The organism is Micromonospora sp. NPDC002575 (assembly GCF_042889525.1).
Classification (GTDB): domain Bacteria; phylum Actinomycetota; class Actinomycetes; order Mycobacteriales; family Micromonosporaceae; genus Micromonospora; species Micromonospora carbonacea.
Genome location: NZ_JBIARA010000001.1, coordinates 210,993 through 267,306, shown reverse-complemented (window position 1 = coordinate 267,306; position 56,314 = coordinate 210,993). Strand labels below are relative to the sequence as shown.

Sequence of the window (56,314 nt, the reverse complement as noted above, 5' to 3'; positions counted from 1 at the left end):
TAACGGGAGACAGGTAGAAATGTCGCGTATTGGACGTAAGTCGATCCCGGTGCCTGCCGGCGTCGACATCACGATCGACGGCCAGGCCGTCAAGGTCAAGGGCCCGAAGGGCGAGCTCACGCACGTGCTCGCCGAGCCGATCACCGCCGAGCGGGCCGAGGACGGTCAGCTTCAGGTCAACCGGCCGAACGACGAGCGCAAGGCCAAGGAACTGCACGGCCTGAGCCGCACCCTGATCGCCAACATGATCGTCGGCGTGACCGAGGGCCACCGCAAGAGCCTGGAGATCGCCGGCACCGGTTACCGGGTCACGGCCAAGGGCAAGGACCTGGAGTTCGCGCTCGGGTTCTCGCACCCGGTGCTGGTCCCCGCGCCGGACGGCATCACCTTCACGGTGGAGAAGCCGACCGTGTTCCACGTGGCCGGCATCGACAAGCAGCTCGTCGGCGAGGTCGCCGCCAACATCCGGAAGATCCGCCCGCCGGAGCCCTACAAGGGCAAGGGCGTGAAGTACCAGGGCGAGGTCATTCGTCGTAAGGCCGGAAAGGCAGGTAAGAAGTGAGCGCCACGCTGCTCAAGCGTCGCCGCGGCGTCGCCGCCAAGCGCGCCGTCGGCCGTGCGCGTCGACACTTCCGGGTCCGCAAGAACGTCAGCGGCACCGCCGAGCGTCCCCGGCTGGTCGTCACCCGGTCGCTGCGTCACATCGTCGCGCAGGTCGTCGACGACACCAAGGGTCACACCCTGGCGTCGGCCTCGACCCTCGACGCGTCGCTGCGCGGCACCGAGGGCGACAAGAGCGCCCTGGCCGGCAAGGTCGGTGCTCTGCTCGCCGAGCGGGCCAAGGCCGCCGGCGTCTCGAAGGTCGTCTTCGACCGCGGTGGCAACCGGTACGCGGGGCGGGTCGCCGCGCTTGCCGACGCCGCCCGCGAAGCCGGGCTCGAGTTCTAGAAACCCCGTCACGAGAGATAAGGAAGGCTGCTGATGCCAGGTCAACAGCGCCGTGGCGGCGGGTCCGGTGGCAACGAGGGTGGTCGCCGCGACAACCGCCGTGAGGGCGGCCGCGGAAACGCGCCCGTCGAGAAGACCCCGCACCTCGAGCGGGTCGTCGCGATCAACCGCGTCGCCAAGGTCGTGAAGGGTGGTCGTCGCTTCAGCTTCACCGCCCTGGTGATCGTGGGCGACGGCGACGGCACCGTCGGCGTGGGCTACGGAAAGGCCAAGGAGGTGCCCGCGGCGATCGCCAAGGGCGTCGAGGAGGCCAAGAAGCACTTCTTCAAGGTGCCGCGGATCGCTTCCTCGATCCCGCACCCGGTGACGGGTGAGGCCGCCGCCGGCGTGGTGCTGCTCAAGCCGGCCTCCGCCGGTACGGGTGTCATCGCCGGTGGCCCGGTGCGTGCCGTGCTGGAGTGCGCGGGCATCCACGACGTGCTCTCCAAGAGCCTCGGCTCGTCCAACCCGATCAACATCGTCCACGCCACGGTGGCGGCGCTGAAGGGGCTGGAGTCCCCGGAGGCCGTCGCTGCCCGTCGTGGCCTGCCGGTCGAGGACGTCGCGCCGGCCGCGATGCTCGCGTCGCGGGCGGGGGTGGCGTCCTGATGGCTCGCCTGAAGGTCACCCAGCTCCGGTCCGAGATCGGTGCCAAGCGCAACCAGCGTGAGTCGCTGCGTTCGCTCGGCCTGAAGCGGATCAACGACGTGGTGGTCAAGGAGGACCGTCCCGAGATCCGGGGCATGATCTTCGCGGTCAACCACCTCGTGAAGGTCGAGGAGGTCGAGTAATGACGATCAAGGTCCACCACCTGCGCCCGGCGCCCGGTGCCAAGACCGCGAAGACCCGCGTGGGTCGCGGTGAGGGCTCCAAGGGCAAGACCGCCGGTCGCGGCACCAAGGGCTCCAAGGCCCGCAAGAACATCTCGGCGGCGTTCGAGGGTGGGCAGATGCCCATCCACATGCGCCTGCCGAAGATGAAGGGCTTCAAGAACAAGTTCAAGGTGGTCTTCCAGGTGGTCAACCTGGACAGGCTCGCCGAGCTGTTCCCGAACGGCGGCCAGGTCGGCCCGCAGGAGCTGGTCGAGGCCGGCGCGGTCCGCAAGGGCCACCCGGTCAAGGTGCTCGGCACCGGCGACCTGAACGGCGTGTCCCTCCAGGTGTCGGCGCAGGCGTTCAGCGCGTCGGCCAAGGAGAAGATCACCGCCGCCGGTGGCTCGGTCACCGAGCTGTAAGGCTGTGTTCGTGGCGCCCGCTCAGTTCTTCGTGACTGGGCGGGCGCCTCGGTCTACCCCGGGCGTCACCACCGGGTAATATCGGATTCGATTTATGTAGCCGGGCACACCTGCCCGGACCGGGACGGGGCTGTTAGGCTCCCATCCCAGCCATGGATATCGGGCGCTCGCCCGGCACCCACCCCGATCCGCCAGGGACCACCACCGGCGGCCCGCCTCGCGCAGGAGGAAGAAGTTGCTGTCCGCCTTTCTCAGTGCGTTCCGTACGCCTGACCTGCGCAAGAAGCTGCTGTTCACGGTAGGCATCATCGCGGTCTACCGGCTCGGCGCCACCCTGCCCAGCCCCGGTGTCTCGTACGGCAACGTCCAGAAGTGCCTCGACACCATCGGCAGCGCGAACACCGGGGTGCTGAACCTGCTGGACCTCTTCTCCGGCGGGGCGCTGCTGCAGCTCTCGGTCTTCGCGCTGGGCATCATGCCCTACATCACAGCGTCGATCATCCTGCAGCTGCTCACCGTGGTCATCCCGCGGCTCGAGCAGCTCCGCAAGGAGGGCCAGGCCGGCCAGGCGAAGATCACCCAGTACACCCGCTACCTCACGCTCGGCCTGGGCATCCTCCAGTCGTCGACGTTCGTGGCGCTGGCCCGCTCGGGGCAGCTCTTCAACAACCAGTGCGACCAGTTCCCGATCGTGCCCAGGGACACCGGCATCCCCGACTGGCTGACGCTCACGATCCTGGTCATGACGATGACCGCCGGCACCGGCGTGGTGATGTGGCTCGGCGAGCTGATCACCGACCGGGGCGTCGGCAACGGCATGTCGGTGCTGATCTTCACCTCGATCGCGGCCCGCCTCCCCAGCGAGGGCTGGCGGATCAAGACCCAGCAGGGCTGGTGGAAGTTCTTCCTGGTGCTCGCGCTGGTCCTGGTGGTCATCACCGCGGTCACGTTCATCGAGCAGGCGCAGCGCCGGATCCCGGTGCAGTACGCCAAGCGGATGATCGGCCGGCGGATGTACGGCGGCACCTCGACCTACATCCCGCTGAAGGTCAACCAGGCGGGTGTCATCCCGGTCATCTTCGGCTCGTCGCTGCTCTACCTGCCGCAGCTGGCGCTCCAGTTCTTCGACCAGACGAACCCGGGCAAGACCCAGGCCTGGATCCAGAACAACGTGGTCGACCCGTCGAGCCCGCTGCACATCGCGATCTACTTCCTGCTGATCATCTTCTTCACGTACTTCTACGTGTCGATCACGTTCAACCCGACCGAGGTCGCGGACAACATGAAGAAGTACGGCGGCTTCGTGCCGGGCATCCGCCCCGGCAAGCCGACCGCCGACTACCTCGACTTCATCCTCAGCCGGATCACCCTGCCGGGCGCGCTCTACCTGGGCATCGTCTCGATCCTGCCGAACTTCTTCTTCATCTGGCTGAACAGCGAGCAGTTCCAGAACTTCCCGTTCGGCGGCACCGCTGTGCTCATCATGGTCGGCGTCGGTCTGGAGACCGTGAAGCAGATCGAGAGCCAACTCATGCAGCGGAACTACGAAGGGTTCCTGCGGTAGATGCGACTCGTTCTGGTTGGCCCGCCGGGGGCGGGCAAGGGCACACAGGCGGAGTTCATCGCCGCTCACCTCTCGGTGCCGAAGATCTCGACCGGTGACATCTTCCGGGCGAACGTCTCGCAGGGCACGCCGTTGGGTGTCGAGGCGAAGCGCTACATGGACGCGGGCAAGCTGGTCCCGGACGAGGTGACCATCAACATGGTCCGGGACCGGCTCGCCGAGCCGGACGCCTCGGAGGGCTTCCTGCTCGACGGCTTCCCGCGCACCACGCCGCAGGCCGCCGCGCTGGACAAGCTCCTCGCCGACCTGGGCACCGCGCTGGACCTGGTGCTGGAGCTGGTCGTCGACGACGACGAGGTGATCCGGCGGCTGTCGGGCCGGCGCACCTGCCGGGGCTGCGGCAAGATCTGGCACGTCGAGTTCGACGCGACGACCCGGGACGGCATCTGCGACCGCTGCGGCGCCGAGCTGTTCCAGCGCGACGACGACAAGCCCGAGACGATCGCGGCCCGGCTGCGCGAGTACGCCGACAAGACCGCGCCGCTGGTCGACTACTACGGCGCCCAGGGCAAGCTGGTGGGCATCGACGCCACCGGCCCGGTGGAGGACGTCACCGTCCGCGCCATCGACGCCCTGCGCTCGTACGGCGGCTGACGAACAGTCGTACCGCGGCTGACGAACGGTCGTTCGGCGACTGGCGTATGCCGGGGTCCCGGCGGATAGAGTGCGAACAGCGGGGTACGTGCGACGTGCCCCGCTGCTCCGCGCGACGAAAGGTAACGGCCCCATGCGTCGTCCCCAGCTGGACATCCAGCTGAAGACCCCCGACCAGATCGAGAAGATGCGCGCCGCCGGCCTCGTGGTGGCCGAGGCGCTGCGTCGGATGCGGGAGGCGGTGGCCCCCGGGGTCAGCACCGCCGACCTGGACGCGATCGCCGAGTCGACCATCCGGGAGGCGGGGGCCGTCCCGTCGTTCAAGGGCTACCACGGCTTCCCGGCCTCGATCTGCTCGTCGGTCAACGAGCAGGTGGTGCACGCGATCCCGTCGCCCGCCCAGGTGCTCCGGGAGGGCGACCTGATCTCGATCGACTGCGGCGCGGTGCTCGACGGCTGGCATGGCGACGCGGCGGTCACGGTGGGCGTGGGGGAGGTCGACCCGGCGCTGCTGAAGATGGCCGCGGTCGCCGAGGACGCGATGTGGGCCGGGATCGCCGCGGCGGCGCGCGGGGCGGCCAACGGCCGGGGCCGGCTCACCGACATCTCGCACGCGGTGGAGAACGCGGTCCGCCGGGGCGGCCGGTACGGCATCGTCGACGGGTACGGCGGGCACGGCATCGGCACCGAGATGCACCAGGACCCGCACGTGCTCAACCACGGCCGGCCCGGCAAGGGCCCCCGGCTGGTGCCGGGCATGGCGCTGGCCATCGAGCCCATGATCACGATGGGCTCGCCCCGCACGGTCGAGCTGGCCGACGGCTGGACCGTCGTCACCCGGGACGGGTCGATGGCGGTGCACGTCGAGCACTCGATGGCGCTGCTCCCGGACGGGGTCTGGGTGCTGACCGCGTTCGACGGCGGCCGGGCGCGCCTGGGCGACCTCGTGACCGCCCGCCAGCCTGCCGACTCGCCGGCGATCTGACCGTCGGGTAGGCCCGGCGGTCAGCCAGCGGAGGTGACCCCGGTCACTCCGGGCCCCGGCGGGGCGGGAAATACTCCGGCCGGGTGACCTGGTGGGTGGCCGGTTTGGCGGCGGCGTGCAGGCGGGCGTACACTTTCTGATCGGCGCACAGCGTCCACTCCGGCATGCCCACCCTGCGCTTCGGTGGGGCCGGAGCCGCGGCTGGCGCGGGCACCCGATCACCGTCGGGGGCCCGTGTAAGACGTTGTGGGCCGTCCGGAGCAACCGACGTCAGGACAGCGGAGGACATGCCGAAAAAAGACGGAGCCATCGAGATCGAGGGTCGGGTCATCGAGCCCCTGCCGAACGCCATGTTCCGGGTGGAGCTCGCGAACGGTCACAAGGTGCTGGCTCACATCAGTGGCAAGATGCGGCAGCACTACATCCGCATCCTGCCGGAGGACCGCGTCGTCGTCGAACTCTCGCCGTACGACCTGACCCGCGGGCGCATCGTCTACCGCTACAAGTAAGCGACCTGACGACGGCCGGGTAGTCCCCGTGTCCGTCCTCGACGTCCGGCGTCGCGCGTCGTCGCGCCTCCGGGCCAGATGGGAAGTAAGGCAACCGTGAAGGTCAAGCCGAGCGTCAAGAGGATCTGCAACAAGTGCCGGGTTATCCGCCGGCACGGCCGGGTCATGGTCATCTGCAGCGACCCGCGCCACAAGCAGCGCCAGGGCTGATCCAGCCCGACCGACCGTGATCCACGGCCGGTCGGCCCGGTCCCGGCGTCGCAGATCCAGCCAACACATCATCAGCTCGTCCCAGCCGCGAGCGGTGCGCATCGCGTACCCCTGCGTGGTTGACCCCCGGTCGGAGGCCGGGGCCCGCTCGGGCAGCGGTCGTTCCTCCCGGCGCCACGGCGTCGGTCGGGCGACCGGAGCGGGGTGGGGCGGGTGCAGACCTCCGCCAGGAAACCACAAGGAGTACGCCCGCACATGGCTCGTCTAGTCGGCGTGGACCTCCCCCGCGAGAAGCGGATGGAGATCGCGCTCACCTACATCTTCGGGGTCGGCCGCACCCGTGCCCTGGAGACGCTCGCCGCGACCGGTATCTCTCCGGACAAGCGCGCTCGGGACCTCACGGACGAGGAGCTGGTCCAGCTCCGCGACCACATCGAGGCCAACTACAAGGTTGAAGGCGACCTGCGCCGCGAGGTCGCCGCTGACATCCGCCGCAAGGTCGAGATCGGCTGCTACGCCGGTATCCGCCACCGCCGTGGTCTCCCGGTGCGTGGCCAGCGGACGCGGACCAACGCCCGCACCCGCAAGGGCCCGAAGCGGACCGTCGCCGGCAAGAAGAAGCCCGGCAAGAAGTAATTAGGAGCGCACAGACTTATGCCACCGAAGGCTCGTGCCGGAGCCGCCGTCAAGAAGGTCCGGCGCAAGGAACGCAAGAACGTCGCCCACGGGCAGGCGCACATCAAGAGCACCTTCAACAACACCATCGTGTCCATCACGGACCCGACCGGTGCGGTCATCTCCTGGGCCTCCGCCGGCCAGGTGGGCTTCAAGGGCTCCCGCAAGTCGACCCCGTTCGCCGCGCAGCTGGCCGCCGAGGCCGCCGCGCGCCGGGCGATGGAGCACGGCATGCGCAAGGTCGACGTGTTCGTCAAGGGCCCCGGCTCCGGCCGGGAGACCGCCATCCGTTCGCTGCAGGCCGTCGGGCTGGAGGTCGGTCAGATCTCCGACGTGACCCCGCAGCCGCACAACGGGTGCCGTCCGCCGAAGCGTCGCCGGGTCTGAGAGGTTAGAGAGAGATGGCTCGTTACACCGGTGCTGACTGCCGCCGTTGCCGGCGGGAGAAGATGAAGCTGTTCCTCAAGGGCAGCAAGTGCGATGGCCCGAAGTGCCCGTTCGAGTCCCGGCCGTTCCCGCCCGGGCAGCACGGCCGCGGCCGCACGAAGGAGACGGAGTACCTGCTCCAGCTCCGTGAGAAGCAGAAGGCCCGCCGCGTGTACGGCGTGCTGGAGAAGCAGTTCCGCGGTTACTACGAGGAGGCCGTGGCCAAGCAGGCCAAGACCGGTGAGGTCCTCCTGCAGATCCTCGAGTCGCGGCTGGACAACGTGGTCTACCGGGCCGGCTACGCCAAGTCCCGGGACATGGCCCGCCAGCTGGTCAAGCACGGTCACTTCACGGTGAACGGCAAGAAGGTCGACATCCCGTCGTACCGCGTCAAGGAGCACGACATCATCGAGGTCCGGGGCAAGAGCAAGGAGCTCACCCCGTTCATCGTGGCGCAGGCCGAGGCCGGCTCCAAGACGGTTCCGGCGTGGCTGGAGGCCATTCCGAGCCAGATGAAGGTGCTCGTGCACTCGCTCCCGGCCCGCCAGGTGATCGACACCCAGGTCCAGGAGCAGCTGATCGTCGAGCTCTACTCCAAGTAGTCGGGCTCGTTGCGGTGGTCCGCCCTGCGGGGCGGGCCACCGGAACGGTTTGTGTCGCGGACGTCAAATAGCGGGCGTCCCGGAAGAGAAGAGAAGACATGCTCATCAGCCAGCGACCGTCTCTGTCCGAAGAGTCGATCAACGAGACCCGCTCCCGGTTCACCATCGAGCCGCTGGAGCCGGGCTTCGGCTACACCCTGGGCAACTCGCTGCGGCGCACGCTGCTGTCGTCGATCCCGGGTGCGGCGGTCACCTCCATCAAGATCGACGGCGTGCTGCACGAGTTCACCACGATCCCCGGCGTCAAGGAGGACGTGGTCGAGCTCGTCATGAACATCAAGGAGCTGTGCGTCAGCTCCGAGCACGACGAGCCGGTCAGCATGTACCTGCGCAAGCAGGGCCCGGGCGACGTGACGGCGGGCGACATCCAGCCCCCGGCCGGCGTCTCGGTGCACAACCCGGACCTGAAGCTCGCCACCCTCAACGGCAAGGGCCGGCTCGACATGGAGCTGACCGTCGAGCGGGGTCGCGGCTACGTGACGGCGGCGCAGAACAAGCAGGCCGGCGCCGAGATCGGCCGGATCCCGGTCGACTCGATCTACTCGCCGGTGCTGAAGGTGACGTACCGCGTCGAGGCGACCCGGGTCGAGCAGCGGACCGACTTCGACCGGCTGATCATCGACGTCGAGACCAAGCCGTCGATGGGCCCGCGCACCGCGCTGGCCTCCGCCGGTTCGACGCTGGTGGAGCTCTTCGGGCTGGCCCGGGAGCTGGACGAGACCGCCGAGGGCATCGACATCGGGCCGTCCCCGCAGGACGCCCAGCTGGCGGCGGACCTGGCCCTGCCGATCGAGGAGCTGGACCTGACCGTCCGCTCCTACAACTGCCTCAAGCGCGAGGGCATCAACTCCGTCGGTGAGCTGATCGGGCGCACCGAGGCCGACCTCCTCGACATCCGCAACTTCGGCCAGAAGTCGATCGACGAGGTCAAGATGAAGCTGGCCGGGATGGGTCTGGGGCTGAAGGACTCGGCCCCGAACTTCGACCCGGCGCACGTCGTGGACGCCTTCGGTGAGGCCGACTACGACACCGACGACTACCGCGAGACCGAGCAGCTCTAGTCCCCGCTGCCGCCACACCTGAGGAGCACCAAGCATGCCCACGCCCACCAAGGGCCCCCGCCTCGGCGGCAGCCCCGCGCACGAGCGGCTGATGCTGGCCAACCTGGCCACCGCGCTGTTCCAGCACGGCAAGATCCAGACCACCGAGACGAAGGCCCGGCGGCTGCGTCCGCTGGCCGAGCAGCTCATCACCAAGGCCAAGCGGGGCGACCTCGCCTCGCGGCGGCGGGTGCTGGGCGTCGTCAAGGACAAGGACGTGGTCTACACCCTGTTCGACCAGATCGCGCCCCGCTACGCGAACCGTCCGGGCGGCTACACCCGGATCGTGAAGACCGGCCCGCGCAAGGGTGACGCCGCGCCGATGGCGATCATCGAGCTGGTCGAGGAGCTTCAGGTCGCCGAGCCGAAGGCGAACAAGAAGACCGCGACCCGCAAGGCCGCGCAGCAGGACAAGGTCGAGGCGCTCGCCCCGGCCGAGGAGACCCCGGCGTCGGCCCAGGCCGACCAGGACTCCGAGGCACCGGTGTCGGCGTCCGGTGACACCGCCGCCGCCCGCGAGGACAGCGACGAGGCCGCCGAGGGCACCGAGAACAAGGCCTGAGCAACGGCAGCACCGTCGGGCCCGGCATCCCTCCTGGGGTGCCGGGCCCGACCCGTGAGGGAGGTACGAGGTGGACGAGCGGGTCCGGCTGCGGCTGGCGGTCTCGTACGACGGGACCGGTTTCTCCGGTTGGGCGGCCCAGCCGACCCGGCGGACGGTGGCCGGCGTGCTCGCCGAGACCCTGGACCTCGTCCTCGGCTCAGGCGTGGCGACGGGGCTGACCGTGGCCGGGCGGACCGACGCCGGGGTGCACGCCACCGGGCAGGTCTGCCACCTCGACCTGCCGGCCGCCGTGTGGCGCGAGCACGAGGGGCGGCTGCTGCGCCGGCTGGCCCGGCTGCTCCCCACCGACGTGCGGGTGCGGGCGATGACGCCGGTGCCGGCGGACTTCGACGCCCGGTTCTCGGCGACCTTCCGCCGCTACGAGTACCGGGTGACCGACGCGCCGTTCGGCGCCGAGCCGCTGCGCCGGCACGAGGTGCTGGCCTGGCCGAGGCCGCTCGACCTCGACCTGCTCAACGCCGCCGCGGCGGGGCTGGTGGGGGAGCACGACTTCGCCGCGTACTGCCGGCGCAAGGAGCACGCCACCACGCTGCGCGAGGTGACCCGGCTGGACTGGCGGCGTGACCCCGACGGCCTGCTGGTCGCCACCGTCCAGGCCGACGCGTTCTGCCAGGCGATGGTGCGCAGCCTGGTCGGGGCGATGCTGGTGGCGGGGGACGGGCGGCGTCCGGTGCAGTGGCCGGGCAGCCTGTTGACCCGGCGGGAGCGGTCCAGCGAGGTGACGGTGGCCCCGGCGCACGGGCTCACGCTGGTCGCCGTCGGCTATCCCGACGACCCCGCCGAGTACGCCCGCCGCGCCGAGGCGACCCGCCGGCTCCGCGTCCCCGTCGAGGGCTGACCGCCAAGGGTCAGTCGTTCTCGCTGTCGGCCTCGTCGCTGGCGCTGGGGGTGGCCGTCGGCTGGCCGGCGCTGCCGCCGGTGGCCCGGCGCTCCAGCACCCCCTTGGTGAGGTGCGTCTCGACCAGGTCGAAGAGGATCTCGCGGATCTTCGGGTCGGCGGCCTTCACGGGCTCGCCGTCGGCCCGGACCACCATGCAGTACGCGAGGTAGTGGCCGCGTACCTGCCAGCCGACCCGGGCCGGGGCCTCGGTCAGCGCCTCGGTGTCGTCCCCGGCCGGCAGGCCGCGGAATCGGCCCTCCCGATCGTCGAGCAGTTGCCGCAGCCGGTCCCGGACGCGCTGGGCGGTGGCCTTGTCGGTCAGGTTGAACAGCCCGGCGGTGAGCAGGTGGTCCCCGTCGGGGGAGCGCAGGCTCGCCCGGACCACCTGGTTGCAGCCGAGCGTGGCGAGCAGGTCCGCCACCTCGCCGCTGGCGGCGACCGCGCAGCTTCCGCTGGACTGGGTCTTGAGCACCGCGTACGGCTCCGCGCCGTCGTCGACGGTGACCTCCCGGCCGGGGAAGACCTCCTTGACCGTCAGGGGAGCCGGGTCGGTGTCCCGGGAGTCGATGTCCTGCCGCTCGGTCGGGGACGGCGACGGGGCGGCGGCCGGCGGGTTCGGCGCGGCCTCAGGGTCGGTGGCCCGGTCGGCCAGCAGCGCGGCGCCGCCGAGCCCGCAGAGGGCGAACAGCGCCAGGACCGCCGCGCCGCCGAACACCACCTGCCAGAGCCGGGCGCCGCGGCGGCCGGTGTCCCGGGCGCGGCGGGACCGGGGCAGGTGCAGCGGTTGCGTGGTGGCGTACCCGTCGGCCGGCGGGGCGGGGCGCGGCGCGGCCGGTGGCGGCGGCGCGTAGGCCGGCGGCGGGGGCGGTGTGGCCGCGGGCAGCGCGATCCGGCTGGTCCGGGGCAGCGACGGCGTCGGGAAGCGGGACGGCGCGGGCCCGGTACGGGCGGGCGGGCGGTTCCAGGCCACCGACAGGTCGGACCCCGACCGGGGGCGCCCCTCGAAAGCGTCCTCATCGGACTCGTACCGATACACCATGTGGCCCAGAGTAGGGGTTATTGTCCCTTTAGGGGGTAATACCCGGAAACTGTGGCGGGTCCGCCGGTACGCCTCCGCTGCGTCCGCCGGCCGCCTCGGCGGGTACGCCGACCGGCCACCGGAGCGCCGCCCGAGACCCCGCCCGGCGGACGGCGACGTCAGTGCGAGAATGCCGGGCGTGACCGGCGACCACTACTTCTCCGCTGAACCCGGAACCGCCGCCCGCCCCCGGGAGGTCGAGTTCACCGTCGCCGGGCGCGACTACGCGCTGACCTCGGCCGGCGGGGTCTTCTCCGCCGACCGCCTCGACCCCGGCACCGCCGTGCTGCTGCGCAAGGCCGACCTGCCGGCCCCCGACGCCGCCGGCAACCTGCTGGACCTGGGCTGCGGCTTCGGCCCGATCGCCTGCGTGCTGGCCGGCAGCGCCCCGGCGGCCACCGTCTGGGCCGTCGACGTCAACGAGCGGGCCCGGGCGCTCACCGCCGCCAACGCCGCGCGGGTCGGCGCGGCCGACCGGGTCCGGGTCGCCGCCCCGGACGACGTGCCGGACGACGTGACGTTCGACCAGCTCTGGTCCAACCCGCCGATCCGGATCGGCAAGGACGGCCTGCACGAGCTGCTGCTGCGCTGGCTGCCCCGGCTCGCCCCCGACGGCGTGGCCTGGCTGGTGGTCGCCCGCCACCTCGGCGGCGACTCGCTGCACCGCTGGCTGGCCGAGCGGGGCTGGCAGGTGCGGCGGCACGCCAGCCAGAAGGGCTACCGGGTGCTGCGGGTCACCCGCTGACCGGGTGCGGCCCGGCCACCGAGCGGTCACCCGGGTAATCGGCTGTCGCCCGGCCGGCCCGCTCGGGCAGGATGCGGGCGTGGGATACGTGGACGTGGCAGCCGTCGGGCACATCCTCCCCGACGGCCGGGAGCTCTTCACCGACGTGTCGTTCCGGGTCGGCGAAGGCGCCAAGGTCGCCCTGGTCGGTCCGAACGGCGCGGGCAAGACGACGCTGTTGCGGATGGTGGCCGGCGACCTGCCCGTGCGCTCCGGCGGCATCGCCCGCTCCGGCGGGCTGGGCGTGATGCGCCAGTTCATCGGCATGATCGGCGACGATTCCACCCTCGCCGACCTGGCCCTGTCGCTCGCCCCGCCGGCGCTGCGCGACGCCGGCCGCCGGCTCGTCGAGACCGAGGCGGCCATGCGGGCGGCCGAGCTGCGCGGCAAGTTCGGCAACGCCGCCGCCAAGGCCCAGCTCGCGTACGCCGATGCGCTCGCCGCCTGGGGCGAGGCCGGCGGGTACGACGGCGAGGTCGTCTTCGACACCGTCGCCACGATCGTCCTCGACGTGCCGTGGGACGTCGCCCGGGACCGCCCGGTGCGTACCCTCTCCGGGGGCCAGCAGAAGCGCTTCGCGCTCGAACTGCTGCTGCGCGGGCCCGACGAGGTGCTGCTGCTCGACGAGCCGGACAACTTCCTCGACGTGCCCGGCAAGCGGTGGCTGGAGGACCGGCTGCGCGAGTCGGCCAAGTCGGTGCTCTACGTCTCGCACGACCGGGAACTGCTGGCCCGCACCGCCGACCGGGTGGTCGCCGTGGAGGGCGGCAGCGCCTGGGTCCACCCGGGCGGCTTCGCGAGCTGGCACGAGGCGCGCACGGCCCGGCACGCCCGCCTCGACGAGCTGCGCCGCCGCTGGGACGAGGAGCACCAGAAGCTGCGCGAGCTGATGCTGATGTACAAGCAGAAGGCCGCGTACAACGACGGGCTGGCGTCGCGGTACCAGGCCGCGCAGACCCGGCTGCGCAAGTTCGAGGAGGCCGGGCCGCCGCCCGTACCGCCGAAGGACCAGGACATCCGGATGCGCCTGACCGGCGGTCGGACCGGCAAGCGCGCGGTGATCGCCGAGCAGCTCGAGCTGGACGGCCTGACCTACCCGTTCGACCTGGAGATCTGGTATGGCGACCGGGTCGCGGTGCTCGGGGCCAACGGCACCGGCAAGTCGCACTTCCTGCGGCTGCTGGCCCGGGGCGGCACCGACCCGGACCCGGCCAACGGCCCGGTCGACGGTGCCGGCGCGCTGGCCCCGGTGGCGCACGACGGGGTGGTCCGGCTCGGCGCGCGGGTCCGGCCCGGCCACTTCTCGCAGACCCACGACCGGCCCGAGCTGATGCAGAAGACCCTGGTCGAGGTGCTGTGGCGCGGCGACGACCACCGGGCCGGGATGGACCGGCACGCGGCGATGGCCGCGCTGAGCCGGTACGAGCTGGCCGGGCAGGGCGACCAGCGGTTCGGCACCCTCTCCGGCGGCCAGCAGGCCCGCTTCCTGGTGCTGCTGCTGGAGCTGTCCGGGGCGACGCTGCTGCTGCTCGACGAGCCGACCGACAACCTGGACCTGGCCAGCGCGGAGGCGCTGGAGGCCGGCCTCGCGGCGTTCGCGGGCACGGTGATCGCGGTGACCCACGACCGCTGGTTCACCCGCTCCTTCGACCGCTTCGTGCTGTTCGGCAAGGACGGCGAGGTGACCGAGACCCCGGAGCCGGTCTGGGACGTGTGAGGCGCAAGGAAGGGCCCCTTGTTAACGCATAACGGTGTAGAAGGGGCCCTTCCTTGCACCTGGCATAGGGTTGGGTGCGTGACTGAGATGACGTACCGCCGGCTGGGCGACTCCGGGCTCGTGGTGTCCGTGGTCGGCGTCGGATGCAACAACTTCGGCCGTAAGCTCGACCTCGACGGCACCCGGGCGGTGGTCGACGCGGCGCTCGACGCCGGCATCACCCTGTTCGACACCGCCGACATCTACGGCGAGCCGCAGGGCGCCTCCGAGGAGCTGCTCGGCCAGGCGCTCAGGGGCCGCCGCGACGAGGTGGTGCTGGCCACCAAGTTCGGCATGGACATGCAGGGGGCCAACGGGGCTGACTTCGGCGCCCGGGGCGCGCGGCGCTACATCGTCCGCGCGGTCGAGGCGTCGCTGCGGCGGCTCGGCACCGATCACATCGACCTGTACCAGATGCACGAGCCCGACCCGGGCACCCCGATCGACGAGACCCTCGCCGCCCTCGACGACCTGGTGCGCGCGGGCAAGGTGCGCTACCTGGGCAACTCCAACTTCGCCGGCTGGCAGATCGCCGACGCCGACTGGGTCGCCTCGTCCAACGGGCACACCCGGTTCGTCAGCGCGCAGAACCACTACTCGCTGTTGGAGCGGGGCGTCGAGGCCGAGGTCGTCCCCGCCTGCGAGCGCTTCGGCCTGGGCCTGCTGCCGTTCTTCCCGCTGGCGAACGGCCTGCTCACCGGCAAGTACCAGCGCGGGAAGGCCGCCCCGGCCGGCAGCCGGCTCTCCGGCGGCGGCCGGTACGCCGAGCGCCTCGCCGCGGCCCGCTGGGACACCATCGAGGCGATCGGGGCGTACGCCGCAGAGCGGGGGCTCACCATGCTCCAGGTGGCCATCGGCGGGCTGGCCGCCCGGCCCGCGGTGACCTCGGTCATCGCCGGGGCCACCACGCCGGAGCAGGTGCGCGCCAACGCCGAGGCCGGCGCGTGGCAGCCCGGCGACGACGACCTGGCCGCGCTCGACGCCATCCTCTGAACCGGTTGAGGGGACGGGGGCCGGCCGACGAGGGACAGGGCCGACCGGCAGGGCCCAAACGACGAGGGACGCCGGGGCGACTCGCCCCCGGCGTCCCTCGCTCGGCTTGCGGCCCGGTCAGGCCGCCGGCCCCCCGGGCCCGGCCGGCCGACGCCGCCGCACGAGCAGCAGCGGCACCGCCGCCAGCAGCGCGACGGCGACGAGCCCGCCGGCCGCGTACGTCCACCAGCCGCCCGCCGACCGGTCCCGCTCGTCGGGCCCGGCCTGCACGGCGACGGGCCGGGGCGCGGGTGGCGTCTGGGCGGGGCGGGCCTGCACCGTGGCGGTCGCCGACGTCTTGTACGGGGCCGGCGCGGTGACCGTCACCCGCCAGCGGCCGGGGGAGAGCAGCGGGCCGCTGGAGTAGAAGCCCTGCCCCTCGCCGGCCATTTCGAGCTGCACCGGCCCGGCCGTCCGGTCGCCCTCACCCTTGGCGGTGAGGGTCAGCCGCACCGGCTGGTCCAGTGGGTGGCCGTCGGAGTAGACGGCCAGCACGGTGACCCCGCCGGCCCCGTCGCCGCCCACTGACAGCTTGAGCTTCCCGCCGTGCGCCGCCGCCGGGCCCGCCGGCAGCGCCACCAGGCACGCCGCGACGAGCGCGGCGGCGAGGATCCTGAGGGTACGCATCACACGTGCTCCACTCGTTCGGTTCGGGTGGGGCCGCCCCCGCCGTCGTGGTGCACGGCGGGAGCGGCCCCGTCTTCCGTTACAGCGAACCGCCCTCGGCGATCCGGGTGGGGTCGGCGCCGAGCCGGCCCGCCCCGTCGACCGACTTGTTGTTGTTCGCCTTGACGCCGGCCTTGGTGGCCGCGCCGCCGAGCCGGACGATCATGGCGTCGGCGTCGCGGACCAGCACGTCCCGGACGTCCGTGTCGGTCACCACCGCGGTATCGGTGGCCAACGCCTTGAAGGCGGTCAACTGCTGCACCGCCCGCTTGTCGTTGCCCTCGGCCTCGGAGGCCCGCACCGCGTCCAGCTTGTTGGACAGCTGACGGTGCGCCTTGGTGGTGAGTCGCCCGGTCGCCTTGAACCGGTCCAGCAGGTTCTGCATGTCCCGGAACGAGGTGGTGACGTAGAACCGGACCGTCGAGGAGGTGGAGTTGCCCGCCTTGTCGGTCGCGGTCACCGTCAGCTCGTGCAGGCCGAGCGGCAGCTCGTACAGCGCCTGGAGGGTGCCGCTGGCGTACGCCCGACCGTCCAGCACGCCGGAGGTCGTCTTGATGCCGGAGGTCGGGTCGACCGCCTGCCACGAGATCCGGACGTCCTGGCTGTCACCGTAGAGCTGGCCGTCGGCGATGCCGGAGACCAGCAGCGTCGGCTTGGTGCCGTCGATCTTGACGACCGCCGACTTCAGCGCCTCGACGTTGCCGGCGGCGTCGGTGGCCCGGTACAGCAGCTCGTGCGTGCCGTCCCCGGTCACCTCGACCGGCGTGGTGTACGCCGTCCAGGCGCCACCGTCGAGCGACCACTCCAGCTTCTTGACCCCGGAACCGGCGTCGGTGGAGGTGATCACCACCGGGACCGTGCCGGCGTGCCAGCCGTCGTCGTTCGCCGGGGCGAACGCCGCGGAGCTGACCGGCGCGGTTGCGTCGATCTTGACGTTGACCTTCTTGGCCTCCTCCACGTTGCCGGCCTTGTCGGTCGACCGGAACCGCACCTCGTGCGCGCCGTCACCGGAGACCTGCACCGGCTCGGTGTACGCGGTCCACGTGGTGGCCCCGTCGAGCTGGTACTCGGTGGAGGCCACCCCGCTGCCGCCGGCCTCGTCGGCCGCCGCGAGCGTGACCGTGGCCGGCGCGTTGTGCCAGCCCTCGGTCGGGGTGCCGGAGACCGTGGCGGTGGTCACCGGCGCGGCCGTGTCGGCGGCCTTGGTGGAGAGCCGGAAGTAGTCGAACGACGCGGTCTTCGACGTGGCCGCGTTCGCCCCGAGGGTGAACAGACCGACCTTCGGGGTGGCCCCGACGGCGGTGTTCGTCAACGTCTCGAAGGTCGTCCACTGCTGCCCGTCGGGCGAGTACGACGCGGTGAAGGTGTTACCGGCCCGGGCGAGCCGCAGGTGCCACACCGCCGAGGTCAGGTTGGAGACCTGCGGCTGCGGGTTCTGCGTCACCCCGGCGACCTCGCCGCGGAACTCGATCCGCCGGGAGACGGCCTGACCGGCCTGGTTGTCCACGATGAAGTCGAACTTGACGTAGTTGTCGTCGTCGGCGTGGACGATCAGACCCGCCTGCTGGTACTGCTCGGCCAGCAGGCTGCCGTCGACCTTCGTCTCCAGGGTCCAGTCGCCGGCCGGCGCGGTCTGGAGGATGAAGTTCGTCGGCCCGGTGTTGCTGGTGCCGTAGATGTCACCCTTCGGCACGTCGATCTGCAGCGCGCCACCGGTCACCCGGTAGGTGGCCGCGTCCTCCCGCAGGATCGCGTTCCAGCGGCACTTGTCGAGCGCGGTGCCGCCGAACTCGTCCGACGGGTCGACCGGGCCGGCCGGGGCGTCCGGCGTGACCTGGAAGAAGTCGAACGCCGCGTCCACCACCGGCGCGGTGGTGGCGCCGTTGAGGGCGAACAGGCCGATCCGGGGGTTGCTGATCCCGGCGAGCGCGGCGGACCGGCCGACCGGGGTGAACGTCGTCCCGTCACCGGAGAACGCCGCGGTCAGGTTGGTGCCGTCGCTGATCAGCCGCAGCCAGACGGTGTCACCGGCCGGCGCGGCGGTGGCGTCCGCCCCCTCGTTGCGGGGCGAACCGGCGGTCTCCCGGATGAACTCCACCCGGCGGGAACCGCTGTAGAGCAGGTCCACCTTGGCGTAGTTGTCGTCGTCGCCGTAGATCAGCAGGCCGGCCTGCTGGTAGTTGGCGGTGACGGGCAGGGTGACCTTCGTGGTGGCCTGCCAGGCCCCGCTGGGCGCGGGCTGGAGGACCAGGTTGGTGGCGCCGTTGGTCGTGCCGTACAGGTCACCGGAGGCGGTGGGCAGCCGCAGCGACCCGCCCGAGACCGAGTAGAGCTGGTTCTCCCGGACCACGGTCCAGCGGTTCTTGTCCAGGCTGGTGCCGACGAAGTCGTCCGAGCGCGCCCCGAAGCAGGACGTGTTCGCCGCCTCCACCTTCACCGGGACGGTCACGTACGCCTTCGCGCCCCGGGCGTCGGTCACCGTCAGGGTGGCGGTGAAGGTGCCCGGCACGGTGTACGTGTGGGTGGCGTCGAGGGTCGACGCCGTCTTGCCGTCGCCGAAGTCCCAGGCGTACGTCAGCGGGGTGTCGCCCTCGGCGTCGGTGGCCGTGCCGTCGAAGGTGACGGTGACCGGCGCGGTGCCGGTGGTCGGCGTCGCCGTGGCGCTGACCTGCGGCGGCGCGTTCTCGGTGACGCCGCGGCCGATGAAGTCCATCCAGTTGACGTTGAACAGCGAACCGGTGCCGCCGGCCGGGTCCTTGGCGAGGAAGTACAGCGTGCCCTCAGCCGGGCCGGTGACCGGGGCGGTCACGTCGACGAACTGCTGCCAGCCGCCGGTGTTCGGCACGTTGGCGGTCGCGACCAGCGGGCCGTCGACGGTGCCCGAGCGGACCTCGATCCGCCCGCCCTGGACGTCCGAGGCCGCCCGGAAGCGGATCGAGTCGATCCCGGTCAGGCTGGCCGGGGCGAGCGACCACCAGTCACCGTCCTCGATGAAGCCGATGTTCTGGTTGCCGCCGGCGGTGTCGGTGGTGGTCTCCTTCTGCACGCCCGGGTCGCCGCCGCCGGTGCTGCCGGGGGCCCGGCCGGTGGCGGTGAAGTACTCGGCCTGCTTGCGCTTGGGCTGGAGCTGCTCGATCGCCCGGCCGGTCAGCTCGCCGGCCCCGCCGGCGCCGCCCTTGTCGGTGTAGGTCGCCTCGAAGACGCCGAAGACGTTCGCCTCCGCGCCGTGGCCGGAGGCCAGCGAGGTCTGCACGGTGCCGGTGCAGCCGGTGTGCTGCTCCAGCGGGTGGGCGTGCTCGTCGTGGCCGAGCAGCACCTGGAGCTGGACCCGGTCACAGTCGATGGCGCCGTCCTCCGGGTCGGTCACCTTGATCGTGTACTTGACCTGGTCGCCCCACTCGAAGAAGCCGCCGTTCGGCGGGAACTCGATGGTCACCGTCGGTGCGGTGTTGCCGACCGTCACCGGCACGTTCGCCACGGCGGTACGACCCGCCGGGTTGGTGACGGTGAGCTGGGCGGTGTAGTCGCCGGCGGTGGCGTAGGTGTGCGTCGGGTTCGCCTCGGTGGAGGTCTGCCCGTCGCCGAACGTCCAGGAGTAGGTCAGCGTGCCGCCGTCGGGGTCGCGGGAACCGGCGCTGGAGAAGTTCACGGTCAGCGGCGCGGGCCCGGAGGTGGGGTCGGCGGTGGCCTGGGCGATCGGGGCCCGGGAACCGGCGGTGTAGTCGATCCGGTAGACCCCGGAGTTGTCGTTGTTGCCGCCGAAGCCGCTGCCCCACTCGATCAGGTAGAGCGCGCCGTCCGGCCCGAACTCGAAGTCCATCGGGCGGACCATGGTCATGCCGGTGAGCAGCTGGTTGATGTCGATCAGCGACTTGCCGTCCTGGCTGACCTGCATCGTGTACATCTTCGACTGGTTCCACTCACCGAGGAGCGCCTTGCCGTCGTAGTACGCCGGCCACTTGCGGTCCGAGGTGTTGTTGGGGTCGAACCGGTAGACCGGGCCGCCCATCGGGGCGCCGCCGCCGCCGATCTCGGGGAAGCGCGGGTCACCCGCGTAGCCGTAGTCCACGGTCGCCGGGATGGCCGGCGGCAGGTTGGTCAGGCCGGTGTTGTTCGGCGAGTCGTTCACCGGCGCGGCGCAGTCGAACTTCGCCCCGCTCGGCCCGTTCGGGAAGGTGTAGTCGTTGTACGCCTTGTTGTTGCCGGTGCAGTACGGCCAGCCGTAGTTGCCGGCGGTGGCGACGATGTTCCACTCCACCAGGCCCTCGGGGCCGCGGTTCGGGTTGGCCGCGTTGGCGTCCGGCCCGTAGTCGGCGACGTAGAGGGTGTCGGTCTTCAGGTCGACGCCGATCCGGAACGGGTTACGGAAGCCCATGCCGAAGATCTCGGGACGGGTCTTCGCGGTGCCCGGCGCGAACAGGTTCCCCGCGGGGATCGTGTAGGTGCCGTCGTCCTCGGGGTGGATCCGGATCACCTTGCCGCGCAGGTCGTTGGTGTTGCCGGCGCTGCGCTGCGCGTCGTAGTCCTGCCGGCCGGCCCGCTCGTCGATCGGCGTGAAGGCGCTCGACTCGAACGGGTTGGTGTTGTCACCGGTGGCCAGGTACAGGTTGCCCTTCGAGTCGAAGGTCATGCTGCCGCCCGCGTGGCAGCAGGTGTTGCGCTGCGTGTCGACCTGAAGGACGACCTTCTCGGTGGCCTTGTCGATGGCGTCACCGTTGACGGTGAACCGGGACAGGTAGTTGCGGGGGCCGCCACCGGCCGGCGCGTAGTACAGGTAGATCCACTTGTTGGTGGCGAACTTCGGGTCGAGGCGGAGGCCGAGCAGGCCGTCCTCGTTGCCGGTGAAGACGTCCAGCTTGGTCGCGGTGACCGTGTTGCCGGTGTCCGGCTTGATGATCTGCACCCGGCCGTCACGCTCGGCGTAGAACACCCGACCGTCCGGAGCGATGTCCAGCTCCATCGGGTTGTTGGTGTTGCTGTCCAGCGTCACCTTGTCGAAGTTCGAGGTCTTCGAGGCGCCGCAGTCGGCCTTCTCCACGCCCGCGGCGGTGCGGATGCCGCCGAGCAGGTGGGCGAGGAACTCGGGCTCCTGGTACGACTGCTGGGTGTGGCCGCCACCGGTGTACCAGGCCCGGCCGCCGTCGTAGTCCTGGCACCAGGCGGTGGGGTGGTCGGCGCCCATCGCGCCGCTGCCCGGGGTGTAGGACTTCTCGTCCAGGCTCGCCAGGACGTGCACGTTGGAGCGCGGGTTGGTCCGGAAGTTGTACCACTCGTCGAACCGGGACCACTTGTCCGGCAGCGTGGCCGTGGACGGGTGGGCGTGGTCCTCGACCTTGACGGTGGCCTGCTGGTTGGCCGGGTGGTTGTTGAAGTACGCGCCGACCAGCTTGCCGTACCAGGGCCAGTCGTACTCGGTGTCCGAGGCGGCGTGGACGCCGGCGTAGCCGCCGCCGGCCTTGATGTAGCGCTCGAACGCGGCCTGCTGGTCGGCGTTGAGGACGTCACCGGTGGTCGACAGCCAGATCACGGCCTGGTACTTCGCGAGGTTGGCGTCGTTGAACGCGGCGCCGTCCTCGGTCGTGTCGACGGTGAAGCCGTTGTCGACGCCGAGCTTCTTGATCGCGGCGATGCCGGCCGGGATCGCGTCGTGCCGGAAGGCGGCGGTCTTGGAGAAGACGAGCACCGAGAACGGGTCGGTGGCGGCGGCCGCCACGGGGGCCGCCGCCAGGGGCGCCGCCTGCGCGGCGGCCGGTGCGGCCTGGGCGGGGGTGCCGGCGACCAGGCCGGTGGCGACGAGGGACAGGCTGAGAAGTGAGGAACTGAGGATGCCGCGAGGTATGCGGCGGCGGCGGGATGGAGACACTCCATGCTCCTTTTGTCCGAGCTGGACAGTGGTGGGCTCGGGGACGACTTCGCCGCAGACCGTCCCCGGTCGGTGCGGTGCCGGGCCAGACCAGGGCCCAGGCACCTGTAACGTCGGTGCGGGCCCAGGCCCGCACCTGTCGGACCGGCACGCGAGGGGGTCGCGTGCCGCTGGTCGGTGCGCGGCCACGCCAGGGCCGTTCACCGGTCGGATCGGGGTGCGCGACCACGCCAGGGCCGCGTACCGGTAGGTCGGTGCGGGCCACGCCGAGGCCGCGCGCCGAAATATGTCGATCGGTTGAACAAATTAGCGCCGCTGGAATCGTTTCCGGCAAGGCGTCGGCGTGTAACGATTCGGTATCGGCGCTCGGCCTATCCGGCGCATGCGGAGAAATGGGGAGAAGCGGATCGCTGGCCGGTGGATCGTGGTCTGGACCACCGGTCGGATCCCTTGGCGGATCGACCGATCCGTCGTACGGTGACACGGAAGTAACCCACGGGAGCCCGGTGGACCGGGCTGAGAGGGGGGCTGGAGCCCCCGACCGTCGAACCTGATCCGGGTAATGCCGGCGCAGGGAGGAGAGTTGCCGTGCCGTCCCTTGGGCGACTGCATCTGATCACCGACACCCGGCCGGGGCGGGACCCGCTCGCCGTAATGCGCGCCGCCCTGCCGGTGGCCCGCGCCGAGCTGGTCGTCCAGGTGCGCGTCACCGACGACGCCACCGACCGCGAGGCGTACGACCTGGCCCGGCGGGCGGTCGCCCTGTGCGCCCCGTACGGGGCGATGTGCCTGGTCAACGACCGGCTGCACGTGGCGCTCGCGGTCGGCGCCGCCGGCGGCCACGTCGGCGCGGACGACCTGCCGGTCGCGGCGGCCCGCCGGGTCCTCGGCCCCACCGCCGTGCTCGGCGCGACCGCCCGGGCACCGGGGCCGGCCGCCGAGGCGGTGGCCGGCGGGGCCAGCTACCTCGGCGTCGGCCCCTGCCACGCCACCGACACCAAGGCGGGCCTGCCCGACCCGATCGGCCCCGCCGGGGTACGCGCCGTGGCCGCGGCCGTGGCCGTGCCGGTGATCGCCATCGGCGGGGTGACCGCCGCGGCGGTCCCGGCGCTGCGCGCCGCCGGGGCGTACGGGGTGGCGGTGGTCGGGGCGCTCTCCACCGCCGCCGATCCGGCGCGGGCCACCGCCGACCTGCTCGGGGCGCTGACATGCTGACCGGGGGCGGCGCGCTGGGCGGGGGCGGCGCGCTGGGCGGGGGCGGCGTGTTAGGAGGGGGCCCTTCCTATGCAGAAAGCGTTAACAGGGGGCCCTTCCTTACCGACGTGGCGGTAGTGGGGGGTGGGGCCGTCGGGCTGGCGGTGGCGTGGCGGTGCGCGGCGCGCGGGCTGCGCGTCGCCGTGCACGACCCGGCCCCCGGCTCGGGCGCGTCCCACGCCGCCGCCGGGATGCTGTCGCCGGTCGCCGAGTCCTACTTCGGCGAGCGGGAGCTGACCGCCCTGCTGGTCGCCTCGGCCGCCCGCTGGCCCGCGTTCGCCGCCGAGCTGACCGCCGCCAGCGGCGTCGACCTCGGGTACCGCACCGAGGGCACCCTCGTCGTCGGGCTCACCGGCGACGACCTGGCGCAGGCGCAGCGGCTGTGGTCGTACCAGCGGGAGCTCGGGCTGCCCATCAGCCCGTTGCGCCCGTCGGAACTGCGCGACCGCGAACCGGCGCTCGCCACCCGGGTACGCGGCGGCGCGATCGCCCCCGGCGACCACCAGGTCGACCCGCGACGGCTGGTCACGGCGCTGCGCACCGCCGCCGAGCGGGCCGGCGTGACCCTCGTCGCCGGCGGGGTGCGGGCGCTGTCCGACCTGGACGCCCGGGTCACCGTCGTCGCCGCCGGCTGCGGGGCCGCCGCCCTCACCGGGCTGCCGGTCCGGCCGGTCAAGGGCCAGATCCTGCGGCTGCGCGCGCCCGACGGCGGCCCGCCGGGCTTCCGGCACGTCATCCGGGGGTACGCCGACGGCGAACCCGTCTACCTGGTGCCCCGCTCCAGCGGGGAGGTGGTGGTCGGCGCGACCGTCGAGGAACGCGCCGACACCGACGTGACCGCCGGGGCGGTGCTGCGGCTGCTCCGCGCCGCCGTGGACCTCGTCCCCGAGCTGGCCGAGTACGACCTGGTCGAGGCGACCGCCGGGCTGCGCCCCGGCACCCCCGACAATCGGCCGATCATCGGGCCGCTGCCCGGCCGGCCCGGCGTGCTCGCCGCCACCGGCCACCACCGGCACGGCATCGTGCTCACCCCGGTCACCGCCGACCTCGTCACCGAGCTGATCGTCACCGAGCCGACGGGCCCAGCGGCGGCGGACCCGCTGCTCGCCCCCTTCACCGCCGAGCGGTTCGCCGGCCAGCGCCGGCCCGGCTGACCGCCGCCGACCCGACCGACCCGCGCCACCGACCCGCGCCACCGACCCGCGCCACCGGTCCGACCGATCGCGTCCGGCCCGGCCCGGCGCGTCCGGCCCGGCGCCCCGTCCCCGGTGGCGGGCGCAGGGCGCATCCGAGGAGGAACACGCACATGGAACTGACGGTGAACGGCGTCGGGCGTACGCTGCCCGCCGGCGCGACCGTGGCCGACCTGGTCGGCCTGGTCACGGATCAGCGGCGCGGCCTCGCCGTCGCGGTCAACGGCGAGGTGGTGCCGCGCGGCGGCTGGCCGGCGACGGTGCTGCGCGACGGCGACCGCGTCGAGGTGCTCAGCGCCGCCCAGGGCGGGTGACGGCATGTCCCACGAGAACACCCCGTTCGAGCTGGGCGGCGTGACGTTCCGGTCCCGGCTGATCCTCGGCACCGGCGGCGCGGCCAGCCTGCACGCGCTGGAGCAGGCGATCCGGGCGTCCGGCACCGAGCTGGTGACGCTCGCGCTGCGCCGCGTCGACACCGCCCCCGCCATGGGCGGCGGGCTGCTGGACCTGCTGGAGCGGTGCGGGGTGCGGCTGCTGCCGAACACGGCCGGCTGCTACACGGCCGGCGAGGCAGTGAAGGTGGCCCACCTGGCCCGCGAGGCGTTCGCCACCCACTGGGTGAAGCTGGAGGTGATCGGCGACGAGCGCACGCTGCTGCCCGACGGGGTGGAGCTGCTGCGCGCCGCCGAGACCCTGGTCGCGGACGGCTTCACCGTGCTGCCGTACACCTCGGACGACCCGATCCTGGCCCGGCGGCTCGCCGACGTCGGCTGCGCGGCGGTGATGCCGGCGGGCGCGCCGATCGGCTCCGGCCTGGGCGTGAACAACCCGCACCACATCCGCCTGATCCGGCAGAGCGTCGACGTGCCGGTGATCCTCGACGCGGGGATCGGCACCGCGTCCGACGCGGCGCTCGCCATGGAGCTGGGCTGCGACGCCGTGCTGCTGGCCAGCGCCGTCACCCGGGCCGCCGACCCGGTCGCGATGGCCACCGCGATGAGGTACGCGGTCGAGGCGGGCCGCCTCGCGGCCGGGGCGGGCCGCATCCCGCGCCGCTTCCACGCCCTGCCCTCCACCCCCGACGAGGGAAGGCCGGCCCTGTGACCCCGCCCCCCGCCCCGCCTTCTGCGGATCTTGGAAAACTCCTGCCCCTGGAGGGGCCGGAATCTTCCAAGATCTCGGCAACCGCTCCCGGCGGCGTCGTGATGCTCACCGATCGGCGGGTGCTCCCGCCCGGGGCGCTCGCGCGGGTGGTGGCGGGCGCCGTCGCCGGGGGAGTGCGCTGGGTGGTGCTGCGGGAGAAGGACCTGCCCCGCGCCGAGCGGGCCGCGCTCGCCGCCGAGCTGCGCCCGATCCTCGCCGAGGCCGGCGGCACCCTGGTCGTGGCGGGCCCCGACCCGCTCGGCGGCGACGCCGTGCACCTCCCGGCCGCCGGCCCGTACCCGCCACCGCGCCCCACCCCGGCCGACCACGCCCCCGCCGACTCGGTCGACCGCCCCGGCCCCGCCGATCGCCCTGGCCTCGCCGGCCGCCCCGACCCCGCCGGTCAGCTCCGCCCGTGGCTCGTCGGCCGGTCCTGCCACGACGCGGCCGAGCTGGCGGGGCTGACCACCGAGGACTACGCGACCCTCTCGCCGGTGTACCCGAGCAGGTCGAAGCCCGGCTACGGCCCGCCCCTGGGGCCGCGGCGGCTCGGCGAGCTGATCCGGTTCAGCCCCGTGCCGGTCCTCGCCCTCGGCGGCATCGAGACCCCGGACCAGGTGCGCGCCTGCGTCGAGGCGGGGGCGGCGGGCGTGGCGGTGCAGGGCGCGATCATGCGCGCCAAGGACCCGGCCGAGGCAGCCGCCGAGCTGACGGCCGCCTGGGCTGAGGCCCGCAGCCGCCACCCTCGGGCGGAGGCCGAGCGCACGGGGCTGCGGCCGACCGTGCCCACGCAGGGATCAAGCCTGACCGCCCGGAGTGGGCACGGTCGGCCGCAGCCCCCCACCGCAACCACCGCCGCAGTCCCGGCCGCACCCACCGCCGCACCCGCCGACCGTCGAGCGAACGGGGCGACCAGGTGACCCCGACGACCGTGCTCACCATCGCCGGCTCCGACTCCGGCGGCGGCGCCGGCATCCAGGCCGACCTCAAGGTCTTCGCGGCGCTCGGCGCGTACGGCACCAGCGTCCTCACCGCCGTCACCGCCCAGAACACCCGGGGCGTGGACGCCGTCCTGCCGCTGCCGCCGCGCACCGTCACCGAGCAGCTCGACAGCGTGCTCGGTGACTTCCGGGTGCGGGCGGTGAAGACCGGCATGCTCGGCGTCCCGGCCGTCGCCGACGCGGTCGCCGACGCCGCGCGGGCGGGACGCCTGCCGCACCTCGTCGTCGACCCGGTGCTCGTCGCCACCAGCGGGCACCGGCTCGGCGTGGTCGAGGCGGTCGAGCGGCTGCTGCCGTACGCCGAGGTGGCGACGCCGAACTGCGCGGAGGCCGCCGCCCTCACCGGACGCCCGGTGACCACGGTCGAGGAGATGGTGGCCGCCGCCGAGGCCCTCGCCGCCGGCGGCCCGGCGCACGTGGTGGTGACCGGCGGCGACATGGACGCGGCGGGCGAGTCGGTGGACGTGCTGGTCGGCGGCGGGTCGACCACGCTGCTGCGCGCGCCCCGGGTGCGCACCCGGCACAGCCACGGCACCGGCTGCTCGTTCTCGGCGGCGATCGCCGTGCGGCTGGCGGCCGGGGACCCGGTGCCGGCGGCGGTCGCCACCGCCAAGGAGTACGTCACCCGCGCGCTGACCGGCGCGCGGGACTGGGAACTGGGCGCGGGACGCGGCCCGCTGGACCACTTCGGCTGGTCCTGACCACCACCTGGGAGGCAGTCATGCAGGCACGACGCAAGGTCTACGTCGAGGGGGCCCGGCCGGACGTCCGGGTGCCGTTCGCCGAGGTCGATCTGACCGGCGACAATCCGCCGGTCCGGCTCTACGACACCTCCGGCCCCGGCTCCGACCCGCAGGTGGGGCTGCCGCCGCTGCGCGGGCCGTGGATCGCCGAGCGCGGCGACGTCGCGCCCGTGCGGGGGGCGGGCACCCCGCTCGCGGGCGCGGACGGGAAGCGGCCGACGCAGCTCGCGTACGCGCGGGCCGGGGTCGTCACCCCGGAGATGGAGTTCGTGGCGATCCGGGAGGGGATGGCCCCGGAGTTCGTCCGCGACGAGATCGCGGCCGGCCGGGCGGTGCTGCCGCTGAACGTCAACCACCCGGAGTGCGAGCCGGCGATCATCGGCAGGGCGTTCCTGGTGAAGGTCAACGCCAACATCGGCACCTCGGCGGTCACCTCGTCGGTCGCCGAGGAGGTGGAGAAGCTGACCTGGGCCACCCGGTGGGGCGCGGACACCGTGATGGACCTGTCCACGGGCAAGCGGATCCACGAGACCCGCGAGGCGATCGTGCGCAACTCGCCGGTGCCGATCGGGACGGTGCCGATCTACCAGGCCCTGGAGAAGGTCGGCGGCGACCCGGTGAAGCTGAGCTGGGAGGTGTTCCGCGAGACGGTGATCGAGCAGGCCGAGCAGGGCGTCGACTACATGACGGTGCACGCCGGGGTGCTGCTGCCGTACGTGCCGCTGGCCGTGGACCGGGTGACCGGGATCGTCTCCCGGGGCGGGTCGATCATGGCGGCCTGGTGCCTGGCGCACCACGAGGAGAACTTCCTCTACACCAACTTCCGCGAGCTGTGTGCGCTGCTCGCGCGGTACGACGTGACGTTCTCCCTCGGCGACGGGCTGCGCCCCGGCTCCATCGCCGACGCCAACGACGAGGCGCAGTTCGCCGAGCTGCGCACCCTCGGCGAGCTGACGAGGATCGCCTGGGAGCACGACGTGCAGGTGATGATCGAGGGCCCCGGGCACGTGCCGATGCACAAGATCAAGGAGAACGTGGACCTCCAGCAGGAGTGGTGCCACGAGGCACCGTTCTACACCCTCGGCCCGCTGACCACGGACATCGCCCCCGCGTACGACCACATCACGTCGGCGATCGGCGCGGCGATGATCGGCATGTTCGGCACCGCGATGCTCTGCTACGTCACGCCGAAGGAGCACCTGGGCCTGCCCGACCGGGACGACGTGAAGGCCGGCGTGATCGCGTACAAGATCGCGGCGCACGCGGCGGACCTGGCCAAGGGCCACCCCGGCGCGCAGGCGTGGGACGACGCGCTGTCGAAGGCGCGGTTCGAGTTCCGCTGGGAAGACCAGTTCAACCTCTCGCTGGACCCGGAGACGGCGCGGTCGTACCACGACGCGACCCTGCCGGCCGAGCCGGCGAAGACGGCCCACTTCTGCTCGATGTGTGGCCCGAAGTTCTGCTCCATGAAGATCACCCAGGAGCTGAAGGAGTACGCGGCGCGCGGCATGAAGGACAAGTCGGAGGAGTTCGTCTCCTCGGGCGGCCGGGTGTACCTGCCGCTGGCCTGACCTTGGCCCGCCCGCCCGGCCGGGCTGGCCTTGCCTGCGCCCGGAGCCATGTCGGCGACGTGCGGGTGTCCCGCCGGGGCTGACCCCGCCACGGCGCCGACATGGCGGTGGGGTCAGTCCCGGTGGTGCCGGCCGGAGGGGCGCAGCGAGCGCCGGCCGGCGTCCTCCGACCCGCCGTCCTCGCCCGACACGGGGCGGGCGAGGCCGGTGACCCAGTCGACGTACTCCTCGTCCTGCGCCGGCAGCTGTTCCGGGTCGCGGCGGTCGTCCCGCTCGGCCGCCGCGTCCACGTCGTCGGCCGCGCGCGTCCGGCCGCGGCGGAACAGGGGCCGCAGGAGGCGGGACCGACGGGCGACCGCGTCCTCCGGGGGCGTACCGGGCGTCGCCGGGTCCCCGGGCTCGCCGCCGGGGGCGGCACCGGGCTCGCCGGCCGGGGCCGGGCCTGTCCCGGCGGCGGGGGCCGGCCCGGTCGTCACGCCTGCGGTCGGCCGCGGCTCGCCCGGCCCGCGGTGCGGGGGCTGTGTACCGCCCGCAACGGCGTGGCCCTCGGCTGCGGGTGGAACGGCCCGCCGGGTGGCGTTGCCGAAGGCGTCCCAGCTTCCCGCCCGGTCGAGGTCGGGCAGGGGCAGCCGAGGGCGGGGTCGCGGGGCCGGCTCGGTCGCCTGGCCGGTCCCGGCCGCGTCGGCGGTGGTCCCGGGGGTGTCGGCGGTGGATCCGGCCGCGTCGGCGGTGGTCCCGGCGGTGTCGGCGGTGGTCCCCGCCGCCGTGTCGGTGGTCCCGGCCGCGGGCGTTCCGGAGGCCATCGGCCACTCCCAGTGCGCGGGGGGCGCGCCGGCCGGACCGTCGGCCCCGGCCCGGTCCCGGGCGCCGTCGCCGCCGCTGCGGGGGGCGTCGCCGCGGGTGGGTGCGTCGTCGGTGCGGTCGTCCGGCAGCGGGTCGCCGACGGTCGCCGGGACCCGGCGGGCCGTGGCCGCGTCCGGGTGGTCGGCCGGGTCGTCGGCGTCGCCGGTCACCGGTGGGGTGGGCCCGGTCGGCAGCGGCCGGAGGATGTCCGTCGGCTCGATCGCGGACTGGCTGCCGCCCACAGGGGGCGTGCCGGGCAGGCCGGTGCCGCGCCCCCTGGTCAGGCCGGCGGCGCGCAGCCCGGACAGGGCCGCGCGGAGCGTGCCGGACGGGCCGGCGCTGAACGCCTCCGGCGGGGCCGCGCCCCGCGCCCCCGGCCCGTCGGCCGGGAGGTCGACCACGCCGGCCGGCCCGTCGGCCAGCGGGCCGGTGCCGGCGGAGCGGGAGAAGAGGGGCCAGCGGGCCAGGGCGGCGGCCGTGGCGCCGAGCAGGCCGGTGGCGACCGCGAGCAGGGCGCCGTAGTAGGGCGCGAGCTGATACCGGTCGGCCGAGTCGCCCGGGCCGGCGGTCAGGTAGGCGAAGGCGACCAGCACGGGGCCCGCCGCCCCGGTCGCGCCGGCGATCAGCGGCGGGTGCCCGCGCCGGCGGGCCAGCGCGCCGGTGGCCGCGCCCGCGAGCAGGGCCACCAACGGCAGGACGATCGTGGCCAGGCTCTGCGCCGCGTCGGCGGCGAGCCAGCCCGGCTCGAACACCCCCAAACGTACGGTCGGCAGCGGGCCGGTGCCGACGAGGGCCGGCAGGGCCGAGACCAGGGCGAGGAACCAGACCGTGCCGGCGACCGCCGCGACGTTCCAGCCCAGCGGCGGTCGCAGCAGCACGGCGAGCGCCGCGCCGGCACCGACCACCGCCCCGAGGGCCGCGCAGATGCCCATCGCCCAGACCGGGTCCACGCTGTTGAGCTGGGTGGCCCGGGCCGGCTGCATGCACAGCGGCGCGACGACGGTCGCGCCCAGGGCCGCCGCGCCGGCCAGAGCGAGCTGCCCGGTCGTGGTGCCGGTGACCGGGTCGGCGCTGGCGACCCGTTCGGTGACCACCGCGCCGACCACGGCGGCGAGCGCCGCGCACCAGCCCACCCAGACGAGCTGGGCGGGCCACCGGTTGACGGTGGCGTCGGTGAAGTCGCCGGCGATCCGCACGATGCCGAAGCCGTACGCGATGCCGAGCTGGCCGGCCCCGGCCAGCATGCTCACCCCGAGCGCGGCGAGCAGCGGCTTGCCCCACGTCCGAAAGGCCATGTCGGGCACGTTACGGCCCGGTGCGCCCGATCGCCACCTTGGCGCCGCGCGGCGCGGCGACGCGCCCGGCCTGGGACTACTTGAGCTCGACCAGCCGCGCCAGGTACGTCGTATCCCCGACATTGGTGAGCATGTGGACGGCGCCCGGGTCGCGGTAGACGACCCCGCCGGTCGGCTCGTCCGCATCGATGGTGGCGCCGTCGATCGTCTGCACCACGTTCTTCGCGCCCTGGACGGCGATCACCAGGTACGGGTGGTCGTGCCGGTGCAGCGGCTGCCGCTCGCCCGGCTCCAGCCGGATGTGCCACACCCGCACCCGGTCGTTCTCGTAGACGATCTCCTGGCCCACCGGGCCCAGCTCGGTCCCGTCGATCACGTCGGTCATGCGGTCAGCCTCCAGTGGCGGGAGCGTCGGCGTGCCGCAGGTGCGGGAGCACCTCGGCGGCGATGAGCTCCAGGTGGTCGAGGTCGGCGAGGTCGGTCAGCCGCAGGTGCACCCGGGTCGCCCCGACGGCGGCGAACTCGCCGATCCGGTCGACGAGCCGGGCGGGCGAGCCGACCACCAGGTCCTCCGGCGGCAGGGCGCTCTTGGCGTGCAGCGGCGCGGCCCGCCGCCGCGCCTCGGCGTCGGTGCGCCCGATCGCCACGGCGATGGCGGCGGAGAAGACGAGCGGCGTCCGCCCCGACGCCGTACGGCCGTGCCGGTCGCAGGCCTCGACCACCCGCTCGTACGCGGCGGCGGTCGTGGCGACGCTCTTGAACGGCATGTTGAACTCGTCGGCGTACCGGGCGGCCAGCTCGGGGGTGCGCTTGGGGCCGCGCCCGCCGACGATCACCGGTGGGCCGGGCCGCTGGACCGGCTTGGGCAGGGCGGGCGCGTCGACCAGGCGGTAGTGCTCGCCGGTGAAGTTGTACGTCTCGCCGACGGGGGTGCGCCACAGGCCGGTGATCACTTCGAGCTGCTCGGCGAGCCGGTCGAAGCGCTCGGTGACGGCGGGGAACGGGATGCCGTACGAGGTGTGCTCCCGCTCGTACCAGCCGGCGCCGATGCCCAGCTCGACCCGGCCGCCGCTCATCTGGTCGACCTGGGCGACCATGACGGCGAGCGGCCCGGGCAACCGGAAGGTGGCCGAGGTGACGAGGGTGCCGAGCCGGATCCGGGTGGTCTCCCGGGCCAGCGCGGCGAGGGTGAGCCAGGCGTCGGTGGGGCCGGGCAGACCGGGGTCGGTGCCCAGGAACTGGTAGTGGTCGGCCCGCAGGAATCCCTCGAAGCCGCCCGCCTCGGCGGCCCGGGCGAAGCGCAGCTGGTCGTCGTAGGTGGCGCCCCGGTGCGGCTCGGTGAAGACGGTGACCCGCACGGTCATCGCCCCGCCGCGCCCGCACCGCTGGCGACGGGCGCGGCGGGGGCGTCGCGTTCCATCAGCAGCTCGTGCAGCTCGGCGCTGACGCGGGCCACGTCGGCGAGGTGGGCGTTGCGGCCGAGGGTCCGGGGCCGGGGGATGTCGACCTCGACGATCGCGCGGATCCGGCCGGGACGGGGGCTGAGCACGACCACCCGGTCGGCGAGCAGCACCGCCTCGTCGATGGAGTGGGTGACGAAGACGACGGTGGCCCCGCTGGTCATGTGCACCCGCTGGAGCTCGCCGGAGAGCTCCTCGCGGGTGAGCGCGTCCAGGGCGGAGAACGGCTCGTCCATGAGCATCACCCGGGGGTCGCCGATCAGCGACCGGCACAGCGAGACGCGCTGCTGCATGCCGCCGGACAGCTCGTGGGGCAGCCGCTTCTCGAACCCGGCGAGCCCGGCCAGGTCGAGCAGCTCCCGGGCGCGCTCGCGGTGCCCGGCCCGTCTCCACCCGAAGATCTCGACGGGCAGCAGCACGTTGTCCAGCACCGACCGCCAGGGCAGCAGGGCGGGGCGCTGGAACAGCATGGCGATGTCGCGGCGGGGGCGGGTGATGGGCGTGCCGGCGACGGTGATCTCCCCGGCGGTGGCCGGCAGCAGGCCGGCGATCATCCGCAGCAGGGTGGATTTGCCGCAGCCCGAACGCCCGAGCACGGCGACGAACTCGCCCTCGGCGACATCGAGGTCGATGCCCCGCAGCGCCTCGACCCGGCCGGCCCGGCCGTCGAAGGTGCGGGACACGCCGGACAGTCGGATCATCGCCGGTGTCCTCCCTGAGTGGACCATCAGGACCGCAGCTAGAGTAGCCCGCCGCCGTCCGGAGGCAATGGCCCGGGGTGGAGATCAGTTCGTTTCCGTTCCGAGACACACACTCCTCGCTACACCGGCAGGTCTCTTGCGTAGTCTGTGCCGGCGAAGAGTCCCCTCACGACGATGGCGTCGGCTCCCCCCTCTGTCGACGCCGTTGCTCTCGACGACCCGCCCGGAGGCGTATCGCCCCTGGTCGGAAAGGACATGGTGCACAGATGAACAGGCTGACCCGCACGGTCGCCGCGGCCCTCCTGGCCTCCGCCCTCACCCTCGTGTCCGCATGCAGCAGCGACTCGGACGCGTCCGACGCCAAGGGCGGCGACGGCAAGTCACTGGAGAAAGTGACCTACCTCACTTCCTTTGGCAACTTCGGCCGGGACTCCTACGCCTGGGTGGCGAAGGAGAAGGGCTTCTTCAAGGAGGCCGGCTTCGACGTCGAGATCAAGCCCGGCCAGGGTACGGGCGCGGTGATCCAGACCATCGTCGGCGGTCAGGCCGACTTCGGCCCGATCGACCTCACCGGTGGTCTCCTCCAGCTCGGCAACGGCCAGGCCAAGGACTTCGTCGCCGTCGCGGCGATCCAGCAGCGCACCATGGCGGCCATTGTGACGGTCGAGGGCAAGAACATCGCCTCGCCGAAGGACCTGGAGGGCAAGAAGCTCGCCGACGCCCCGGCGTCCGTGGTCCGCAACCTCTTCCCGACGTACGCCCGGCTCGCCGGCGTGGACGTCAACAAGGTGACCTGGGTCAACGGCGAGGCGCAGACCCTGATGGGCACCCTCGCCTCCGGCTCCGTCGACGGCATCGGCCAGTTCGTCGTAGGCCAGCCGACGGTCGAGGCGGTCACCAAGAAGAAGGCCGTCCTGCTGCCCTACAGCAACGTGATGCAGGACCTCTACGGCAACGTGCTGATCACCTCCAGCAAGATCGCCAAGGAGAAGCCGGAGATGGTGAAGCGGTTCAGCGCCGCGCTGATCAAGGGCCTGGAGTACTCCCTGGCGAACCCGCAGGAGGCCGCCGAGCTGCTGAAGAAGAACGTCGACGCCACCAACCCGGCGGCGGCCGCCGCCGAGCTGCAGCTCATGGCCGGGTACGTCCGGTCGAACAACTCCGGCACCAAGATCGGCACGCTGGACAGCGGCCGGGTCGCCAAGAGCATCGCGATCCTCCAGGGCGCGGGCTCGCTCAAGCAGAACCTCACCCCCGACCAGATCATCGACTTCAACCTCGTGCCGCAGTCCTGACCGGTCCGACAAGTCAGCAGGGGTGCGCCCCGCCGGCCTCCGGCGGGGCGTACCCCCGTTCCGTCTCCCGGCCGCCGCGCCGGATGGATGAGGAGAAGAAGATGACCGACCTCCGGTCACCGGAGCCGGCGCTCGCGGGCCCGCCCGTCGAGCAGCGCCGCACCGCCGTGGGACGCGGCGTCCTCGGCACCGGCGCGCGGGCCGGCGCGAACGGCCTGCTGCTGCCCGGCGCGGGCCTGCTGGTCGCGTTCGCGGTGTGGTGGCTCACCGCCCGGCTGGAGCTGGTGCACCCCGCCGCGCTGCCCACCCCCGGCTCGGTGCTGTCGGCGTTCACCGACAAGCCGGACCGAATGCTGGAGCACACGCTCGACACCATGTTGGAGATCCTGATCGGCTTCGCGCTCTCCGCCGTGGCCGGCGTCCTGCTCGGGCTCTCCCTGGCCGCGTCGCGCACCGTCGAGCGGATGTTCACCCCGCTGCTGGTCGCGGTCAACGCGGTCCCGAAGATCACCCTGGGGCCGCTGCTCGTGGTCGCGCTCGGCTGGGGCCAGAAGCCCATCCTGACCATGGTCTTCCTGCTCTGTTTCTTCCCGATCGTGCTCTCCACCGCGACCGGGCTGACCACCACGCCGTCCGACCTGGCCGAGCTGGTCCGCTCCCTGAACGCCTCCTGGTGGCAGGCGTTCCGCAAGGTGCGCTTCCCGGCCGCGCTGCCGCAGATCTTCGTCGGCCTGAAGGTGGCGATGCCGCTGGCCGCCATCGGCGCGGTGATCGGGGAGTTCCAGGCCGGCGAGAGCGGCCTCGGGTTCGTCATCACCCAGTACGCCGGCATCGGCGACACCGCGACCGCCTGGGCGGCGATCATGCTGGTGGCGCTGGTCAGCATCCTGCTCTATTCGGCGCTGGTGTTCGTGGAGCGCCTGGCCCTGCCCTGGGTGCGGGCGACCACCTCGACGAGGTGAATCGACGATGGGCCCGCCGGTCGACCGGCGGGCCCATCGTCGCGTGCCGTCAGCCGGCGAGCCGCCAGCGCCCGCCCCGGGCGACCAGCGTGGTGAGGGCCTGCGGCATCAGCCCCGAGTGGTTGTCCGGCGTCATCCGGATCGGCCCGGAGAGACCGTCCATCTGGGACGTCTCCAGCACGTTGCGCAGCCCGTCCCGGCCGGCCTTGCCGGGCGCGCCGCCGGCCCGCAGCTCGGCGTCGGCGATGAGCTGCACGGCGTCCGCGGCGAACGAGGAGAAGCCGTTGTAGCCGCCGAAGCGCGCCGTGTAGTCCTGGAACCACTGGCGGCGGGCCGCCTTGGCCGGGGTGGTGGCGATGACGTCGTCGATGACCATCGTCTGGGTGAAGATCAGGGTGGCCCGCTCAGCCGACCGGGACGACGCGCCCAGGAACAGCTCCCCGGCGGCCGAGGCGTCGAAGAACAGCGAGCCGGTGAACCCGCCCGTCTGGGCCGCGCCCGCGGCGAGCATGGCCTGCTCCGGCGGGGTCCAGACGACCATGGCCTGAGGCTCCCGGGCGGCCAGCGTGGCGACCTGCTGGCTGACGTCGGTGTCGGTGGTCTTCACCGCCTGGTCGCTGAGCAGCTTGATGTTGGCCTTGTCGAACTCGCGCCGCAGCACGTCCAGCCCTTCGCGGCCGTAGCTGTCGTCGCTGTTGAGCACGGCCACCTTGCGGATGCCGCGGCGGCGCAGCTCGGTGGTGAGGGCGGCGGCGCTGTCGGCCGCGTTCGGGGCCAGCTTGAACAAGTAACGCCGGTCGGCGACCGGGGTGGCCACGGCGCTGGACGAGGCGAGCGCGATCGTCGGGATCTTCTTCTCGTTGATCGTACGCGCCGCGCCGACGGCGCACTCGTTGCAGCCGCCCATGATGATCGCGCTCACCCGGGCGTCGTTGCTGAAGTCACCGATGTTGCGCAGCGACTCGCTCGCGTCCGACCGGTTGTCCTTCACCTTGAGCTCGATCCTGCGGGCGCCGAGCGCGCCCGAGGCGTTCATCTGGTCGACCTTCAGTTCCAGCGCGCGCTGGTACGCCTTGCCCACCGGGGCCGCGGAGCCGGACAGCTCCAGGTCCACGGCGATCACGATCGGGCTCGTATCCTGCTCCGCCGCGCCGAACTGGCAGCCGGTGAGCGTGGTGGCCAGGACGGCCGAGGCGAGCGCCGCGATGGTCACGGAGCGGATGGGAGTCAACTCTGTCCTCCAGGTGCGGCGCGGGCGCGAGCCCGGTCACCGCCGCTTGTTCCGTCCTCAGTGGAGAAACGGGATTGGTCTGCCGTACGGTGTGCGCGAAGCCTGCAAAACCTTGCCAATGCCGGGCCCTGTGGTCAAGCGCGGATGCTCCGAAGCTTTTCGGGACGGGCGTCCCACATGTTGGGGTAACCCGATGTTTGCAAACGCTTACTTTGCATAAGCGCGCGACCACTCTGGAGTCACATCCCCTGATCAGGGGCTTGGGGAAATGAAGGTATTAGTTGACCGGATCACGCGATGAGTGCCGTGCGACCGTTTCCTACCTCACCGCGGCTTCCCAAACACGATCTTCTCTGATGAAATCGCGGCCGTGCCGCGCGCGGCGCTGTCCGCTGCACCGGGCACGGGTCGGCGGTTCAGGCGTGGAAGAAACGACGGAGGCGATGTCGTGAGCACCGGACCTACGACCCTGCCCGAGAGCGGCGAGTCGAACGAGCGGGGCCGGCGACGGCTGCCCCGCCTCCGGGATGCCCGGATCCGCTCGAAGCTGGCGCTGATTCTGGTGGTGCCCGTCGCGGCGGTGATCGCGCTCGCCACCATCCGGCTCATCTCCACCGGTGAGGGCGCGCTGGAGGCGACCCAGCTGCGGTCGCTGACCGCCCTGTCGATCGACGTCTCGGCGCTGACCCAGGACCTGCACAAGGAGCGGATGGCCGCGGCCACCCTGCTGGCCCGCCCCGGGGAGAAGGGCCGGGTCGACGAGTTCAACCTGCGGGTACGCAGCACCGACGCGCGCATCGAGGCGTACAACGCCGTGCGGGGCGGCATCGGCGAGGTCCCGAGCGACGTACGGGACCGGCTCAAGGTCATCGACGACCACCTGAAGACGCTGAACAGCACCCGCCAGGAGGTGCTGGACCGCAAGCAGATGCCGGTGGCCGAGGCGTCGCTGCGCTACGGCGTCATCGTCACCGACCTGGTCTCCTACAACGACACGCTCGCCCAGATGCCCGGCCAGGAGGTCCTGGCCGACAACCGCCGGGCGGTGGCCGCGTTCGCCCACGCCAAGGCCGCGGTCGCCGAGGAGCAGGCCGTCGCCTACACGGCGCTCTCCTCCGGCCGGCTCGACGAGGAGCAGTTCTCCTCCTTCGTGGCCACCCTCACCAGCCAGCAGGAGGCCCTGGTCTCCTTCTCGCTGGCCGCCGACCCGGCCCAGCGGGCCCTGGTCGACGGCACCGTCTCCGGCGACGCCGTCGTGCTCGCCGACCGGGTGGCCGCCGACCTGACCCGGTCGGTCGGGCAGACCCCCCTGGTCACCGCCGCCGACGTGGCCGCCTCCATCGGCTCGGTCAACGACCTGATGCGGTGGGCCGAGATCCAGCTCCAGCGGCGGCTGCTCGACCAGACCGAGCAGGCCCGCGCGGACGTCATCCAGCAGGCCGTCATCGAGTCGGTGCTGGTCCTGCTGACCCTGATCGTCGCCGTCACGCTGGCCGTGGTGCTGGCCCGGTCGCTCAACCACTCGCTGCGCCGGCTGCGCGAGGGCGCGCTGTCGGTGGCCAACCACGACCTGCCCGACGCGGTGCAGCGGCTCCAGAGCATCGGCAACGTCGGCGACGGCGGCGTGGAGGAGATCGTCCGGCAGGTCCGGGACCCGATCAAGCTCACCAACCGCGACGAGGTCGGCCAGGTGGCCCTGGCGTTCAACGTCGTCCACCGGGAGGCGGTCCGGGTCGCCGCCGAGCAGGCCGCGCTGCGCACCAGCGTCTCCGCGATGTTCCTCAACCTGGCCCGGCGCAGTCAGACGCTGGTCGACCGGATGATCGGCGAGCTGGACGCGATCGAGCGCGGCGAGGAGGACCCGAAGCGGCTCGCCCAGCTCTTCGAGCTGGACCACCTGGCCACCCGGATGCGCCGCAACGACGAGAACCTGCTGGTCCTCGCCGGCGCCGACTCCGCCGTGCCGCGCCGCGACGACGCGCTCCTGATCGACGTGCTGCGGGCCTCCCAGTCCGAGGTCGAGCAGTACAACCGCATCGAGTTCGGCACCGTCGACACCGACATCTCGGTCGCCGCGCACGCGGTGAACGACGTCGTCCGCCTGGTCGCCGAGCTGCTCGACAACGCGACCCGCTTCTCCCCGCCGAACACCGTGGTGGTCGCCGACGGCCGGCGGATCCGCGACTACGTGCTCATCCAGGTCGAGGACCGGGGCCTCGGCCTCACCGACGAGCAGCTCGACTCGCTCAACCGCCGGCTCTCCGCGCCGTCGACCGTGGACGTGGCCGCGTTCCGGCTGATGGGCCTGGCCGTGGTGAGCCGCCTCGCCTCCCGGTACGGCATCCGGGTGGAGCTGCGGCGCAACGTGGAGGGCGGCACGGTCGCCCAGGTGACCCTGCCCGCCTCGACGGTGGTGCTGCCGTCGTTGCGGGGACGCGAGCCGGCCCCGGCGCCGCTGACCCCGGCGCGCCAGCCGGCCCAGGTCGAGCAGGCCCCGTCGACCCCGGCCGGCTTCGGCGAGCCGGCGACCGCCGGCCGCACCGCCACCCTGACCGACCAGTGGCGCACCGCCGCGCCGACGCCGGCCCGGTGGCAGGTGCCCGGCGACGCCCGGGACGGGGCGACGGCCGCGCCGTTCGGCAGCCCGACCGTGTCCCAGCCGACGATTCCGACCGTGACGCCCTTGTCGCAGCCGCCCACCCCGCAGCCGCCCGTGCCGGCCCAGCCGGCGTACGCGCCCGGCGGCGGCTCGCTCGGCAGCCCGACCGTGGCGTTCCCGGCAATCGACCCGCTGCCCCGGCGGTCGCCCAACGGGGAGCCCGCCCAGCCGGCGACCCCGCTCGCGCCGGCCACCCCGACGGCGTCGTTCGCGCCGGCCGCTCCGCTCGCCCCGGCGACCCCGGCGTCGTTCGCGCCGGCGACCCCGGCCCTGCCGGGCGGCCCGGTCGCCGGGATGGCCCCTTCCGCCCCTTCCGCCCCGCCCGTGCCGGTCGCCCCGGCCACCCCGGTGGTCGCCCGGCCGGCCCAGCAGGCGGAGGCGCCGATCTTCCGCGAGATGGAGGCGGTATGGTTCCGCTCGCACGGTGACGACGTGACCGCTATCTTCCAGCGCCCCAACTTCGACGACGCGCCCGCCCCGGCGCAGGCCACCGCCGCGCCGCGGGCTCCGCTGCCCACCCGTACCCCGGGGGCCACCGCCACGGACGGCCCCGGCGCGACGACGACCGCGCCGCCGGCCCACACCACGCCGGTGGCCCCGCCCCCGCAGCCGGCCGCACCCGCCCCCGCGGCCGGCGGGCCGGCGGCAGCCACCCCGCCGCCGGCGGTCGACCCGGAGGCGTGGCGGACCGCCGCCGACGAGGGCTGGTCCCGGGCCAGCCGGGCGGCGGAACCGCCGGCCGCCGGCACCACCCGCTCCGGCCTGCCCAAGCGGGTGCCACAGGCCCAGCTCGTCCCCGGGGGGATCGAACCGAAGAGCGGCCGGGACCGTAGCCGGCGCACCCCCGACGAGGTACGCGGCCTGCTGTCGGCCTACCACCGTGGCGTGCAGCGGGGGCGGACGGCCGGCGCGGACCAGACCAGCAATTCGACCAAGGAGACGAGCCGATGAACAGGCCAGCGGCCATGCAGGACATGGGTTGGCTGCTCACCAACTTCGCCGACAGCGTGGCGGGCATCGCCCACGTGGTGGCGGTGTCCGCGGACGGGCTCCTGCTCGCCTCGTCCCGGGACCTGCCCCCGGACCGGGCCGACCAGCTCGCCGCCATCACCTCCGGCGTGGTGAGCCTGACCGAGGGCGCGGCCCGCATGTTCAGCGCCGGCGGGGTGCTCCAGACGGTCATCGAGATGGACAGCGGATACCTGTTCCTCATGTCGATCAGCGACGGCTCGTCGATGGCGGTGCTCGCCGCCCGAAGCTGCGACGTGGGGCAGGTCGGCTACGAGATGGCGCTGCTGGTCGAGCGGGTGGGCGCGGCGCTGGTGCCGCTGCCCCGCGACGCGGTGCGCGCGTAGCGCGGCCGGGCTGCACGGACAGATGACCAGACGTCGAGCGACGACGTCGACCGGGAGGAGGTGATCGCGGATGGACCAACGACGGGAGGACCCGCGCGGCGCGCTGGTGCGTCCGTATGCGGTCACCCGCGGCCGTACCGAGCCACGCCAGGACATCGCGCTGGAGGCGGTGCTGACGGCCAGCCCGACGGCCGTCGCCGAGTCCAGGTTCGCCGGTCACGACAAGCACCGGATCGCCACGATCTGCGAGGGTCGGCCCCAGTCGCTGGCCGAGGTTGCCGCGTACACCCGGATGCCCCTGGGTGTCGCCCGGGTCATCGTCGCCGACATGGTGGCCGAGGGCCTGCTGACCCTGCATACTGCCGCTCCCGCCGAGGGATACGAGGAGCGGATGGAAATTCTTGGAAGGGTGCTAAGTGGACTTCGCAGGCTATGACCCCGCCGGGGCACGCCGCAACCGCGGGATCACCTCCGCGAAGATCGTGGTTGCGGGTGGCTTCGGCGTGGGCAAGACGACCCTGGTCGGCGCGGTCTCGGAGATCACTCCGCTGACCACCGAGGCGGTGATGACCTCGGCCGGCGTCGGCATCGACGACCCGTCGAAGGTGCCGGGGAAGCAGACGACGACGGTCGCCATGGACTTCGGCCGGATCACCATGGCGGAAGACCTGATCCTGTACCTGTTCGGCACGCCCGGCCAGACCCGGTTCTGGTTCATGTGGGACGAGATCATCAAGGGCGCGGTGGGCGCGGCGGTGCTGGTCGACACCCGCCGGATCACCGACGCGTTCGCCCCGCTGGACTACTTCGAGAACCGCCGCCTGCCGTACGTGGTGGCGCTCAACCGGTTCGATGGCGCGCCGCAGTACGAGCTGGAGGAGGTCCGCGAGGCCCTCGCCATCTCGCCCCAGGTGCCCCTGATCATGACCGACGCCCGGCACCGGGAGCCCGTGAAGCAGGTGCTGGTGACGGTCGTCGAGCACGCGATGATGCGCCTCCAGGCGGAGCACGGCCGGGGCTTCCCGACCCCGGTCGGCTGACGTCGGAAAGACTGGCGGCGGTCCGGGTCGTCCGGGCCGCCGCCGGCGCGTGCTGCGGGTCGCGCGATCGATGGCCGGTCGCGGTGGAATCGCGACGGCGTGTCGTGTCCCGGAGGCAGCCAGCGTTCCCCGGCCGGTGGGTTGGCCAGCGCGGCGGGCTTGATCGTGCCCGATGCCGGAACGAGTGGCCAACAAGCCGCTGGGAGGCCACCCGTTCCCGGATCGAGCACGATCAAGCCCGCCGATGCGAACGGAGCCGGGGCGGGGCTGTCAGAGGGGGAGCTTCGTGCGATCTCCGACCTGCCGCCCGGGAAGCCCGGTGAACGGTACGTGCGGTTCCTCGGCTGGGCCCGCCGCCGCTGACCGCTGATCCCCGGCGCGGTCAGTCGACCCGGAGGCGGTAGCCGCGCTTCACCACCGTCTGCACCACGCGGGGGGCCTTCAGCCCGGCGCGCAGCCGGGCCACCGCCATCTCCACCGCGTGTTCGTCCGCGCCACGCGGCAGCGTCCGCAGCAGGGCGGTGCGGGACAGCACCCGCCCCGGTGACGCGGACAGCGCCCGCAGCACCGCCATCGGCGCCGGGGCGAGCGGGCGCAGCTCCCCGTCGATCACGGCCGCGTGCCCGCGCAGGGTCAACAGGTGCCCGGCGGCCTTGATGCTGACCGTACGCCGGGGCAGCTCGTCGACGATGGTCCGGACCAGCGCGCCGAGCCGGGCCCGGCTCGGCGCGCTCACCGGCACCCCCCGCCGCACCAGCGGCTCGGCGGTCACCGCGCCCACGCAACTGGCCAGCACGTCGCCGCGCAGCGCCTCCAGCACCGTCTCGGTGCGGTCCCCGGCGGCGCGCAGCAGCGCCTCGGCCGCCGGGGCGGAGGTGAACGTGACCGCGTCCACGAGCCGGCCCGCGACCAGGTCGATGAGCCGGTGCAGCGGCGCGGGGTCGGTCGGCGGGGCCCACCGGTAGACCGGCACCTCGATCACGGTCGCCCCGGCGGCCTCCAGCGCGCTCGTGCACTCGGGCTGCCGGTCGCCGTGCAACTGCATGGCGATCACCTGCCCGGCCACCCCGCGGCGCACCAGGTGCTCGACGACCTCCTCGCAGCTCTCCGAGTCCGGCGACCACTGGTCGTGCAGGCCGGCGGCGCGGATCGCGCCCCGCGCCTTGGGGCCCCGGGCCACCACGTACGCCTGCGACAGCACGCCGCGCAGCGGCTCGGCCAGCCCCCAGCCCTCGGCCGCCTCCAGCCAGCCGCGCATCCCGATGCCGGTGTTGGCCATCAGCACGTCCGGCGGGCGGGCCAGGCACTCCCGGGTCGCCTCGCGCAGGTCCGTGTCGTCGGTCAGCGGCACGATCCGCAGGGCCGGCGCGATGACCACCCGCGCGCCGCGCCGTTGCAGCAGGGCGGCCAGCTCGTCGCGCCGGCGGTCAGCGGTGACCCCGATGGTGAAGCCGGCCAGCTCGTCGGCCATTCACCCCTCCCGTCTCAACCGCACCTCGACCAGGCCGTCCCGGCAGCGCACGTCGTGCCGGGACACCGCCACGCCGGGCAGGTCCAGGCACGCGCCGGTGCGCAGGTCGTACACCTGCTTGTGCAGCGGGGAGGCGACCGTCGGCGTGCCGCCCCGGCTGCCGACGATGCCGCGCGACAGCACGTACGCGCCGCCGACCGGGTCGAGGTTGTCCAGGGCGAACAGCTCGTCGCCGGTGCGGAACAGGGCGACCTGCGCCCCGTCGACCAGGGCCGCCACGCCCCGCTCCGGCTCCAGCCTCTCCAGCGGGCAGACCGGGCTCCAGCCCTGGCTCTCCGCCGCCGGGCGGCGCGTGGACGGGTCCGTCGCGATGCTCATCGCCGTACCTCCGGAAGGCCGAGGGTGACCGGTTGCCGGCGGCGGGCGGGGGCCTCGCCGTCGGGTGCCGCTGCCGCCGCGACCGGCCGGGCCCGGCCGGCGGGCACGGGCTGGCCGCGTTCGACGGCGAAGGTGATCGACGGGTCCGGCACGTCGGGCGCGTTGACGAACGACGTGAACCGGCGCAGCCGCTCCGGGTCGTCGAGCACGTCGCGCCACTCGTCCGAGTACGCCGCCACGTGCCGGGCCATCTCCGCCTCCAGCTCGGCGCAGAGGCCCAGCGAGTCGTCCACGATGACCGCGCGCAGATGGTCGAGGCCGCCCTCCATCGCCTCGATCCACGCGGCGGTGCGCTGCAACCGGTCCGCCGTGCGGATGTAGTACATGAGGAACCGGTCGATCAGCGGGATCAGCTCCGCCGTGGACAGGTCGGTGGCGAACAGGTCGGCGTGCCGGGGCCGGAAGCCGCCGTTGCCGCCGACGTAGAGGTTCCAGCCCGTGTCGGTCGCGATGATGCCGAAGTCCTTGCTGCGGGCCTCGGCGCACTCCCGGGCGCAGCCCGACACCGCCGACTTGAGCTTGTGTGGGGCGCGCAGCCCCCGGTAGCGCAGCTCCAGGGCCACGGCCAGCCCGACGGAGTCCTGCACCCCGTACCGGCACCAGGTCTCGCCGACGCACGACTTCACCGTGCGCAGCGCCTTGCCGTACGCGTGGCCCGACTCGAAGCCCGCGTCCACCAGCCGCCGCCAGATCTGCGGGAGCTGGTCGACGCGCGCCCCGAACAGGTCGATGCGCTGCCCGCCGGTGATCTTCGTGTAGAGCTTGAACTCCTGCGCCACCTGACCGATCACGATCAGCTTCTCCGGGGTGATCTCGCCGCCGGGGATCCGGGGCACCACCGAGTAGCTGCCGTCGCGTTGCAGGTTCGCCAGGTAGGCGTCGTTGGTGTCCTGCAACGACGCCCGCTCGCCGTCGAGCACGTGCCCGGTGCCCAGCGACGCGAGGATCGAGGCGACCACCGGCTTGCAGATGTCGCAGCCCCGGCCCCGCCCGTGCTCGGCGATCAGCCGGGAGAAGGTGCGGATGCCGCGCACCCGCACCACGTCGAACAGCTCCTGCCGGCTCAGGTCGAAGTGCTCGCACAGCGCCGTGGACTGCTTGACCCCCGCCGCGTCGAGGAGCTGCTTGAGCATCGGCACGCACGACCCGCAGCTCGTCCCGGCCCGGGTGCACGCCTTCAGCGCCGGCACGTCCGCGCAGCCGCCGGCGATCGCCGCGTCGATGTCGTCGCGGGTCACCGCGTTGCACGAGCAGACCTGCGCGCTGCCGGGCAGCGCCCCGGCCCCGGCCGCCGCCCCGCCGGCCGGGGCCAGCAGCGCCAGCGGCGCGGCCGGCAGCGGCCCGCCCACGCTGGCTCGCAGCGTCGGATAGGCGCTCGCGTCGCCGACCAGCACGCCGCCGAGCAGCGTCTTCGCGTCGTCGGAGAGGACCAGCTTCGCGTACGACCGGGTCGCCGGGTCGGTGAACGTCACGTCCAGGCTGCCCTCGGTAACGCCGTGGGCGTCGCCGAACGACGCCACGTCCACCCCGAGCAGCTTCAGCTTCGTCGCGGTGTCCTTGCCGGGGAACGTCGCCGCGCCGCCCAGCAGCCGGTCGGCCACCACCTCCGCCGTGGCGTACCCGGGGGCGACCAGGCCGTGGCAGACCCCGTCGACGGCGGCGCACTCGCCGACCGCCCAGATCCGCTCGTCGCCCGTGCGGCACGTCGCGTCGACCAGCACCCCGCCGCGCGGGCCCAGCTCCAGGCCGGCCGCGCGGGCCAGCTCGTCGCGGGGCCGGATGCCGGCCGCCACCACCACCAGCTCGGCGTCGACCGTGCGGCCGTCGGACAGCTCCAGGGCGGCCACCGCGCCGTCCGCGCCGGGCCGCAGCGCGGTCGTCGCCACCCCGAGGTGGGTGGTCACCCCCAGCTCCTCGACGTAGCGGCGCAGCATCGCCCCGCCCGCCTCGTCGACCTGCACCGGCATCAGCCGGGGCGCGAACTCGACCACGTGGGTGGCCAGGCCGAGCAGGCGCAGCGCGTTCGCCGCCTCCAGGCCGAGCAGCCCACCGCCGATCACCGCGCCGACGCGCCGGCCCCGGGCGTGCTCCCGGATCGCCTCCAGGTCGTCGAGCGTGCGGTAGACGAACACCCCGGGCAGGTCCCGGCCCGCCACCGGCGGCACGAACGGGTACGAGCCGGTCGCCAGCACGACCGCGTCGTACGGGTGCTCGCCGGCCGCCGTGACCACCACCCGCCGCTGGCGGTCGATGGCGGTGGCCGGCTCGCCGAGGCGCAGCTCCACCCCGTCGTCGGGGGTGTGCAGGTTCAGCTCCTCGGCGGACACCCCGTCGAAGAACGCCGACAGCCGCACCCGGTCGTACGCGGGCCGGCGCTCCTCGGCGAGCACCGTGACCTGCCAGCGGCGGCCGGTGTCCCGGGCGCGCAGCGCCTCGGTGAACCGCTGCCCCACCATGCCGTTGCCGACGACGACCACCCTGCCGCCGGTCACGGCGTCGCCTGCGCCGGTGCCCGGCCCCGTCGTGTCGCCGTTCATCACGCCACCTCCACGCGGTCGTGTCGCGCCCTCGGGCTGTCGTCGTCGACCGGGTCCGCCCCGGCGGGCCGGGCCGGTTCGTCGGCCGCCGGGTCGACGTCGGCGAGCCAGCCGACGATGCCGGCGAGGGCGGCGCGGCACCCGCCGCAGCCGGTGCCGGCCCGGGTCGCCGCCGACATCGCCGCCACCGTCCGGGCCCCGGCCCGCCAGCAGGCCACCAGCGCGCCCTTGCTGACGTCGTTGCACTGGCACACGGTCGCCGCGTCCGGCATCAGCGCCGGTGACGCGGCCGGGGCGGCCGGCGCGCCGCCGAGCGCCCGGCCCAGCAGCAGCGCCCGCCGGTCCGACGGCACCGGCGCGCCCCGGTCGAACAGCTGCACCACCGTGCCGACGGCCGGGTTGTCGCCGAGCAGGATCGCCCCGGTCAGCCGCTCGTCGCGGATGCGCAGCCGGGCGTACGTGCCCCGGGCCGGGTCGGCGAAGGTCAGCTCCTCGACCGGCCCGTCGCCGGCCCGGTCGCCCCCGGCGGCGGTGTCGCCCATCGCGGCGAGGTCGATCCCGGCCGCCTTGAGCCGGGTCACCGCCGGCCGGGGCCGGTACGCCGCGTGCGCGTCCGCGCCGGTGAGGAGCTGCGCCACCACCCGGGCCTGCGCCCAGGCCGGCGCGACCAGCCCGCTGGGCGTGCCGTCGTGCTGGGCGCAGTCGCCGATCGCCGAGACGCGCGGGTCGCTGGTGCGCAGCCGGTCGTCGACCACGACGCCCCGCTGCACCGTCAGCCCCGCCGCGGCGGCGAGGGCGGTGTCGGGGCGCACCCCGCAGGAGAGCACCAGCAGGTCGGCGGCGAGCGACGAGCCGTCGGACAGGTCGAGCCGGACGCCGTCGGCGTCGGCGGCGAGCCCCGTCGCGGACGCGCCGAGCCGGGCGCGTACGCCGAGGCCGGCGAGCGTGCCGGCGAGCACCGCGCCGGCCGTCGGGTCGAGCTGCCGCTCCATCAGGTGCCCGTTCGGGTGGACCACCGTCACGTCCAGCCCCCGGGCGGCGAGCCCCCGGGCCGCCTCCAGCCCGAGCAGGCCGCCGCCGAGCACCAGCGCGCGCCGCGCGCCCCGGGCCAGGGCCAGGATGCGCCGGCAGTCGTCCAGGGTGCGGAAGACGGCCACCCGGTCGGGCAGGGCCGCCGGGTCCAGCCCCGGCAGCGGCGGCACCACGGCCCGGCTGCCGGTGGCGAGCACCAGGTGGTCGTACCCGATGCGCTCGCCGTCGCCGGTGCGCACCTCGCGGGCGGCCCGGTCGATCGCGGTCGCCGCGACACCGGTGCGCACGTCCACGCCGTGCCCGGCGGCCTCGGTCAGCTCCACGTCCGGCTCGTCGACCTTGCCGGCCAGCAGGGTGGAGAGCATGATCCGGTTGTACGCCCGGTGCGGCTCCGCGCCGAGCACGGTGACCTTGCGGTCCCCGGGGCGGGCGTGCAGCTCGGCGGCGAGCCGCGCGCCGGCCATCCCGTAGCCCACGATCACGACGGCGGTCATGCCGGAGCCCTTTCCACCCGTACGGCGCAGATCTTGAACTCCGGCATCCCGGAGACCGGGTCGACGGCGTCGTTGGTGACCGAGTTGGCCCGCGCGGCCCCACCCCAGTGGAACGGCGCGAAGACGGTGTCGGGGCGGATCGTCGGGGTGAGCCGGGCCGGGGCGCGCAGCTCGCCGCGCCGCGAGGTGACGCGAACCTCCTCGCCGTCGCCGACGCCGAGCCGGGCGGCCAGGTCCGGGTGCAGCTCCACGAACGCCCCCGGCGCGGCCCGGCGCAGCGCCGCGACCCGGCGGGTCTGCGCGCCCGACTGGTACTGGGCGAGCACCCGGCCGGTGGTCAGCCGCAGCGGATACTCGGCGCACACCTCCTCGGCGGCCGGCCGGTGGTCGACGGCGCGGAACCGGGCCCGCCCGTCGGGGGTGGGGAAGGCGTCGGCGAACAGCCGCGGCGTGTCCGGCGCGGCCGGGTCCGGGCAGGGCCAGAACACCCCGCCCGTGGCGTCGATCCGGTCGTAGCTGACCCCGGCGTAGTCGGCGACCCCGCCGGCCGAGGCCCGGCCCAGCTCGGCGAAGACCTCCGCCGGGTCGTCGCCGAAGCCCGCCTTCGCGCCGAGCCGGTCGGCCAGGTCGGCGATGATCGCCAGGTCGGTCCGCACGCCCGCCGGGGGCGTCCGCACCGCGCGGCGGCGCAGCACCCGGCCCTCCAGGTTGGTCATCGTGCCGTCCTCCTCGGCCCACTGGGCGGTGGGCAGCACCACGTCGGCCAGCTCGGCGGTCTCCGACCGCACCAGGTCGGCGACGACCAGCAGGTCCAGGCCGCGCAGCCGGCCCTCGACCCGGGCCGCGCGGGGCGCGGACACCACCGGGTTGGAGCCGAACACCAGCAGCGCCTTCGGGCCCGCCGGGGTGCCGAGGGAATCCAGGAGCTGGTACGCGGGCACGCCCGGCCCGGGCAGCTCGTCGGCGCTCACCCCCCACACCCCGGCGACGTGCGCGCGGGCCGCCGGGTCGGTGATGCTGCGGTAGCCGGGGAGCTGGTCGGCCTTCTGGCCGTGCTCCCGCCCGCCCTGGCCGTTGCCCTGGCCGGTGAGGCAGCCGTAGCCGGAGCCGGGCCGGCCGGGCAGGCCCAGCGCCAGCGCCAGGTTGATGAACGCGGTGACCGTGTCGACGCCCTTGGCGTGCTGCTCGGCCCCCCGCGCGGTGAGGATGATCGCGCCGCCGGCCGTCGCCAGGGCCCGCGCGGTGGCCTCCAGGTCGGCCACCGGCACGCCGGTCAGCCGCTCCACCTCGGCCGGCCAGTAGCCGGCCACCGTCCGCCGCACCTCGTCGAAGCCGGTGGTGCGCTCGGCGACGTACGCCCGGTCGACGTAGCCCTCGGTGAGCGCGATGTGCAGCAGCGCGTTGGCCAGCGCGAGGTCGGTGCCGGGCACCGGTTGCAGGTGCAGGTCGGCCTGCCGGGCGGTGGCGGTGGCCCGGGGGTCCACCACGATCAGCGTGCCGCCGGCGGCCTGCTGGTCGGCGACGTGGCGCATCAGCGGCGGCATCGTCTCGGCCGGGTTGGCCCCGACCAGCAGCAGGGTCCGGGCCCGGCCCAGGTCGGCCAGCGGGAACGGCAGCCCCCGGTCGACGCCGAACGCGCGGTTGCCGGCCGCCGCCGCCGACGACATGCACCAGCGCCCGTTGTAGTCGACGTGCCGGGTACGCAGCGCCACCCGGGCGAACTTGCCCAGCGCGTACGCCTTCTCGTTGGTCAGCCCGCCGCCGCCGAAGACGGCGACCGCGTCGCGGCCGTGCCGGTCCTGGACGGCGCGCACACCGCCGACGATCCGCTCCATCGCCTCGGCCCAGGACGCCGGGCGCAGCCCGCCGGTGCCGGCGTCGCGCACCAGCGGGGTGGTCAGCCGGTCGGGGTGGTCGAGCAGCTCGGCGGCTGTCCAGCCCTTCTGGCAGAGGCCGCCGCGGTTGGTGGGGAAGTCCCGCGGGAGGACCTCGACCCGGCCGCCGGTCTCGCGCAGCGTCATGCCGCACTGGAGGGCGCAGTACGGGCAGTGCGTCGCCGCCTCCCGGGGGGAGTCCCCCGGGGCAGTCGCCGCCCGTGCACCGTCTGTCATGTCGGCAAAGCGTGCCGCCGGGCGGTTTCGGGTCAGCGTCCCGTTTGTTTCGGTCCTGTCAAGAGCGCCTCACACCGCACAGGAGAAACCCGCCGGACCTCCTGCTGAACATCAATTGCCTCCGGTGATCAAGAGAAAAGTGTCAGGGCTGATCTCGACGATGACGCAAACCTCTTGATCACCGTGCCGAAGGGGCGGGGTCTCACCGTTGTTCCGACCCGTCCTGTGCGGCGGCTGTTGCGTCGGTGACTCCCGCGACGAATCTTCCGGTAATCCCGGCCTCCTAGCTTGCTGGCGGAACCGCCCGTCGCCCGCGTGGCGTCGGGGCGACGTGGACGCAGCCCCCGGCCGGGAGGAGACAGCGGATGACCAGCACGGTGGTCGAGACCGAACCCACAGACGAGATCGACCTGCAACGCCGGCCGGGCCGGTGGATCGGGCACTGGGACCCCGAGGACCAGGGCTTCTGGCGGAGCGTCGGCAGGCCGATCGCCCGCCGGAACCTCGTCTACTCGATCTTCGCCGAGCACATCGGCTTCTCGGTCTGGCTGCTCTGGAGCATCGTCGTCGTCCGGCTCGACGACGTCGGCTGGCAGCTCAGCACCAGCCAGGCGCTGTGGCTGACCGCCGTGCCCAGCGGGGTCGGCGCGCTGCTGCGGCTGCCGTACACCTTCGCGGTGCCGATCTTCGGCGGCCGGAACTGGACCATCGTCTCGGCGCTGCTGCTGATCCTGCCCTGCCTCGGCCTGGCCTGGGCGGTCGAGAACCCGGATCTCGGGTACGTGCCGCTGCTGCTGATCGCCGCCACCGCCGGGTTCGGCGGCGGCAACTTCGCCTCCAGCATGGCCAACATCTCCTTCTTCTACCCGGAGCGGGAGAAGGGCTGGGCGCTGGGCCTCAACGCCGCCGGCGGCAACATCGGGGTCGCGGTCGTGCAGTTCCTGGTGCCCCAGGTGATCGTGCTGGGCGGCGGGCTCGCGCTCTCCCGGGCCGGCCTGATGTACGTCCCGCTCGCCGTCGCCGCGGCCGTCTGCGCGTACCTGTTCATGGACAACCTGGCCGAGGCGAAGGCGGACGTGAAGCCGGTCTGGTCCTCGCTGCGGCACGCCGACACCTGGATCATGTCGCTGCTGTACATCGGCACCTTCGGCTCGTTCATCGGCTACTCGGCCGCCTTCCCCACCCTGCTCAACTCGGTGTTCGGCCGGCCCGACATCGCGCTGAGCTGGGCGTTCATCGGTGCCGGGATCGGCTCGTTCTTCCGCCCGCTGGGCGGTCGGCTGGCCGACCACGTGGGCGGGGCCCGGGTCACCATCGGCAGCTTCGTGCTGATGGCCGTCGGGGCGTACGGCGCGCTCTGGTCGGTGCAGGAGCGCAGCCTGGGCGTCTTCTTCGCCGCGTTCATGCTGCTGTTCGTGGCGACCGGGATCGGCAACGGGTCGACGTACCGGATGATCTCCAAGATCTTCCGGGTCAAGGGGGAGGACCTGGGCGGCACCCCGGAGACCATGCTGTCCATGCGGCGGCAGGCCGCCGGCGCGCTGGGCATCATCTCCTCCGTGGGCGCGTTCGGCGGCTTCCTCGTCCCGATCTGCTACGCCTGGGCCAAGTCCAGCTACGGCGGCATCCAGCCGGCGCTGCGCTTCTACGTCGGCTTCTTCCTGGTGCTGCTGGTGGTCACCTGGGTCGCGTACGTGCGGCCCGGCTCCCGGATGGCCCGCGCCGGGGTGTGACCCTGGTCATGATCAAAACGGGGGGCCGCGCCGGGCGGCCCCCCGTTTTGACCTGCCGACCCGGCCCCGGGTATCGTTGCCTGCTGTTGTACGACATTTAGAGGCGTGCCGCATCAGGTACGCTTGGTCGTTCGTGCGCGCTGGTCCGGCCGGGTTGTCCTGGTCACCTCGGCGCGCGACCCCAGACCGACGACGAGACAAGGTAGACCTGTGCGTACGTACAGCCCGAAGCCGGGTGAGATCGAGCGTCAGTGGCACGTCATCGACGCCTCTGATGTCGTGCTGGGCCGCCTCGCGACCCACGCCGCCACGCTGCTGCGTGGCAAGCACAAGCCGACTTTCGCGCCGCACGTCGACACGGGCGACTTCGTCGTCGTCGTGAACGCGGGCAAGGTCGCGCTGACCGGCAACAAGCGCCAGCAGAAGGTCGCCTACCGCCACTCCGGTTACCCGGGCGGCCTCAAGCAGGTCGGCTACGAGGAGCTGCTCAGCAAGCGCCCCGAGCGGGCCATCGAGCTGGCCGTGAAGGGGATGCTCCCGCACAACAAGCTCGGCCGTCAGCTCATCAAGAAGCTGAAGGTCTACGCCGGTGCCGAGCACCCGCACGGCGCGCAGCAGCCGACGCCGTTCGAGATCAAGCAGATCGCGCAGTGAGCGCGGGCGAAGGAAACAGCATGACCGACATCACCGAGACCGAGGTTGCCCCCGAGGCCACCGAGGCGCCGGCGCCCGTCGTCCGCGCGCCCCGCGGCGACCGCCCGATCCAGACCGTGGGCCGCCGCAAGGAGGCCATCGTCCGGGTGCGCATCGTCCCCGGCAGCGGCAAGATCACCTGCAACGGCCGCGACCTGGAGTCCTACTTCCCGAGCAAGGTGCACCAGCAGCTCATCAAGGACCCGCTGGTGACCGCCGAGAAGCCCGAGGCGTTCGACGTCATCGCCAACCTGCGGGGCGGCGGCACCACCGGCCAGGCCGGTGCGCTGCGGCTCGCGATCGCGCGGGCGCTGATCGTCAGCGAGCCCGACGACCGTCCGGCCCTGAAGAAGGCCGGCTTCCTGACCCGTGACGCCCGGGTCAAGGAGAGCAAGAAGTACGGCCTCAAGAAGGCCCGCAAGGCTCCCCAGTACTCGAAGCGCTGACCACCAGCTTCACGTTGTACTTCTGACGAACGGCCGGGTCCACCTCTCCTCGACGGGAGGTGGCCCGGCCGTTTCGCTTTCGCTGTTGCACCATTTCATCGGAGGTTGGCGGGTATGGGCCGGTTGTTCGGCACGGACGGCGTACGCGGACGCGCGAACGCGGATCTCACCCCGGAGCTCGCGCTCGCGGTGGCGGTGGCCGCCGCCCACACACTGGCCGAGACGGACCGCAGCCATCCGCCGCTGGCCGTGGTCGGCCGGGACACTCGGGCCAGCGGCGAGATGCTGGAGGCCGCCGTGGTGGCCGGCCTCACCAGCGCGGGGGCCAACGTCGTGCGGGTCGGCGTGCTGCCCACCCCCGCCGTGGCGTTCCTCACCGCCGAGGCCAAGGCCGACCTGGGCGTGATGCTCTCCGCCTCGCACAACCCGATGCCCGACAACGGCATCAAGCTCTTCGCGGCCGGCGGCCACAAGCTGCCCGACGAGATCGAGACCCGGATCGAGGCCGCCGTCGAGGCAAACGCCGTCACCGCGTGGGACCGGCCGACCGGCGCCGGGGTGGGGCGGGTGCACGACCTGCTCGACGGCGCGGACCACTACGTGCAGCACCTCGTCGGCACCGTGCCGCACCGCCTCGACGGGATCAAGGTCGTGGTCGACTGCGCCAACGGCGCGGCGGCCGAGGTCGCGCCGGTGGCGTACCGGGAGGCGGGGGCCGAGGTCGTCGCCATCCACGCCGAGCCGGACGGCCTCAACATCAACGACGACTGCGGCTCCAACCACATCGACGCGCTGCGCGAGGCCGTCGTCGAGCACGGGGCGCACCTGGGCATCGCCCACGACGGCGACGCCGACCGGTGCGTGGCGGTCACCGCCGACGGGGTCGAGGTCGACGGCGACCAGGTGATGGCGATCCTCGCCGTGGCCATGCGGGAGGCCGGCGCGCTCACCGACGACACGCTCGTCGCCACCGTGATGAGCAACCTCGGCCTGCGGCTGGCCATGTCCGCGCAGGGCATCCGGCTGATCGAGACGAAGGTCGGCGACCGGTACGTCCTGGAGGAGCTGCGCGGCTCCGGCCTCGCCCTCGGCGGTGAGCAGAGCGGGCACATCGTCATGCCGGCCTACGCGACCACCGGCGACGGGGTGCTCACCGGGCTGCACCTGATGGCCCGGATGGCCGCCACCGGCCGCACCCTCGCCGACCTGGCCGCCGTGGTGACCAAGCTGCCCCAGGTGCTGATCAACGTGCCGGTCGGGGACCGCTCGGTGGGCGCCGCCGCGCCGGCCGTCCGGGCCGAGGTCGAGCGGGCCGAGGCGGAACTGGGCGAGACCGGCCGGGTGCTGCTGCGCCCCTCGGGCACGGAGCCCCTCGTCCGGGTGATGGTCGAGGCGGCCACCGAGCGGGCCGCCCGCGAGGCCGCCGAGCGCATCGCCGAGCAGGTCCGCGCCGCCAGCCCCGCATGAGGACGGTCAGGCGAGGCCGCGCAGCCGGGTGACCGCCTCGGCGAGCACCTCCGGTCGCTTGCAGAACGCGAACCGGACCAGCCGCCGGCCCGCCTCGGCGTCGTCGTAGAACACCTGGGTCGGCACGGCCACCACCCCGCACCGCGCCGGCAGCGACCGGCAGAACTCGACCCCGTCCCGCCCGCCGAGCGGGCCGACGTCCGCTGTGACGAAGTACGTCCCCTCGGGCGTGAGGACGCCGAAGCCGGCGTCGGCCAGCCCGGCGGCCAACTGGTCCCGGCGGGCCTGCATCCCGGCCGCGAACTCCGCGAAGTAGGCGTCCGGCAGGGCCAGCGCCACCGCCACCGCCGGCTGCAGCGGCGCGCCGTTGACGAAGGTGAGGAACTGCTTGACCCGCAGCGCCGCCGAGACCAGCGACGCCGGCCCGCTGACCCAGCCCACCTTCCACCCCGTACACGAGAACGTCTTGCCGGCCGACGAGATCCGCAGCGTGCGCTCGCGCATGCCGGGCAGGGTGGCCAGCGGCACGTGCGGGGTGGCGGCGTCGGCGAAGACCAGGTGCTCGTACACCTCGTCGGTCACCGCGTACGCGCCGTGCTCGCGGCACAGCTCGGCGACCAGGGTCAACTCCTCGCGGGTGAAGACCTTGCCCGTCGGGTTGTGCGGGGAGTTGAGCAGGACCAGCCGCGTACGCGGCCCGAACGCGGCGCGCAGCGCCGCCGGGTCGAAGGCGTACCGGCCGTCGGCGTCGGGCCGCAGCGTCACCGGCCGCCGCACCGCGCCGGCGAGGGCGATCGAGGCGGCGTACGAGTCGTAGTACGGCTCGAAGCAGACCACCTCGTCGCCCGGCTCGCAGAGGGCGAGGATGCTCGCGGCGATCGCCTCGGTGGCCCCGGCGGTGATCACGACCTCGCCGTCCGGGTCGTACTCCAGGCCCCAGAACCGGCGCTGGTGGGCGGCGACGGCGGCCCGCAGCGCGGGGATGCCCGGACCGGGCGGGTACTGGTTCTGGCCGCCGCGCAGCGCCTCGGCGGCGGCGGCGAGCATCTCGGGCGGCCCGTCGGTGTCGGGAAAGCCCTGCCCCAGGTTGACCGCGCCGGTCCGCACGGCGAGGGCGGACATCTCGGCGAAGATGGTCGTCCCGAACGGCCGCATGCGGGCCACCAGCGGGTCGACATCGGCGGGCGTCGTCGTCACCCGCGCCAGCCTACGGGCTCGCCCCGACCGCGCCCACCCTCGGCCGGCGGCCGGTCGTGATCGGTGGGCCGTCTCGGGGTGCGGCCGGGTGTCCTCCAGCGGGCGCGGCGCCCTTGGGCGAAGCCGGGATCGCGGGCCGGGAGGTTCGTCCCCGGAGTGCACCGTACCACCAATTCGCTCAAGCTCGATGCTTGTTTACCCGGCTTCTGCGCACGCGAGGTGAGCGAAACTGGGTTAGGCTGCGGACCATGTGTGGAATCGTGGGTTACGCCGGTGCGCGCCCGGCGCTCGGCATCGTGCTCGACGGCTTGCGCCGCCTGGAATACCGGGGCTACGACTCGGCCGGGGTGGCCGTCGTGTGCGCCGACGAGCTGCTGATCGAGAAGAAGGCGGGCAAGCTGGCCAACCTGGAGAAGGCGCTCGCCGAGCGGGCCGCCGCCGACCCGGATGCCTGCGCCGCCAGCCCGATCGGCATCGGCGACGGCACCACCGGCATCGGGCACACCCGCTGGGCCACCCACGGCGGCCCCACCGACCGCAACGCCCACCCGCACCCCGCCCCGGACGGGCGGGTCGCCGTGATCCACAACGGCATCATCGAGAACTTCGCGAAGCTCCGCGCCGAGCTGGAGGACGACGGCGTCCTGTTCAGCAGCGACACCGACACCGAGTGCGCCGCCCACCTGCTCTCCGCCGCGCTGGCCGATTTGCGCGCCGCCGGCGAGCCCGACGGCCCGCGGTTGCTCGCCGCCGCGATGCGAGCGGTCTGCCAGCGTCTCGAAGGCGCGTTCACGCTGCTCGCCGTCGACGCGGCGGTGCCCGGCGCGGTGGTCGGGGCCCGCCGCAACTCGCCGCTGGTGGTCGGCCGAGGCGACGGGGAGAACTACCTCGCCAGCGACGTCGCGGCGTTCATCGAGCACACCCGCGACGCGGTCGAGCTGGGCCAGGACCAGATCGTCCTGATCACCGCCGACTCGATCGAGATCACCGACTTCGCCGGCCTGCCCGCCACCGGCAAGGACTTCCACATCGACTGGGACTCCTCCGCCGCCGAGAAGGGCGGCTACGACTGGTTCATGCTCAAGGAGATCGAGGAGCAGCCGCAGGCCGTCGCCGACACCCTGCTCGGCCGGCTTACCGACAGCGGCGAGATCATGCTCGACGAGGTCCGCCTCAGCGACCAGGACCTGCGCGACGTCGACAAGATCTTCATCGTCGCGTGCGGCACCGCGTACCACTCCGGGCTGGTCGCGAAGTAT

General features: G+C 73.4%; 52 protein-coding genes and 1 riboswitch (2 of these 53 only partly in view). Of the genes, 38 read left to right on the top strand and 14 right to left on the bottom strand.

The window, feature by feature from the left end; all coding sequences use genetic code 11:
* From rpsH to truA, 17 genes are all read left to right on the top strand, one after another.
* Positions 1-3: the 3' portion of a 30S ribosomal protein S8 gene (gene rpsH, locus ACFYWL_RS01215; RefSeq protein WP_018784557.1), read on the top strand. The gene continues 405 nt to the left of window position 1, outside the view; only the last 3 of its 408 coding nucleotides appear in the window; its start codon lies off the left edge, out of view; it ends in the stop codon at positions 1-3.
* A gap of 16 nt (positions 4-19) precedes the next feature.
* On the top strand, positions 20-562 hold the full coding sequence (gene rplF, locus ACFYWL_RS01210) for a 50S ribosomal protein L6 (RefSeq protein WP_043965528.1): 543 nt from the start codon (positions 20-22) through the stop codon (positions 560-562).
* A gap of 8 nt (positions 563-570) precedes the next feature.
* On the top strand, positions 571-948 hold the full coding sequence (gene rplR, locus ACFYWL_RS01205; RefSeq protein ID WP_369751361.1) for a 50S ribosomal protein L18: 378 nt from the start codon (positions 571-573) through the stop codon (positions 946-948).
* A gap of 33 nt (positions 949-981) precedes the next feature.
* Positions 982-1,596 carry a 30S ribosomal protein S5 gene (gene rpsE / locus ACFYWL_RS01200; RefSeq protein WP_007073019.1) on the top strand — a complete coding sequence of 205 codons (615 nt, stop codon included), beginning with the start codon at positions 982-984 and terminating at the stop codon, positions 1,594-1,596.
* Entirely contained in the window at positions 1,596-1,778 is a 183-nt protein-coding gene (rpmD, locus tag ACFYWL_RS01195) for a 50S ribosomal protein L30 (RefSeq protein ID WP_043965530.1), read from the top strand. The genes rpsE and rpmD overlap by 1 nt, the downstream gene beginning before the upstream one ends.
* The gene (rplO, locus tag ACFYWL_RS01190) at positions 1,778-2,221 is read left to right on the top strand and encodes a 50S ribosomal protein L15 (RefSeq protein WP_074472526.1); all 444 of its coding nucleotides are present in this window, start codon (positions 1,778-1,780) and stop codon (positions 2,219-2,221) included. The genes rpmD and rplO overlap by 1 nt, the downstream gene beginning before the upstream one ends.
* A 235-nt stretch (positions 2,222-2,456) precedes the next feature.
* Complete coding sequence (gene secY, locus ACFYWL_RS01185; RefSeq protein WP_386965694.1) at positions 2,457-3,785, top strand: preprotein translocase subunit SecY; 1,329 nt, start codon at positions 2,457-2,459, stop codon at positions 3,783-3,785.
* On the top strand, positions 3,786-4,439 hold the full coding sequence (locus tag ACFYWL_RS01180; protein WP_043965534.1) for an adenylate kinase: 654 nt from the start codon (positions 3,786-3,788) through the stop codon (positions 4,437-4,439).
* A 133-nt stretch (positions 4,440-4,572) separates the two neighbouring features.
* Positions 4,573-5,424, top strand: coding sequence for a type I methionyl aminopeptidase (gene map, locus ACFYWL_RS01175; protein ID WP_386965691.1), 852 nt, complete (start codon positions 4,573-4,575; stop codon positions 5,422-5,424).
* A gap of 287 nt (positions 5,425-5,711) precedes the next feature.
* Positions 5,712-5,933 (top strand): translation initiation factor IF-1, encoded by a 222-nt coding sequence (infA, locus tag ACFYWL_RS01170; protein WP_007073013.1) that lies wholly within the window; start codon positions 5,712-5,714, stop codon positions 5,931-5,933.
* A 96-nt stretch (positions 5,934-6,029) separates the two neighbouring features.
* Positions 6,030-6,143 carry a 50S ribosomal protein L36 gene (gene rpmJ / locus ACFYWL_RS01165; RefSeq protein ID WP_043965539.1) on the top strand — a complete coding sequence of 38 codons (114 nt, stop codon included), beginning with the start codon at positions 6,030-6,032 and terminating at the stop codon, positions 6,141-6,143.
* A 255-nt stretch (positions 6,144-6,398) separates the two neighbouring features.
* On the top strand, positions 6,399-6,779 hold the full coding sequence (gene rpsM / locus ACFYWL_RS01160; protein ID WP_007073012.1) for a 30S ribosomal protein S13: 381 nt from the start codon (positions 6,399-6,401) through the stop codon (positions 6,777-6,779).
* A gap of 18 nt (positions 6,780-6,797) precedes the next feature.
* A complete protein-coding gene (gene rpsK, locus ACFYWL_RS01155; protein WP_007073011.1) occupies positions 6,798-7,205 on the top strand; it encodes a 30S ribosomal protein S11 in 408 nt (135 codons plus the stop codon).
* 14 nt (positions 7,206-7,219) lie between these two features.
* The gene (gene rpsD, locus ACFYWL_RS01150) at positions 7,220-7,846 is read left to right on the top strand and encodes a 30S ribosomal protein S4 (protein WP_043965544.1); all 627 of its coding nucleotides are present in this window, start codon (positions 7,220-7,222) and stop codon (positions 7,844-7,846) included.
* A 98-nt stretch (positions 7,847-7,944) separates the two neighbouring features.
* Positions 7,945-8,967 (top strand): DNA-directed RNA polymerase subunit alpha, encoded by a 1,023-nt coding sequence (locus tag ACFYWL_RS01145; RefSeq protein ID WP_007073009.1) that lies wholly within the window; start codon positions 7,945-7,947, stop codon positions 8,965-8,967.
* 34 nt (positions 8,968-9,001) lie between these two features.
* Positions 9,002-9,568: a 50S ribosomal protein L17 gene (gene rplQ / locus ACFYWL_RS01140; RefSeq protein WP_386965684.1), complete on the top strand. Its 567-nt coding sequence runs from the start codon at positions 9,002-9,004 to the stop codon at positions 9,566-9,568.
* Between the two features lie 70 nt (positions 9,569-9,638).
* Positions 9,639-10,469: a tRNA pseudouridine(38-40) synthase TruA gene (gene truA / locus ACFYWL_RS01135; RefSeq protein ID WP_386965681.1), complete on the top strand. Its 831-nt coding sequence runs from the start codon at positions 9,639-9,641 to the stop codon at positions 10,467-10,469.
* 10 nt (positions 10,470-10,479) lie between these two features.
* Here the strand turns inward: truA and ACFYWL_RS01130 are convergent, their stop codons facing one another.
* Positions 10,480-11,550, bottom strand: a complete 1,071-nt coding sequence (locus tag ACFYWL_RS01130) for a hypothetical protein (protein WP_386965679.1) — start codon at positions 11,548-11,550, stop codon at positions 10,480-10,482.
* 178 nt (positions 11,551-11,728) lie between these two features.
* On the opposite strand from ACFYWL_RS01130, the gene ACFYWL_RS01125 reads away from it, so the two are divergent.
* The 3 genes from ACFYWL_RS01125 to ACFYWL_RS01115 all read left to right on the top strand — a co-directional run bounded on the left by ACFYWL_RS01125 (position 11,729) and on the right by ACFYWL_RS01115 (position 15,122).
* Positions 11,729-12,334 carry a class I SAM-dependent methyltransferase gene (locus ACFYWL_RS01125; RefSeq protein WP_386965677.1) on the top strand — a complete coding sequence of 202 codons (606 nt, stop codon included), beginning with the start codon at positions 11,729-11,731 and terminating at the stop codon, positions 12,332-12,334.
* A 79-nt stretch (positions 12,335-12,413) separates the two neighbouring features.
* Positions 12,414-14,090, top strand: coding sequence for an ABC-F family ATP-binding cassette domain-containing protein (locus ACFYWL_RS01120; RefSeq protein ID WP_386965674.1), 1,677 nt, complete (start codon positions 12,414-12,416; stop codon positions 14,088-14,090).
* A gap of 87 nt (positions 14,091-14,177) precedes the next feature.
* The gene (locus tag ACFYWL_RS01115) at positions 14,178-15,122 is read left to right on the top strand and encodes an aldo/keto reductase (RefSeq protein WP_386966694.1); all 945 of its coding nucleotides are present in this window, start codon (positions 14,178-14,180) and stop codon (positions 15,120-15,122) included.
* Positions 15,123-15,239: 117 nt separating this feature from the next.
* On the opposite strand, the gene ACFYWL_RS01110 is transcribed toward ACFYWL_RS01115, so the two are convergent.
* Both ACFYWL_RS01110 and ACFYWL_RS01105 read right to left on the bottom strand, forming a co-directional pair.
* A complete protein-coding gene (locus tag ACFYWL_RS01110; RefSeq protein WP_386965671.1) occupies positions 15,240-15,788 on the bottom strand; it encodes a hypothetical protein in 549 nt (182 codons plus the stop codon).
* Between the two features lie 79 nt (positions 15,789-15,867).
* Positions 15,868-21,690, bottom strand: a complete 5,823-nt coding sequence (locus ACFYWL_RS01105; protein ID WP_386965668.1) for a ThuA domain-containing protein — start codon at positions 21,688-21,690, stop codon at positions 15,868-15,870.
* 486 nt (positions 21,691-22,176) lie between these two features.
* A riboswitch (TPP riboswitch) is annotated at positions 22,177-22,284 on the top strand.
* Here ACFYWL_RS01105 and ACFYWL_RS01100 point away from each other — a divergent pair.
* The 7 genes from ACFYWL_RS01100 to thiC all read left to right on the top strand — a co-directional run bounded on the left by ACFYWL_RS01100 (position 22,279) and on the right by thiC (position 28,595).
* Positions 22,279-22,905, top strand: coding sequence for a thiamine phosphate synthase (locus ACFYWL_RS01100; RefSeq protein ID WP_386965665.1), 627 nt, complete (start codon positions 22,279-22,281; stop codon positions 22,903-22,905). It overlaps the preceding riboswitch by 6 nt.
* Positions 22,906-22,952: 47 nt before the next feature.
* Entirely contained in the window at positions 22,953-24,098 is a 1,146-nt protein-coding gene (thiO, locus tag ACFYWL_RS01095; RefSeq protein WP_386965662.1) for a glycine oxidase ThiO, read from the top strand.
* A 152-nt stretch (positions 24,099-24,250) separates the two neighbouring features.
* Entirely contained in the window at positions 24,251-24,451 is a 201-nt protein-coding gene (thiS, locus tag ACFYWL_RS01090; protein WP_386965659.1) for a sulfur carrier protein ThiS, read from the top strand.
* 4 nt (positions 24,452-24,455) lie between these two features.
* Positions 24,456-25,241 (top strand): thiazole synthase, encoded by a 786-nt coding sequence (locus tag ACFYWL_RS01085; RefSeq protein ID WP_386965656.1) that lies wholly within the window; start codon positions 24,456-24,458, stop codon positions 25,239-25,241.
* Positions 25,242-25,342: 101 nt separating this feature from the next.
* The gene (locus ACFYWL_RS01080) at positions 25,343-26,200 is read left to right on the top strand and encodes a thiamine phosphate synthase (RefSeq protein ID WP_386965654.1); all 858 of its coding nucleotides are present in this window, start codon (positions 25,343-25,345) and stop codon (positions 26,198-26,200) included.
* Positions 26,197-26,982 (top strand): bifunctional hydroxymethylpyrimidine kinase/phosphomethylpyrimidine kinase, encoded by a 786-nt coding sequence (thiD, locus tag ACFYWL_RS01075; protein ID WP_386965651.1) that lies wholly within the window; start codon positions 26,197-26,199, stop codon positions 26,980-26,982. The genes ACFYWL_RS01080 and thiD overlap by 4 nt, the downstream gene beginning before the upstream one ends.
* Positions 26,983-27,002: 20 nt before the next feature.
* A complete protein-coding gene (gene thiC / locus ACFYWL_RS01070; protein WP_386965648.1) occupies positions 27,003-28,595 on the top strand; it encodes a phosphomethylpyrimidine synthase ThiC in 1,593 nt (530 codons plus the stop codon).
* Positions 28,596-28,708: 113 nt separating this feature from the next.
* Here the strand turns inward: thiC and ACFYWL_RS01065 are convergent, their stop codons facing one another.
* From ACFYWL_RS01065 to ACFYWL_RS01050, 4 genes are all read right to left on the bottom strand, one after another.
* On the bottom strand, positions 28,709-30,733 hold the full coding sequence (locus ACFYWL_RS01065) for a hypothetical protein (protein WP_386965646.1): 2,025 nt from the start codon (positions 30,731-30,733) through the stop codon (positions 28,709-28,711).
* Positions 30,734-30,809: 76 nt separating this feature from the next.
* Entirely contained in the window at positions 30,810-31,118 is a 309-nt protein-coding gene (locus tag ACFYWL_RS01060) for a cupin (RefSeq protein ID WP_386965643.1), read from the bottom strand.
* A gap of 4 nt (positions 31,119-31,122) precedes the next feature.
* Positions 31,123-32,091, bottom strand: coding sequence for an LLM class F420-dependent oxidoreductase (locus ACFYWL_RS01055; RefSeq protein ID WP_386966691.1), 969 nt, complete (start codon positions 32,089-32,091; stop codon positions 31,123-31,125).
* A 2-nt stretch (positions 32,092-32,093) separates the two neighbouring features.
* Positions 32,094-32,894 (bottom strand): ABC transporter ATP-binding protein, encoded by an 801-nt coding sequence (locus ACFYWL_RS01050; protein ID WP_386965640.1) that lies wholly within the window; start codon positions 32,892-32,894, stop codon positions 32,094-32,096.
* Positions 32,895-33,160: 266 nt separating this feature from the next.
* Between ACFYWL_RS01050 and ACFYWL_RS01045 the strand changes: the two genes are divergently transcribed.
* Both ACFYWL_RS01045 and ACFYWL_RS01040 read left to right on the top strand, forming a co-directional pair.
* Positions 33,161-34,189, top strand: coding sequence for an ABC transporter substrate-binding protein (locus tag ACFYWL_RS01045; RefSeq protein WP_386965638.1), 1,029 nt, complete (start codon positions 33,161-33,163; stop codon positions 34,187-34,189).
* A gap of 101 nt (positions 34,190-34,290) precedes the next feature.
* Positions 34,291-35,151, top strand: coding sequence for an ABC transporter permease (locus ACFYWL_RS01040; protein WP_386965635.1), 861 nt, complete (start codon positions 34,291-34,293; stop codon positions 35,149-35,151).
* A 49-nt stretch (positions 35,152-35,200) separates the two neighbouring features.
* On the opposite strand, the gene ACFYWL_RS01035 is transcribed toward ACFYWL_RS01040, so the two are convergent.
* Entirely contained in the window at positions 35,201-36,382 is a 1,182-nt protein-coding gene (locus ACFYWL_RS01035; protein ID WP_386965633.1) for an ABC transporter substrate-binding protein, read from the bottom strand.
* A 448-nt stretch (positions 36,383-36,830) separates the two neighbouring features.
* Here ACFYWL_RS01035 and ACFYWL_RS01030 point away from each other — a divergent pair, with 448 nt between their 5' ends.
* From ACFYWL_RS01030 to ACFYWL_RS01015, 4 genes are all read left to right on the top strand, one after another.
* A complete protein-coding gene (locus tag ACFYWL_RS01030) occupies positions 36,831-39,992 on the top strand; it encodes a nitrate- and nitrite sensing domain-containing protein (protein ID WP_386965630.1) in 3,162 nt (1,053 codons plus the stop codon).
* Positions 39,989-40,396 (top strand): roadblock/LC7 domain-containing protein, encoded by a 408-nt coding sequence (locus ACFYWL_RS01025; protein WP_043965587.1) that lies wholly within the window; start codon positions 39,989-39,991, stop codon positions 40,394-40,396. Before ACFYWL_RS01030 ends, ACFYWL_RS01025 begins: the two co-directional genes overlap by 4 nt.
* Positions 40,397-40,466: 70 nt before the next feature.
* A complete protein-coding gene (locus tag ACFYWL_RS01020) occupies positions 40,467-40,832 on the top strand; it encodes a DUF742 domain-containing protein (RefSeq protein WP_007072983.1) in 366 nt (121 codons plus the stop codon).
* The gene (locus ACFYWL_RS01015) at positions 40,813-41,436 is read left to right on the top strand and encodes an ATP/GTP-binding protein (protein WP_043965589.1); all 624 of its coding nucleotides are present in this window, start codon (positions 40,813-40,815) and stop codon (positions 41,434-41,436) included. Before ACFYWL_RS01020 ends, ACFYWL_RS01015 begins: the two co-directional genes overlap by 20 nt.
* 382 nt (positions 41,437-41,818) lie before the next feature.
* On the opposite strand, the gene ACFYWL_RS01010 is transcribed toward ACFYWL_RS01015, so the two are convergent.
* The 5 genes from ACFYWL_RS01010 to ACFYWL_RS00990 are packed head-to-tail and all read right to left on the bottom strand — an operon-like array spanning position 41,819 to position 49,519.
* The gene (locus tag ACFYWL_RS01010; RefSeq protein ID WP_386965625.1) at positions 41,819-42,907 is read right to left on the bottom strand and encodes a uroporphyrinogen-III synthase; all 1,089 of its coding nucleotides are present in this window, start codon (positions 42,905-42,907) and stop codon (positions 41,819-41,821) included.
* Complete coding sequence (gene nirD / locus ACFYWL_RS01005) at positions 42,908-43,285, bottom strand: nitrite reductase small subunit NirD (protein WP_386965623.1); 378 nt, start codon at positions 43,283-43,285, stop codon at positions 42,908-42,910.
* Positions 43,282-45,837, bottom strand: coding sequence for a nitrite reductase large subunit NirB (gene nirB / locus ACFYWL_RS01000; RefSeq protein WP_386966688.1), 2,556 nt, complete (start codon positions 45,835-45,837; stop codon positions 43,282-43,284). The genes nirD and nirB overlap by 4 nt, the downstream gene beginning before the upstream one ends.
* A gap of 44 nt (positions 45,838-45,881) precedes the next feature.
* Positions 45,882-47,408, bottom strand: coding sequence for an FAD-dependent oxidoreductase (locus tag ACFYWL_RS00995; protein ID WP_386965621.1), 1,527 nt, complete (start codon positions 47,406-47,408; stop codon positions 45,882-45,884).
* Positions 47,405-49,519 (bottom strand): molybdopterin oxidoreductase family protein, encoded by a 2,115-nt coding sequence (locus ACFYWL_RS00990; RefSeq protein ID WP_386965618.1) that lies wholly within the window; start codon positions 49,517-49,519, stop codon positions 47,405-47,407. Before ACFYWL_RS00990 ends, ACFYWL_RS00995 begins: the two co-directional genes overlap by 4 nt.
* A 365-nt stretch (positions 49,520-49,884) precedes the next feature.
* Here ACFYWL_RS00990 and ACFYWL_RS00985 point away from each other — a divergent pair, with 365 nt between their 5' ends.
* From ACFYWL_RS00985 to glmM, 4 genes are all read left to right on the top strand, one after another.
* Positions 49,885-51,252 carry a NarK family nitrate/nitrite MFS transporter gene (locus ACFYWL_RS00985; protein WP_386965615.1) on the top strand — a complete coding sequence of 456 codons (1,368 nt, stop codon included), beginning with the start codon at positions 49,885-49,887 and terminating at the stop codon, positions 51,250-51,252.
* A 210-nt stretch (positions 51,253-51,462) separates the two neighbouring features.
* Positions 51,463-51,906: a 50S ribosomal protein L13 gene (gene rplM, locus ACFYWL_RS00980; RefSeq protein WP_043965607.1), complete on the top strand. Its 444-nt coding sequence runs from the start codon at positions 51,463-51,465 to the stop codon at positions 51,904-51,906.
* A 20-nt stretch (positions 51,907-51,926) separates the two neighbouring features.
* On the top strand, positions 51,927-52,391 hold the full coding sequence (gene rpsI / locus ACFYWL_RS00975; protein ID WP_386965612.1) for a 30S ribosomal protein S9: 465 nt from the start codon (positions 51,927-51,929) through the stop codon (positions 52,389-52,391).
* 114 nt (positions 52,392-52,505) lie between these two features.
* The gene (gene glmM, locus ACFYWL_RS00970) at positions 52,506-53,858 is read left to right on the top strand and encodes a phosphoglucosamine mutase (protein ID WP_386965610.1); all 1,353 of its coding nucleotides are present in this window, start codon (positions 52,506-52,508) and stop codon (positions 53,856-53,858) included.
* A gap of 6 nt (positions 53,859-53,864) precedes the next feature.
* Here glmM and ACFYWL_RS00965 read toward each other — a convergent pair whose 3' ends face one another.
* Positions 53,865-55,055 (bottom strand): pyridoxal phosphate-dependent aminotransferase, encoded by a 1,191-nt coding sequence (locus ACFYWL_RS00965; protein WP_386965608.1) that lies wholly within the window; start codon positions 55,053-55,055, stop codon positions 53,865-53,867.
* A gap of 248 nt (positions 55,056-55,303) precedes the next feature.
* Between ACFYWL_RS00965 and glmS the strand changes: the two genes are divergently transcribed.
* Positions 55,304-56,314, top strand: the 5' portion of a protein-coding gene (gene glmS, locus ACFYWL_RS00960) for a glutamine--fructose-6-phosphate transaminase (isomerizing) (RefSeq protein WP_386965605.1). It continues 903 nt past the right edge of the window; only the first 1,011 of its 1,914 coding nucleotides appear in the window; its start codon is at positions 55,304-55,306; its stop codon lies beyond the right edge, outside the window.

Coding starts and splice junctions, on each gene's coding strand:
- ACFYWL_RS01065 (WP_386965646.1), bottom strand. CDS start 30,733: ATGGCCTTTCGGACGTGGGGCAAGCCGCTGCTCGCCGCGCTCGGGGTG.
- ACFYWL_RS01010 (WP_386965625.1), bottom strand. CDS start 42,907: ATGGCCGACGAGCTGGCCGGCTTCACCATCGGGGTCACCGCTGACCGC.
- ACFYWL_RS01110 (WP_386965671.1), bottom strand. CDS start 15,788: ATGCGTACCCTCAGGATCCTCGCCGCCGCGCTCGTCGCGGCGTGCCTG.
- ACFYWL_RS01060 (WP_386965643.1), bottom strand. CDS start 31,118: ATGACCGACGTGATCGACGGGACCGAGCTGGGCCCGGTGGGCCAGGAG.
- rplO (WP_074472526.1), top strand. CDS start 1,778: ATGACGATCAAGGTCCACCACCTGCGCCCGGCGCCCGGTGCCAAGACC.
- ACFYWL_RS01080 (WP_386965654.1), top strand. CDS start 25,343: ATGCTCACCGATCGGCGGGTGCTCCCGCCCGGGGCGCTCGCGCGGGTG.
- rpsK (WP_007073011.1), top strand. CDS start 6,798: ATGCCACCGAAGGCTCGTGCCGGAGCCGCCGTCAAGAAGGTCCGGCGC.
- ACFYWL_RS01180 (WP_043965534.1), top strand. CDS start 3,786: ATGCGACTCGTTCTGGTTGGCCCGCCGGGGGCGGGCAAGGGCACACAG.
- ACFYWL_RS01045 (WP_386965638.1), top strand. CDS start 33,161: ATGAACAGGCTGACCCGCACGGTCGCCGCGGCCCTCCTGGCCTCCGCC.
- glmM (WP_386965610.1), top strand. CDS start 52,506: ATGGGCCGGTTGTTCGGCACGGACGGCGTACGCGGACGCGCGAACGCG.
- ACFYWL_RS01115 (WP_386966694.1), top strand. CDS start 14,178: ATGACGTACCGCCGGCTGGGCGACTCCGGGCTCGTGGTGTCCGTGGTC.
- rplQ (WP_386965684.1), top strand. CDS start 9,002: ATGCCCACGCCCACCAAGGGCCCCCGCCTCGGCGGCAGCCCCGCGCAC.
- ACFYWL_RS01050 (WP_386965640.1), bottom strand. CDS start 32,894: ATGATCCGACTGTCCGGCGTGTCCCGCACCTTCGACGGCCGGGCCGGC.
- nirD (WP_386965623.1), bottom strand. CDS start 43,285: ATGAGCATCGCGACGGACCCGTCCACGCGCCGCCCGGCGGCGGAGAGC.
- ACFYWL_RS00985 (WP_386965615.1), top strand. CDS start 49,885: ATGACCAGCACGGTGGTCGAGACCGAACCCACAGACGAGATCGACCTG.
- thiC (WP_386965648.1), top strand. CDS start 27,003: ATGCAGGCACGACGCAAGGTCTACGTCGAGGGGGCCCGGCCGGACGTC.
- rplF (WP_043965528.1), top strand. CDS start 20: ATGTCGCGTATTGGACGTAAGTCGATCCCGGTGCCTGCCGGCGTCGAC.
- rpsM (WP_007073012.1), top strand. CDS start 6,399: ATGGCTCGTCTAGTCGGCGTGGACCTCCCCCGCGAGAAGCGGATGGAG.
- rpsD (WP_043965544.1), top strand. CDS start 7,220: ATGGCTCGTTACACCGGTGCTGACTGCCGCCGTTGCCGGCGGGAGAAG.
- ACFYWL_RS01145 (WP_007073009.1), top strand. CDS start 7,945: ATGCTCATCAGCCAGCGACCGTCTCTGTCCGAAGAGTCGATCAACGAG.
- ACFYWL_RS01020 (WP_007072983.1), top strand. CDS start 40,467: ATGGACCAACGACGGGAGGACCCGCGCGGCGCGCTGGTGCGTCCGTAT.
- ACFYWL_RS01085 (WP_386965656.1), top strand. CDS start 24,456: ATGTCCCACGAGAACACCCCGTTCGAGCTGGGCGGCGTGACGTTCCGG.
- map (WP_386965691.1), top strand. CDS start 4,573: ATGCGTCGTCCCCAGCTGGACATCCAGCTGAAGACCCCCGACCAGATC.
- infA (WP_007073013.1), top strand. CDS start 5,712: ATGCCGAAAAAAGACGGAGCCATCGAGATCGAGGGTCGGGTCATCGAG.
- rpsE (WP_007073019.1), top strand. CDS start 982: ATGCCAGGTCAACAGCGCCGTGGCGGCGGGTCCGGTGGCAACGAGGGT.
- ACFYWL_RS01025 (WP_043965587.1), top strand. CDS start 39,989: ATGAACAGGCCAGCGGCCATGCAGGACATGGGTTGGCTGCTCACCAAC.
- thiS (WP_386965659.1), top strand. CDS start 24,251: ATGGAACTGACGGTGAACGGCGTCGGGCGTACGCTGCCCGCCGGCGCG.
- ACFYWL_RS01040 (WP_386965635.1), top strand. CDS start 34,291: ATGACCGACCTCCGGTCACCGGAGCCGGCGCTCGCGGGCCCGCCCGTC.
- ACFYWL_RS01130 (WP_386965679.1), bottom strand. CDS start 11,550: ATGGTGTATCGGTACGAGTCCGATGAGGACGCTTTCGAGGGGCGCCCC.
- rpsI (WP_386965612.1), top strand. CDS start 51,927: ATGACCGACATCACCGAGACCGAGGTTGCCCCCGAGGCCACCGAGGCG.
- ACFYWL_RS00995 (WP_386965621.1), bottom strand. CDS start 47,408: ATGACCGCCGTCGTGATCGTGGGCTACGGGATGGCCGGCGCGCGGCTC.
- ACFYWL_RS00990 (WP_386965618.1), bottom strand. CDS start 49,519: ATGACAGACGGTGCACGGGCGGCGACTGCCCCGGGGGACTCCCCCCGG.
- rpmD (WP_043965530.1), top strand. CDS start 1,596: ATGGCTCGCCTGAAGGTCACCCAGCTCCGGTCCGAGATCGGTGCCAAG.